Annotated in this window: 53 protein-coding genes and 6 pseudogenes (1 of these 59 running past the window's edge); 33 read left to right on the top strand and 26 right to left on the bottom strand. The window is 67.1% G+C overall.

All coding sequences use genetic code 11. The features are described 5' to 3' along the window. Together A6A27_RS17515 and A6A27_RS45955 are read right to left on the bottom strand one after the other, a co-directional pair. A protein-coding gene (locus tag A6A27_RS17515) for a trypco2 family protein (protein ID WP_198940345.1) crosses the window boundary here: on the bottom strand, positions 1-177 show its 5' portion. The gene continues 141 nt to the left of window position 1, outside the view; 177 of the gene's 318 nt are visible here — the first part of the coding sequence; its start codon is at positions 175-177; its stop codon lies beyond the left edge, outside the window. Between the two features lie 22 nt (positions 178-199). Next, positions 200-583, bottom strand: a pseudogene (locus tag A6A27_RS45955) (hypothetical protein); the annotation flags it as partial. A gap of 18 nt (positions 584-601) precedes the next feature. Between A6A27_RS45955 and A6A27_RS17505 the strand changes: the two are divergent. The 3 genes from A6A27_RS17505 to A6A27_RS47520 all read left to right on the top strand — a co-directional run bounded on the left by A6A27_RS17505 (position 602) and on the right by A6A27_RS47520 (position 3096). Further along, a complete protein-coding gene (locus tag A6A27_RS17505) occupies positions 602-988 on the top strand; it encodes a hypothetical protein (protein ID WP_073835682.1) in 387 nt (128 codons plus the stop codon). Between the two features lie 314 nt (positions 989-1302). Further along, entirely contained in the window at positions 1303-1632 is a 330-nt protein-coding gene (locus A6A27_RS17500; protein WP_073835681.1) for a hypothetical protein, read from the top strand. 279 nt (positions 1633-1911) lie between these two features. Beyond that, on the top strand, positions 1912-3096 hold the full coding sequence (locus A6A27_RS47520) for a helix-turn-helix domain-containing protein (RefSeq protein ID WP_083672658.1): 1185 nt from the start codon (positions 1912-1914) through the stop codon (positions 3094-3096). Between the two features lie 274 nt (positions 3097-3370). On the opposite strand, the gene A6A27_RS17490 is transcribed toward A6A27_RS47520, so the two are convergent. Further along, entirely contained in the window at positions 3371-4093 is a 723-nt protein-coding gene (locus tag A6A27_RS17490) for a hypothetical protein (RefSeq protein WP_073835679.1), read from the bottom strand. Positions 4094-4536: 443 nt separating this feature from the next. Between A6A27_RS17490 and A6A27_RS17485 the strand changes: the two genes are divergently transcribed. From A6A27_RS17485 to A6A27_RS47515, 4 genes are all read left to right on the top strand, one after another. Further along, positions 4537-4776, top strand: coding sequence for a hypothetical protein (locus A6A27_RS17485; protein ID WP_073835678.1), 240 nt, complete (start codon positions 4537-4539; stop codon positions 4774-4776). Between the two features lie 174 nt (positions 4777-4950). Then, a complete protein-coding gene (locus tag A6A27_RS17480; RefSeq protein ID WP_073835677.1) occupies positions 4951-5271 on the top strand; it encodes a hypothetical protein in 321 nt (106 codons plus the stop codon). Between the two features lie 441 nt (positions 5272-5712). Next, positions 5713-7452 carry a hypothetical protein gene (locus tag A6A27_RS17475; protein WP_143194040.1) on the top strand — a complete coding sequence of 580 codons (1740 nt, stop codon included), beginning with the start codon at positions 5713-5715 and terminating at the stop codon, positions 7450-7452. A 61-nt stretch (positions 7453-7513) separates the two neighbouring features. Next, positions 7514-7705, top strand: a complete 192-nt coding sequence (locus A6A27_RS47515; protein WP_073835675.1) for a hypothetical protein — start codon at positions 7514-7516, stop codon at positions 7703-7705. Between the two features lie 218 nt (positions 7706-7923). On the opposite strand, the gene A6A27_RS17465 is transcribed toward A6A27_RS47515, so the two are convergent. From A6A27_RS17465 to A6A27_RS17455, 3 genes are all read right to left on the bottom strand, one after another. Beyond that, positions 7924-8646 carry a hypothetical protein gene (locus A6A27_RS17465; RefSeq protein WP_073835674.1) on the bottom strand — a complete coding sequence of 241 codons (723 nt, stop codon included), beginning with the start codon at positions 8644-8646 and terminating at the stop codon, positions 7924-7926. A gap of 92 nt (positions 8647-8738) precedes the next feature. Then, positions 8739-8993: a hypothetical protein gene (locus A6A27_RS17460; RefSeq protein WP_143194039.1), complete on the bottom strand. Its 255-nt coding sequence runs from the start codon at positions 8991-8993 to the stop codon at positions 8739-8741. Positions 8994-9067: 74 nt separating this feature from the next. Next, positions 9068-10009 carry a GDSL-type esterase/lipase family protein gene (locus tag A6A27_RS17455; protein WP_073835672.1) on the bottom strand — a complete coding sequence of 314 codons (942 nt, stop codon included), beginning with the start codon at positions 10007-10009 and terminating at the stop codon, positions 9068-9070. Positions 10010-10114: 105 nt separating this feature from the next. On the opposite strand from A6A27_RS17455, the gene A6A27_RS17450 reads away from it, so the two are divergent. Beyond that, a complete protein-coding gene (locus A6A27_RS17450) occupies positions 10115-10858 on the top strand; it encodes an alpha/beta fold hydrolase (protein ID WP_073835671.1) in 744 nt (247 codons plus the stop codon). Here the strand turns inward: A6A27_RS17450 and fxsT are convergent. The 3 genes and pseudogenes from fxsT to A6A27_RS42230 all read right to left on the bottom strand — a co-directional run. After that, a complete protein-coding gene (gene fxsT, locus A6A27_RS17445) occupies positions 10793-13120 on the bottom strand; it encodes an FxSxx-COOH system tetratricopeptide repeat protein (protein ID WP_143194038.1) in 2328 nt (775 codons plus the stop codon). The two genes, A6A27_RS17450 and fxsT, sit on opposite strands and share 66 nt — an antisense overlap. Before the next feature lie 137 nt (positions 13121-13257). Beyond that, positions 13258-13632 carry a hypothetical protein gene (locus tag A6A27_RS17440; protein WP_073835669.1) on the bottom strand — a complete coding sequence of 125 codons (375 nt, stop codon included), beginning with the start codon at positions 13630-13632 and terminating at the stop codon, positions 13258-13260. Positions 13633-13781: 149 nt separating this feature from the next. Next, positions 13782-13928 (bottom strand): annotated as a pseudogene (locus A6A27_RS42230) (kinase); the annotation flags it as partial. A gap of 324 nt (positions 13929-14252) precedes the next feature. Between A6A27_RS42230 and A6A27_RS17425 the strand changes: the two are divergent. Next, complete coding sequence (locus A6A27_RS17425; protein ID WP_241825309.1) at positions 14253-14624, top strand: tyrosine-type recombinase/integrase; 372 nt, start codon at positions 14253-14255, stop codon at positions 14622-14624. A gap of 65 nt (positions 14625-14689) precedes the next feature. Then, complete coding sequence (locus tag A6A27_RS17420) at positions 14690-15418, top strand: restriction endonuclease (protein WP_198940344.1); 729 nt, start codon at positions 14690-14692, stop codon at positions 15416-15418. A gap of 88 nt (positions 15419-15506) precedes the next feature. Here A6A27_RS17420 and A6A27_RS44260 read toward each other — a convergent pair whose 3' ends face one another. Beyond that, positions 15507-15650: a hypothetical protein gene (locus A6A27_RS44260; RefSeq protein WP_158073995.1), complete on the bottom strand. Its 144-nt coding sequence runs from the start codon at positions 15648-15650 to the stop codon at positions 15507-15509. A gap of 138 nt (positions 15651-15788) precedes the next feature. After that, positions 15789-16595: pseudogene (locus tag A6A27_RS17415) on the bottom strand (transposase); the annotation flags it as partial. A 330-nt stretch (positions 16596-16925) separates the two neighbouring features. Between A6A27_RS17415 and A6A27_RS17410 the strand changes: the two are divergent. From A6A27_RS17410 to A6A27_RS17395, 5 genes and pseudogenes are all read left to right on the top strand, one after another. Next, a complete protein-coding gene (locus A6A27_RS17410) occupies positions 16926-17393 on the top strand; it encodes a TIR domain-containing protein (RefSeq protein WP_073835714.1) in 468 nt (155 codons plus the stop codon). A 6-nt stretch (positions 17394-17399) separates the two neighbouring features. Then, positions 17400-18014: a hypothetical protein gene (locus A6A27_RS17405; RefSeq protein ID WP_073835665.1), complete on the top strand. Its 615-nt coding sequence runs from the start codon at positions 17400-17402 to the stop codon at positions 18012-18014. A gap of 115 nt (positions 18015-18129) precedes the next feature. Further along, positions 18130-18669 (top strand): NUDIX hydrolase, encoded by a 540-nt coding sequence (locus tag A6A27_RS47510; protein ID WP_083672657.1) that lies wholly within the window; start codon positions 18130-18132, stop codon positions 18667-18669. Between the two features lie 84 nt (positions 18670-18753). Next, positions 18754-19458: a hypothetical protein gene (locus A6A27_RS43195; RefSeq protein ID WP_143194037.1), complete on the top strand. Its 705-nt coding sequence runs from the start codon at positions 18754-18756 to the stop codon at positions 19456-19458. A gap of 197 nt (positions 19459-19655) precedes the next feature. Next, positions 19656-21022: pseudogene (locus A6A27_RS17395) on the top strand (IS1380 family transposase); the annotation flags it as partial. 251 nt (positions 21023-21273) lie between these two features. Here A6A27_RS17395 and A6A27_RS17390 read toward each other — a convergent pair. Continuing rightward, positions 21274-22749, bottom strand: coding sequence for a nucleoside triphosphate pyrophosphohydrolase family protein (locus A6A27_RS17390; RefSeq protein WP_241825314.1), 1476 nt, complete (start codon positions 22747-22749; stop codon positions 21274-21276). A 124-nt stretch (positions 22750-22873) separates the two neighbouring features. Between A6A27_RS17390 and A6A27_RS17385 the strand changes: the two genes are divergently transcribed. The 4 genes from A6A27_RS17385 to A6A27_RS17370 are packed head-to-tail and all read left to right on the top strand — an operon-like array spanning position 22874 to position 25309. Further along, a complete protein-coding gene (locus A6A27_RS17385) occupies positions 22874-23164 on the top strand; it encodes an acyl carrier protein (RefSeq protein WP_073835662.1) in 291 nt (96 codons plus the stop codon). Then, positions 23161-23586 carry a helix-turn-helix domain-containing protein gene (locus tag A6A27_RS17380; protein ID WP_073835661.1) on the top strand — a complete coding sequence of 142 codons (426 nt, stop codon included), beginning with the start codon at positions 23161-23163 and terminating at the stop codon, positions 23584-23586. Before A6A27_RS17385 ends, A6A27_RS17380 begins: the two co-directional genes overlap by 4 nt. Beyond that, positions 23583-24530: an ImmA/IrrE family metallo-endopeptidase gene (locus A6A27_RS17375; protein WP_073835660.1), complete on the top strand. Its 948-nt coding sequence runs from the start codon at positions 23583-23585 to the stop codon at positions 24528-24530. Before A6A27_RS17380 ends, A6A27_RS17375 begins: the two co-directional genes overlap by 4 nt. A 2-nt stretch (positions 24531-24532) precedes the next feature. Further along, positions 24533-25309, top strand: coding sequence for a hypothetical protein (locus A6A27_RS17370; RefSeq protein ID WP_241825313.1), 777 nt, complete (start codon positions 24533-24535; stop codon positions 25307-25309). 12 nt (positions 25310-25321) lie between these two features. Here A6A27_RS17370 and A6A27_RS17365 read toward each other — a convergent pair whose 3' ends face one another. After that, the gene (locus A6A27_RS17365) at positions 25322-25582 is read right to left on the bottom strand and encodes a hypothetical protein (RefSeq protein ID WP_241825307.1); all 261 of its coding nucleotides are present in this window, start codon (positions 25580-25582) and stop codon (positions 25322-25324) included. A gap of 47 nt (positions 25583-25629) precedes the next feature. Then, positions 25630-26676, bottom strand: coding sequence for a nucleotide kinase domain-containing protein (locus A6A27_RS17360; protein ID WP_158073994.1), 1047 nt, complete (start codon positions 26674-26676; stop codon positions 25630-25632). A 50-nt stretch (positions 26677-26726) separates the two neighbouring features. On the opposite strand from A6A27_RS17360, the gene A6A27_RS17355 reads away from it, so the two are divergent. From A6A27_RS17355 to A6A27_RS17345, 3 genes are all read left to right on the top strand, one after another. Beyond that, positions 26727-27023 carry a hypothetical protein gene (locus A6A27_RS17355; RefSeq protein WP_073835657.1) on the top strand — a complete coding sequence of 99 codons (297 nt, stop codon included), beginning with the start codon at positions 26727-26729 and terminating at the stop codon, positions 27021-27023. A 164-nt stretch (positions 27024-27187) separates the two neighbouring features. Beyond that, complete coding sequence (locus tag A6A27_RS17350; RefSeq protein WP_073835656.1) at positions 27188-28147, top strand: TylF/MycF/NovP-related O-methyltransferase; 960 nt, start codon at positions 27188-27190, stop codon at positions 28145-28147. Between the two features lie 67 nt (positions 28148-28214). After that, positions 28215-29213, top strand: a complete 999-nt coding sequence (locus tag A6A27_RS17345; RefSeq protein WP_198940342.1) for a nucleotide kinase domain-containing protein — start codon at positions 28215-28217, stop codon at positions 29211-29213. Positions 29214-29502: 289 nt separating this feature from the next. Here the strand turns inward: A6A27_RS17345 and A6A27_RS17340 are convergent, their stop codons facing one another. The 10 genes and pseudogenes from A6A27_RS17340 to amcA all read right to left on the bottom strand — a co-directional run bounded on the left by A6A27_RS17340 (position 29503) and on the right by amcA (position 36229). Further along, a complete protein-coding gene (locus A6A27_RS17340; protein WP_338013295.1) occupies positions 29503-30027 on the bottom strand; it encodes a phosphotransferase family protein in 525 nt (174 codons plus the stop codon). 48 nt (positions 30028-30075) lie between these two features. After that, positions 30076-30297 carry a hypothetical protein gene (locus tag A6A27_RS47150; protein ID WP_338013294.1) on the bottom strand — a complete coding sequence of 74 codons (222 nt, stop codon included), beginning with the start codon at positions 30295-30297 and terminating at the stop codon, positions 30076-30078. 15 nt (positions 30298-30312) lie between these two features. Continuing rightward, positions 30313-30678, bottom strand: coding sequence for a hypothetical protein (locus tag A6A27_RS17335; protein ID WP_241825306.1), 366 nt, complete (start codon positions 30676-30678; stop codon positions 30313-30315). A 200-nt stretch (positions 30679-30878) separates the two neighbouring features. Beyond that, entirely contained in the window at positions 30879-31499 is a 621-nt protein-coding gene (locus tag A6A27_RS17330; protein WP_073835655.1) for a hypothetical protein, read from the bottom strand. Next, positions 31496-32152: a GNAT family N-acetyltransferase gene (locus tag A6A27_RS17325; RefSeq protein ID WP_073835654.1), complete on the bottom strand. Its 657-nt coding sequence runs from the start codon at positions 32150-32152 to the stop codon at positions 31496-31498. Before A6A27_RS17325 ends, A6A27_RS17330 begins: the two co-directional genes overlap by 4 nt. A gap of 11 nt (positions 32153-32163) precedes the next feature. Then, positions 32164-33654, bottom strand: coding sequence for an APC family permease (locus A6A27_RS17320; RefSeq protein ID WP_073835653.1), 1491 nt, complete (start codon positions 33652-33654; stop codon positions 32164-32166). Between the two features lie 79 nt (positions 33655-33733). Continuing rightward, positions 33734-34429 carry a GOLPH3/VPS74 family protein gene (locus tag A6A27_RS17315; RefSeq protein WP_083672656.1) on the bottom strand — a complete coding sequence of 232 codons (696 nt, stop codon included), beginning with the start codon at positions 34427-34429 and terminating at the stop codon, positions 33734-33736. 316 nt (positions 34430-34745) lie between these two features. After that, positions 34746-35727 (bottom strand): annotated as a pseudogene (gene amcB / locus A6A27_RS17310) (cyclophane-forming radical SAM peptide maturase AmcB); the annotation flags it as partial. Next, a complete protein-coding gene (locus tag A6A27_RS17305; RefSeq protein WP_073835652.1) occupies positions 35724-36068 on the bottom strand; it encodes a hypothetical protein in 345 nt (114 codons plus the stop codon). The gene A6A27_RS17305 and the pseudogene amcB, both read right to left, overlap by 4 nt. Then, a complete protein-coding gene (amcA, locus tag A6A27_RS47145; RefSeq protein ID WP_338013296.1) occupies positions 36065-36229 on the bottom strand; it encodes a multiple cyclophane-containing RiPP AmcA in 165 nt (54 codons plus the stop codon). The genes A6A27_RS17305 and amcA overlap by 4 nt, the downstream gene beginning before the upstream one ends. A 425-nt stretch (positions 36230-36654) precedes the next feature. Here amcA and A6A27_RS17295 point away from each other — a divergent pair, with 425 nt between their 5' ends. Both A6A27_RS17295 and A6A27_RS17290 read left to right on the top strand, forming a co-directional pair. Continuing rightward, on the top strand, positions 36655-37992 hold the full coding sequence (locus A6A27_RS17295) for a hypothetical protein (protein WP_073835650.1): 1338 nt from the start codon (positions 36655-36657) through the stop codon (positions 37990-37992). Continuing rightward, on the top strand, positions 37989-38564 hold the full coding sequence (locus tag A6A27_RS17290; RefSeq protein WP_073835649.1) for a flavoprotein: 576 nt from the start codon (positions 37989-37991) through the stop codon (positions 38562-38564). The genes A6A27_RS17295 and A6A27_RS17290 overlap by 4 nt, the downstream gene beginning before the upstream one ends. Before the next feature lie 69 nt (positions 38565-38633). On the opposite strand, the gene A6A27_RS44255 is transcribed toward A6A27_RS17290, so the two are convergent. Then, complete coding sequence (locus tag A6A27_RS44255) at positions 38634-38798, bottom strand: hypothetical protein (RefSeq protein ID WP_158073993.1); 165 nt, start codon at positions 38796-38798, stop codon at positions 38634-38636. 296 nt (positions 38799-39094) lie between these two features. Between A6A27_RS44255 and A6A27_RS47505 the strand changes: the two genes are divergently transcribed. The 9 genes from A6A27_RS47505 (at position 39095) to mads8 (ending at position 56367) form a co-directional block, all read left to right on the top strand. Then, on the top strand, positions 39095-39397 hold the full coding sequence (locus A6A27_RS47505; RefSeq protein WP_443189979.1) for a Scr1 family TA system antitoxin-like transcriptional regulator: 303 nt from the start codon (positions 39095-39097) through the stop codon (positions 39395-39397). Beyond that, positions 39354-39548 carry a DUF397 domain-containing protein gene (locus tag A6A27_RS17285; protein WP_443189978.1) on the top strand — a complete coding sequence of 65 codons (195 nt, stop codon included), beginning with the start codon at positions 39354-39356 and terminating at the stop codon, positions 39546-39548. Before A6A27_RS47505 ends, A6A27_RS17285 begins: the two co-directional genes overlap by 44 nt. Positions 39549-39704: 156 nt before the next feature. Next, positions 39705-41798 (top strand): methylation-associated defense system DNA methyltransferase MAD2, encoded by a 2094-nt coding sequence (gene mads2, locus A6A27_RS17280; RefSeq protein ID WP_083672655.1) that lies wholly within the window; start codon positions 39705-39707, stop codon positions 41796-41798. Continuing rightward, positions 41795-43093: a methylation-associated defense system AAA family ATPase MAD3 gene (gene mads3, locus A6A27_RS17275; RefSeq protein ID WP_073835647.1), complete on the top strand. Its 1299-nt coding sequence runs from the start codon at positions 41795-41797 to the stop codon at positions 43091-43093. Before mads2 ends, mads3 begins: the two co-directional genes overlap by 4 nt. A gap of 27 nt (positions 43094-43120) precedes the next feature. After that, a complete protein-coding gene (mads4, locus tag A6A27_RS17270; protein ID WP_073835646.1) occupies positions 43121-43765 on the top strand; it encodes a methylation-associated defense system protein MAD4 in 645 nt (214 codons plus the stop codon). Beyond that, complete coding sequence (mads5, locus tag A6A27_RS17265; protein WP_073835645.1) at positions 43762-45171, top strand: methylation-associated defense system restriction endonuclease subunit S MAD5; 1410 nt, start codon at positions 43762-43764, stop codon at positions 45169-45171. Before mads4 ends, mads5 begins: the two co-directional genes overlap by 4 nt. Positions 45172-45173: 2 nt before the next feature. Further along, positions 45174-49322, top strand: a complete 4149-nt coding sequence (gene mads6, locus A6A27_RS17260) for a methylation-associated defense system protein kinase MAD6 (protein ID WP_073835644.1) — start codon at positions 45174-45176, stop codon at positions 49320-49322. Beyond that, positions 49322-50920 carry a methylation-associated defense system protein MAD7 gene (mads7, locus tag A6A27_RS17255; protein WP_073835643.1) on the top strand — a complete coding sequence of 533 codons (1599 nt, stop codon included), beginning with the start codon at positions 49322-49324 and terminating at the stop codon, positions 50918-50920. The genes mads6 and mads7 overlap by 1 nt, the downstream gene beginning before the upstream one ends. Next, the gene (gene mads8 / locus A6A27_RS17250) at positions 50917-56367 is read left to right on the top strand and encodes a methylation-associated defense system ATP-binding protein MAD8 (protein WP_073835642.1); all 5451 of its coding nucleotides are present in this window, start codon (positions 50917-50919) and stop codon (positions 56365-56367) included. The genes mads7 and mads8 overlap by 4 nt, the downstream gene beginning before the upstream one ends. 100 nt (positions 56368-56467) lie before the next feature. Here the strand turns inward: mads8 and A6A27_RS17245 are convergent. Continuing rightward, positions 56468-56936, bottom strand: a pseudogene (locus tag A6A27_RS17245) (alpha/beta hydrolase family protein); the annotation flags it as partial.

The following is a 56936-nucleotide window of genomic DNA, read 5'->3' as shown; positions in this document are numbered from 1 at the left end:
GATCCCGCCGTCGAGGTCACCGGACCGGGTCAGGGTGGTCTGCAGTTCGAGTTCGAGCGAGGTGACCTCCAGTCGCACCGGCCCGTCCTCCGCCCTGGCCGCCGCCATCGCCCGGGACAGCTCGCTCCTGATCGCACCGAGCGCGGCTGCCAGGCCGATCTCTTCGCCCTGATCCACTAGAACACTCCCCACGGGTGTATCAACTATGGACCATCGATCCTGTCGTATTTTTATTCTCTTGGTCCAGCCCGCGCTGTGGACGGGGAGGGCACCTCAAGCCTGTGTCCGCATGGCCTGATGTCCCCTCAGGACACCCGGATTCGCCTGGCGGCCACTTGGGTTCAGCCGAACTCGCGGACTTCTGCGGCCGGTGGAAGATCAACACGTCTTCGTGTGTGATCAGGTGCAGTGGGGTGCCGGCACTGCGGGCCTTGCGCACGGCTTGAAGTTGGAAGAACGAGGGGCGGGCGACGAGCCGCCCGTCGCGGACGGCGGCGAGGAGTGCGACGCACCGCTCGGTCGGGGTGAGGCCTGCGCGGACGCCGGCAGCGATGACCGCGCTGGGCAGGTCGACGAGCTGACCATTCAAATCCAGGCCTATTTGGACGAGCACCACACCGACCCGCAGACGCAGCCGCCGACCGTGCCCGCGGAATCGCTGCCGCAGCTGCGCAGCCGCGTGTGGCACGCGCTACGCGACGCGGTCAGCTCGCACGACATCGACGTCGACGCCGCCAACCACGTCCTGGACGCCGTAGACCTGCCGCTGCTGTCGCGCCGCTGGCAGGTCCGCCTCACCTTGGCCGTGGTCACCGAGGTGACGGCCACCTGCCGTGAGGACGCCTTCGACACCGCCGAAACCGCCGTCGAGACCGCCCTCACCGGCGCCGAACTTGAGGCCCGTATCGAGTGGGACGGCCGCGAACGCGACAACGCCGACCCCGGAGAGCTCGACGTCACCGCAGCCGTATACCCAGGCCCCGGCTAGTGACGACCACAGCCGACGTCCCTCGCATTGACGTCCGCAGCGCCACGGCGACGCCACCCACCCGCCCCGGCAACGGGCCGGCGGCTGCCGTCAACACAGCCCGCCGACGGCTGCCTCCATGCCGATCCTGGCGCCCGGCCGCCTGTGGCTGGTGGCAGCTGATCCCAGGAGCCGGTCGGCGACTTGATCTAGGCGCAAAGTCGAGCGTCACTCGTCCCGGCCGCCACCCCGGCGTACCCGACAGCGCACATCCCCACAGCGCTGGCAGGGGTGGCGGCCACCCAGGCCGACACCGCCCGCGAAGGGGACTACCGATGAACCAGCCGCACCGCCACCGCATACCCCCCACCGTCACCGACGTGCCGCTGTGGCTGCTCGCCACCGACGTCGCTTCCGCTCACCTCCCCCACGCCCATCGTCCCGACCGCTGCGCGAACCTGCGCTGCGCCGGCCAGCCGTACCCGTGCCCGCCGGCACGCGACGCCCGCCGCGCCTACCAGACGGCGACCCGTCCCCGACCATCCGCACGCGGTCGGACGCACGTCACCACCCCGGCCACTGCCGCGCGGTACGCCGACTGGTTCCAGCCCACACGACCGCTGGCACCCCCACACCGGCTACTGCCCACACCGAGTGCCGCCTGACGGCCCGGCCACCACACGCGGTGACGTCAGGCGGGACACCGGCCCGTCACCGAACCCGCCACACGTCGCTGTGTTTGCGCTTACCCGGCTGTAGGGCCTGTCGATGCCTCAACGCCGCCACCAAGCGCGGCCGCCAGGCGGCTGCAGGGCCGAGCAGGGGAACTGCTGCTCGGCCCGCTATGCCGCACCTGCGACCGCCGCCCGTGAGCCGCACGCACGCTCCGGGTGGCGGGCTCCGCCCTCTGAACCACCGACAAACATCGGAGATTCCACCCCGCCATGAGTATTGAAGCTGTCTCCTGGGCGCTCAGCCACGCCCCCGACGTTCCACCACAGTGCCTCGCCGTGCTCATCGGCCTGGCCAACCACGCCGACGCCGCCGGCCGCGCCGCGTTCCCCTCCCAGGAACGCCTCGCCCACTACGCCCGCAAGACCGTACGATCCGTGCGCCGCGACCTGGACGAGCTGGAACGCCTCGGCCTCATCCGCCGCGGCGACCAACGCCACACGGCGTCCCTGCCCGCGGACCGCCGGCCCGTCGCATGGGACCTCGCGACGCACCGCCGCCGCCCACTACCGGCAAGCCTCGACCCGTCCGCCGAACCGCAACCCGGCCGCCCCACCGACATCCACAACCCTGTGGATAACCGGGAGGACGTCCACGTCCCCCCGGTTATCCACCGGCCGGACGCACACGTCCAAACGGCCGGACGTACACGTCCGAACGACCGGACGCACACGTCCGACGAACCGTCCTTAACCATCCATAACCAAACACGCGCGCGCCCACGAAGCGGCATCGCCTCACCAGCCGACGCCCGGGCTCGGCAGTGTCCCCAGCACCGCGGATCGCCAGCCCACAACTGTGGGCCCTGTCGCGCAGAGCGTCTCGGGCGTGAGGCCAACGACCGCCCGTCCCCTGACCAGCGCGCCACGGTTGACAAGCTGCGGCCGGCCTCTGCTCCGAGCGCCGCACCGCATGACCATCGACGCCCAGCAGCCCCGCCCACCACGGTGGTGGATCGGCCCGCTGCCTCGCCGACCCTGCATCGGAGGCGCCGTGATCATGATGCCGGCGACGGCCTCACCCGCCGTGGTGCGAAGAAGGTCGGCGCACTGCGCCCTGCCGCCGCCCACGCTGCAGATGAGCCCCTGTTCCTGCATGTTGAGGCACTTCATGGTGAGTGTGTCGTCGGAGCGGACCAGCTGCTGCCTGCCCATCCAGGCACAGGTCGTGCGTTGCCGGCCGTCGCAGCAACAGCCGTTCAGGGATCGCCGCTCAATTCGCCAGTGCGCCGAGCGGGGCGACCGCTCCAGCTCATCGCCGACCCACCGACACGGGGTCAGAGACGGCACCCACGGCCGGTGGGCCTGGGCGCCGTTCACCCGTTTCGCTTTCCGCCACGCGCTGTCGGGGATGGCGGTGGCGGCCCGCCAGACCGCGGGTTCGCCGGTCACCCCTGAGTCGTGCGGGTGATCGGGCCGCTCTTGGTCATGCCGCAAGACGGCGCGGATCTGCGAGATCAGCGCACCCGATGGCCGAGGCGCTGGCCATGCGCCTCGCCGAGCGAGGCGACCAAGATTCTCGCGGAGGGCCATTGTTCGATACGGTCGGAACACCGCTCCTGACCTGATCACATGTCGAATGCATTGCCGTGGGACGAGCACACCTAGGACCGCCTGCGGCATGGCATGTCTTATCCCGGTGTTGAGAATTAGCCAGCTGCGGAATACCGGGCTAGCGTTTTGCCGTCTTCGGACGTTTCCTGGTGCTTTCACTCTCCAGGCCGCGCGGGTCGCGGTCGCGGGTTACCGTCACGGCGTCCTGGACGGCGCCCAGCAGCAGCGCGCCCGCGACGCCGACCACGGCGCCGGCTACAAACGTGTCGTACTGGACACGGCGCTCCTGGTCGATGTTGGCGCCATCGGCGGAGTACAGGGCCAGGTAGCCGAGCTTCGGTTCCTCCACGATCGGATAGTTGAACGTCAGGCCGACGTCCGCCTCCGTGTACGGCGAGAGCGCCGAACTCCATTGATAGCCCATTAGCGTCGGGTCGCGGAAGTTCACCCGCGCCATCGCTCCCGCCGCGATCGGCGTATCCTCGGTCACTACCAGCAGCGGGACCGAGCCACGGCAGGCTACTCTGCTGCAGTTCATGCCCGGCAACTCCAGCACGGTGGCCGCGGGATCACGGCCGGCGGCCAGGACGCTGCGGGGGACGTCGACGCCAGCGGTGAACGTAGTCGTTCCGTCGTTGGCGGACTTCCAGGCAGGCTTGAGTTCAAACCGAGTCCGCGCCATCGTGGCGCCCTGGCCGAACTCGTTCGCATGCGTGCAGCCGGGATCGCACTGCACCTCGGCGGCCAGGCCCGGAACGAGGAGGACGTCCGGCAGGACCACGAACACGTCAGCCGTGCCGCCGGGGTCCTTCGAGTCGCTCGTCCCGGTCACGGTGATCACGACGTCGCCGGGCCGGCCGAGCGGCGCCTGAATCGTCAGCCTTGCCGTGCTGACTGCCCGATCGGAGCCGATGGCGGCGACGGCAGGGGACGGGCGCGACGGCGGCGAGGCGGTCGGATACAGCCGCCACGAGACCAGCAGTGCCGCTACGCCACCGACGAGGTAGAGGACTGTGGGCAGGTACCGAAGCCACCCTCGGGCTCGACTACTACGGCCTGATCCCAAGGCGTTGCTCCCTTTCGATGCTCGGTGGGCGCCGCCATCGTAGCTACGGGAGCAAGATGGCGGCGGTGACCGCAGATCATCGACACCTACATGTACCGGATTCTGGACAGCGGCGAAGACCCTGTGGACGTACTCCTGAAGCTGATGGGGGCGCTGATCGAGCCACCGCCTTTGAGCACCTATGGTGCGTCGGCAAGCTGTACGGCAACTTCGGCCTGTTGTTCGACATCGTGGACGCCTACCCCGTCGACTACGGCGCCAACGCCGAGACGATCGCCATTTGCAAGATCCGCGACGCCGCCCGCGACTGGCTTGGCATACCCCGCACCGTCGAGGGCGTGGAGCACTACCTGCAGCAGTGGGATGCGAAGCTTGAAGCCCTACCGGCGATCTACGGAGGCCGGACAGTCCGGGGTAAGCCGGAACACGCGACGGATCTGCCACCCACGAACGCCTGAACCAGCCAGCCCGAACACAGGACGCCCTGGCAGAAACAAGATTGAGTGCGCTCATCTAGCCGCGATCCGAGCGTTACGGATCGTGACCGCTTGCGTCCGGAGGAACGTACGGACATGCCGATGAGCGTGCACTAGGGTGGACACTCGCAGGGCCGATGATCGGAGGGTCACTCCTTGCTGGACGAACTCTTCCGTACCGTGGCCGAGCTCTACGAGGAACACCGGCAGGCTGCCTTTCCGCGCCGGCTGGTAGTCACCGATGTAAATGGTGTCGAGATGGTAAGCCTTGATTCCAACGTCTCGGGTTGTGTCAGCATGTGGCTGAAGAACGGGGGCCGCATCGACGACCGGCGGTGGGGCGTTCTCGCGGATTGCGAACAGAAGCTCAACCGCGCGATTCCAGCCCTGGACGGCTACGAGGCGTCCTACTACCAGCGTCTGCTGGATATGACGGTCCTGACCCTGGAAAATCCCGAGGACACGCAGCCCGAATGACGGCGTCGCACCGGCACGGGCGTGCACGGAGGGTGCCCCGATACCCAGTACCCGGTACCCGGTAACGTCCTCGAGGATTTCACCACCGGTCGTCCGCCGACACGCTGACCCTCCAGCCACCGCCCAGCCGCACGCATCTGGCCGCCGACCTGCGCGCAAGCTTTGAGAAACGTCATGCCGCGTGAGGCGTCCAGCGCCGGCCGGTTCGCGAAACTGCGGAGTTGAGTACGCCGATCCGATCATGGATCACGGGTTGTCCGCCGCCGAGCCTATCCACCGACACAAGCAGGGCATCGGCGCCCTCACCAGCGTCCACAATGGATCAGCTTGGTGACTCGAAATTCTCTGAACAGGTTGCAATCTGTTGCTATAGACTGGCATCCACTACGACCAGAGTTGCTCAATTTGGTCTCCAGGATGCTGCGCCCAAGGAGACAAACCTTGACTGGCCCACCCGATCCCCAAGTCCGAGACTTCGAGCGTCAGTTAGACCAAGCTCTGGCTGCACGACCAGTAATGCAATCGGGCGGGACAGAAGCCCTGCGTCTCGCCGCCAACATCGTTGAGCATGCGAGCGCCGAGCACCCCGAGCTCGGTGCGCACCTCTCGCATGGCCTCCAGATCCTCGCTCCGACGCTGATCGGCAGGTCACCGGGGGCTGAAATCGACATCGCCACGCTGGTGTCCGACCTGGAGTTCGCCAGCCGATACCATCATTTGCGCGACCTGTTCTACTACACTTACAACGCTCCGGGTACCGTGTCGTGGACTTTTGACGCAGGTCGTATCGAGATCCGTTTCGCGGACGCGTCGCTTCCTCGACAGTTCTTCATTTCCTCCAACAGTTGGTTTGTGGAATCGATGGAGGCATTTTCCGACAAGACTCGTGCGGAAAAAACAAAGGAGCTCCTGCGCGGGCAACCCGAGTTCGAGTTAACACCGGAGGTGCTTGAAGCGGCAGAACTCATCGAAGCCGAGGTGCAACAGAAGGTCCGGCTGTACTTCGATCTTATCTCCGACTCGACGGTGACGGTCGGCGAGTACACTTATCGAGATTTTGTCGCGGTGTATAGAGCGCTGCTCGCAAAGGCGCTTTATCATCGCTACCATTCGGACGCGAATGGTGCGCGAGGCGCATTGTCGATGCCGCTAGACATACTCGTGAGCGACCTCGAAGCGTCGGCGCCAAGTGTTCCCGCGGCTACCGCGAGACAAGTAGTGACCGACATTGCATACGGCTCGACGGCGCGCCGAAAGCGCCTCAATCCGGTCTACTTCTCCTTGTATCATCTTCCCGAGACCGACGAAATTCTCATGCTGCCGCACCACTTCGCCGTATGGGAAGGATATATCAGCTTCCTGAGGCTTGTGGCGCTCCGCGATCCGCAAGTGTTCTTGCGAAGTTTTAGTGGCCAGATCGGGGAATCCCTTGTGCGGCGCCTAGGTAACAGCTTCGAGGGCGCCGGCTTCCGGGTACGCACGAATACCCCCCTGGCTACCTACAGTGCAGAGCTCCCAGATATCGACTTGCTGGTCATCTCGGAAGAGCGAACGCTTGGTTATGCAGTTCTTGCTTGTGAGGTGAAAGCCCCGCTACCGCCTAGCTGGGCAAAGGATCAGCTCAGGGTCCTGGAGCCTGACAGTATTGCCAAGTCCTTCGGGCAGGTTGAACGCATAACCGCGTTTCTCGGATCAGATGAAGGCGTCGATTTCCTATGCAACCAACTACCTCGGGCCGGAATACCGGACTTTGACGAGTTTGCCATGCTGATCTGGACTGTCGTGGCTACATCAGACAACGCAGGTGCGTTCTTTGCTGACCGAGGAACAATTATCGACTACCGAACGCTGGAGCGGATTCTGAGGCGATGTGATGGTGACATGCTCTACGTCCTCACCGCGCTCAAAGAATTCCCCAACTGGGCCGACAGCTGCTTCGAACGAGCAATGGATTATGTCCGAGTTGGAGATCTGGACGTCTCGTACGAGGGTATTACCATCAAGCGCCTCATGGAATTTCCGCAGAATGAATTCCGGAGCGTGGACGTGGCGGAAATGATGGTACGCGGCATGCTGGAGGAAGGCCATCGGCCGTTGGACGTCTTCCGCGAGAGGGGCGTGGACTTTGAAGATGGGCGGGAGGCCGTTGCGTTTGGCGAAGACGGTGACGGCACTCGGTAGCTAAGCGACGTCTCGTAACCCCGACGACTGTCTGTTGAGGACGTTCGTCGAGGATGTCGGGGTGCAGGTGATCTGGGCGGTGCGTCAGGAGTGGATCTTTCCGTTCACCGGGCTGACGCCTGCCCAGTTCCGTCGGCTGGTCCGTCTGGTGGCCAAGCGTGGCTCACATTCACGTCACGCACGAATCACTCACAGAGACGGCGAGCCGGCGTTCATCGCGGCCCGCCGGGTCAACGGCGTGGATTCGCCATGACGCGACTCGGTCTTTTGGCATTGCTGTTAGCCGGGTTGATCGGCTACGGCATCGTAGAAAACCCGCCGACCCAACGCCTCGAAAGCGGGCTTGGCCGGTCCACGCCGCTCCGCAACACCCGATCGGCGGCGCGCGGGCCGCCGTGGGCGACGTTGCCGTGCCGTGAGGCTTCCTTTCGGCAAGCCCCACGGCGTTCTCGGCGGTAGGTACCGAAGCTGTTACGGGCAGGCCTGGCGCGGGGCGGTACGGTATGCGCCGCCGAGGAAGCCGATGAAGTTGGTCCGGCTCATGGCCTGTCCCGAGCCCCAGCCCCGGTTGAAGCAGGAGTAGTTCGTCTCGTTGGTCATTTCGACGTGCAGGTGAACCCCGGTCCAGCAGCTGTTCGAGGTGTAGTTCCCGACCGTGCCGACGCGGGTGTCCCACCGGCCGATCCATTGCCCGGCGCCGACGGTCGGGTTGACGTGGGTGTAGGTGACCCAGCCGATGCGGCTACTGCCCTCGTACAGGCCGACGACGACGGCGTTGCCGCCGCGGGCACGCGTCTGCTCGTACGTCTCGCCGCTGCGGGCCGCGCAGGCCAGGACCACGGTCTCGACCTTGGCGCTGATCGTGCGCCAGGTCTCGTTTGGCGCTGCGTACAGCAGCACGTCCTGGCCGGCGCTCACGCCGAGGTCGACGCTCCAGTCCCCGGCGTAGGGCATGCCGTTGCGGAAGGTGTGGTGGACGGTGGGCCAGCTGCATGCGCTGGAGGGGTATATCGCGCCGTTGCAGGCGCTGTCCCACACCGCCCAATTACCGTTGATCGGCGACCCGACCCACACCGAACTACGTGCGGTTGCCGCCGACGCCGGGGTGGCGGCCGAAAAGAGGATCAGGGTGATGGCGGCGATGACGGCGGTGCCGATCGCGCGGAGGGAACGCCACGTGCTTCGAGGGGACATCACTGCTCCTTCTGGGTTGGGCCGTTCGCGACGGCCGGCGGGTGTAACGGGACGACGGCGGTGGTGATGAGTTGCGGGCGCGGGATCGTTCGTCAGCACCGGGCGCCGGGCCATGGCTTGCGGACGGTCGTGGTGCCGGTCCAGGATCTGGTGACGCAGTCGCTGCCGACCGAGGCGTTGTAGGGTCCGTTGACCTGGACCCACGGGCTGCAGCTGAAGTAGCAGCTGCGCTCGAAGCGGTTCAGGACGGTGGCGGCGTTCGCCGGGGCGGTGAGCCCGACGAGGATCGTTGGCGTGACGAGCAGAGCGGAGAGGCCGACTCGTCGGGTTCGGGTGCGTCGTTGCATGGTGCTGTCCTTCACTGGCGTGATTGCGTTCGAGCTGGCAGAGCCCGGGTGCGTCGGGGTTCGGAGACGAGGGGTCAACTGCGGCTCGGGAAGTTGCCCCGCATGTGGTTCCAGAGGGTGCCGGCCATGGTGAGATAGCCGGTACTGCTCGGGTGGAAGGCATCGCTGAGTTGGCCGCCGCTGCCCGAGACGAGGCCGTTCATGCTTTGGATCGCCTCCGGTGTGGTCGAGCAGACACCGGTGGGGTCGTAGGCGATGCGGCGCATGCGGCCGTCAAGGTGTTCCTCGCGTATCGGAGGTCGGACGTCCACGAAGGCGATGTCGCCGGGTCGGCCGTGCACGGCGACCTGCCGGTTCGCCTCTCGGACGGCCCAGTAGGTGGTATCGCCGAGCCGGACCGAGGATTCGTTGGCGCGGCGGGCGACCAGGTGCACGCCGTACCCCTCTTTCGGGCACTGGCGTTCGGTCCAGCCTGCCGGGTCGGCGTAGAACACCGGGTAGGTGAGCACGTAGAGGCGCCCGCTGGCCGGCATTGCAACGCGGACCGCAACGTAGGTGGCGACGAGCTGGCGGTAGAAAGCGTCCCAGTCGACGGTGTCGCTGGACGGGCAGCCACCGAGGGCGAGGCAGTGGGTGAGCCAGGTGGCGAATCCGGCGTCGTTACCGCCGATCGTCATGGTGACCAGGTCCGCGCGAGTGACCGTGGCGATCTGACCGGTGCGAACATCCGCGGTCCGTGCACCGCTACAGGCGGCGTGGACGAACGCCACCCCGTACCCGTGATGTTCCATGATCCGGCGTGCCCGCCCCGCGTACGACTCGTCGGGTTCGCGCAGGCAGGGTGGTTGCCCGGCCGCCATGCCGCCGACGCCGGCTGAGAAGCTGTCGCCGAGGGCGACCCACTGCACCCGCGCACCGTCCTCCGCAGCGAGGCTCGAAGCGAAGGCCGGCGCCGGCATCAGGGCGAGGACGAGGATCGGTAGGAGAGCCCGGATGAGAAGGCGCGTGAATGTCATGGTTCCGGTTCTACGGGCCCCGTCGGTTGTCCGTGCCGGACGGCGGATTACGCGGGTAAGCCGCCGTCACCGGCGGACAACCCGTTGCCGTTCCGATCATGGCGGATGACCCTGATCTGGAAGCCGGCGCGCCAACCGCGGGGCACGGCGGTGCTGCTGCACGGCGCGATGGCCTCGTCGGCGACATGGTGGCGAATCGGCCCGGCCTTGGCCGCCGCCGGTTGGTGGACGACTGCAGTGGACCTGCCTGGGCATGGCGCTGGGCCACGGCTGCGGGCATCGGATGGCGTCGCTGATTTCGTAGCGTTGACGGCTGCCCTGATCCCGCAGCGGGTGGACGTGCTGGTCGGCCACAGTCTCGGTGCCGTCGTCGGGCTCATGCTCGCGGATCGGGCCGAGGCCCTGGTGCTGGAGGACCCGCCGGACGGCGCCGGTACCGACCCGGCACGACGCCGGACTGACCTGCGACGGGATGTGGGAATGGTGCGGGGCGATCGCAACGCCGCGGCCCGTCGCATTCGCCTACAGCATCCCGACTGGTCCCACCACGACGTCGCCCACACCGTCGACGGGTACCTCGCTGCGGATGTTGACGGGCTGAGCGCGCTTCTCGGGCCGGGGCTGCGCTGGGACCTGCCCGCGCTGGTCGCCGCCGCCGCAGTACCCGTGCTGGTGCTCACCCCGCCGGTGGGCGGTGCGCTCCGCGAAGGGCGCACGACGGTGCGGGCTCTTGTCGGTGTCGAGCGGTTCATCGAGCTGGACGGTGGGCACTGCCTGCACCGGTCACGGCCCGCGCAGTGGCTCGGGGCGGTGTCCGGGTTCCTGAACGTGGTCGTTCCCGATTGCTGAAGTGGGATCGCCAGCGGCCGCGCCGCGAGCCTGTGCCAGGGCTGCTTCGGACCTGCGGGTGTCCGGGTGGGCGGGGCCCAGCAACCGACGACGGCTTCGCAGCGTCGCCTGGTACATGGTGTCGGCATCCGCGGTGCGGCCGATCTTCTCGTAGGCGCCGGCCAGCAGGTGCTGGGTGTGCAGTGTGTCAGGATGTTCCGAGCCGAGGATGCTTCTCCTGCTCGCCAGCGTCGCCTCGTAGCAGGTGACAGCGTCCTCGCTGCGGCCGACAGCCAGGTATCCGCCAGCAAGGTTGTGCTGGGACTGCAGCGTGTCGGGATGGGTGGGGCCTAGCACCAGGAGACGGCTGCCCAGCGTCGACTCGTACAGCGCCAGCGCATCGTCGTGCTTGCCGAGGGCTCGGTAACACCCTGCGAGGTTGTTGCGGGACTGCAGCGTCTCCGGGTGGTCTGCGCCGAGGACCCGTTCGCGGGCGGCGAGTGTCGAAGCGGTGAGCGTGAGGGCTTCCTCGTACCGGCCGGTTTCGCGGTATCCGAGCGCCACATAACTGGCGTTGGCGAGGGTGTCTGGATGGTCCGGGCCGAGCAGGCGGCGGCGGGCGTGCCAGGTGGACTCCCCCAACTGCATCGCCTCGGCATACCTTCCCGCGGACCACAGTCCGCCGGCGAGCCGGTACATGGCAGTGACCGTGTCGGGACGCTCCGGGCCGAGGATTCGGTTCAGAGCGTCCGCGGCCTGTCGCAGCAGCGCGAGCGCGGAGGAGTACCTGCCCTGTCCCCGCTGATACAGGGCGCACAGGCCGAACAGCTCGGCGGCACGCACGACGAGATCGTCCGGCAGGCTCGGCAGCATGCGCAGCAGGCCGGCAAGCGCTTCGATGTGCGGGACCAGTCGGCCCCACCGCGGCCACGATTTGACCGAGCTTTCCGGATCTCCCGTGGGGAGGGCGGCCAGCAGAAGGTCGACGGCGGCTGCGCGGTGTCCACTTCCGGTGTGGTGCGCTCGGATCACGGTCTGCACGAGGCGGTGCACGCTGACCTCCGGCCCCGAGCGGGCGATGAGGCTGTACGAGGCAGCCACGGCGAGCGCATCGTCGACCGCGACGGCATCCCCGCCCGCCCGGCTGAGGACCTCGACGGGCACCGCTTCCGGCGCGAAATACGCCATCACATCCAGCAATGCGACGGAGAGCGGGTCGTCAGCCCGCATCGCCTCGATCGTCACCAGCCACGTACGGGCGACCGGGGCGTCTGCCGGGTGAGCCAACGCGCGTACCCCGAGCACCGCGGTCGGCTGCTCGGCGAGCCGCCGCTGGTACTCCGCCGCCGTGACGTGGCCGCGCTCCACTAGATAGGCCCCGGCGTGCGTGAGCGCCAGCGGCAGATCTGCCAGGTCGGCCGCCAGCTGCTCGATCTCGGCCCGTTCGCCGTGGCGCGTCGACCGCTCGAGGATCACGTTGACGCTGTCTTCCCGCCGCAGCACGTCGAGCCGCAGGGGCGCCAGCGCCAGCGCGTCCCAGTCCAACTCGCGACGGCTCGTCACGATGACCCGACCGCGGACGGCGGCGGCGAGCGTGGCCGCCACCGTGCCCGGCTCGGTCACGTTGTCCAGGACGAGAAGCCAGTCGTCGTGGGACGCGAACCAGCGCAGAGCCCACGCCGCAGCGTCAGCGGCGCTTCCCGAGGCCGGCCAGTCCGGCTGGACGGTGCGGGCGAACTCGGCGAGTCCCTTGGTCAGGTTTTCCTCGGTGTCGGCGGTCACCCACCACAGCGGCGCGTATCGGGAGCGGTTCCTCTCCACGTACTGAAGGGCCAGTTCGGTCTTGCCGACACCACCCAACCCGTACACCGCGGCACCCACTCGCTGACCACTGGGCTCAAGAAGCCGGTGCAGGGCGTCCAGGGCCCTGCTTCGGCCGAGAAACACGCCGGCTGGTCGCCGCGGCAGATTCGACAAGCGGGCGAGTTCGCTGGACCGTGGCGGCGCCGTCGTCCCGTCCCGAAGGTCCCGGTTCCGCTCCCACTCCAACCGATACGCGTTGGGGTCCTGCCGGCAGGACGACACGTAGGCAACCACCGTCTCCCACGTCGGCAGGTGATCACCGCCGGCTGCCTCGGACAACGCGGTGCTCGACCGGCCCGTCTGGCGGGCCATGGCGTCGTACTTGGGGTTGCCGGCCTCGCGCCGGGCATCTCGTAGCCGTTGTGCGAACGCGTGCAGTGGGTCCAGATCCGGGTAGAGGGGCCGTTCCGGGCGAGGCATGACCGCTCCCTGCTGTACGTATGGCACCACCAGGGCCAAGACCAGCAACCCTTGTCGTAACTGTGCAATCACGACCGGTGACACCAGCGTACCGCCGGTGGTCCAGCCAACGCTGAACCACCGTGCAGCACCGCAGGTCACACACGGATCGCGATACAGGCAATCTGCCGGGGCCACCCGTCGAAGTCGTCGAACGCCCCACAGACGTAGTTGCCGGTCCCCACCCAGCGATTGATCGTCCAGTACCCGGTCTCACAGCGCTCGGCCTGGGCGTAGAAGCCCTGGGTCCAGGCTTCGAACTTGCCGCATCCGTAGGACATCTTGGCGGCGGTTCCAGTCTGGATGTAAATCGAACTGACCCACTGGGTGCCGTTGCTGGTGTTCTTAGCACCGGTTTGGACGTTGATTATCACGGACCCGCCCATGGCCCAGACGCTGTCCGCGTGTGCCGGCTGCTGAAAGGCGACGATCACGGCGGCGGCCATCACCGTGGCGGTCAACGCTGCGCCCACTCGACGGGCGCCTCGCCGAACCCCTCGAACGATGGAATCCATCTGCGCTCCTCCTCAATCTGCGTCGACTGCCGGCGAGTCGGATCTACGCCGGCCTGCCATCCGTTGTAGACGGCCCGCGGATTGTCCAGCCGTTCCGGCGGTCTACTGCCGCCGGTCTCGTCGATGACGAGTTCGCCGGGCCAGCCGAGGATGTCGTGCGCGCTGTACCAACTGGTCATGTTCTCGGCAGTGAACTCGCTGACCTCAGGGCGGGTGGCGTGCCGGCGCAGGGTCTCCGGCAGGGACACCACCAGTGGCTTGCAGTATCCACCTCAGCACTGACAGTTATTGACATGGATGCGGCGGGCGGCGCCTGACGAGCGACAGACGTCGCTCCCCTGGCCGAGCTGGCACAACGAGGACACGTGGTGCCCCGCGCTGTCGCTGTGGGTGCTACAACACGCGCCGGCCGCACTGCGGGAGACCGACGCGTCGGCCGAGTTGCACGACCACGTGCGGCTACTTGCCCAGCCCAACGCCGATCGGTGGGACCGTTAGGCCAGGCTCGAACTGCGTACGCAACCACCCGCAGACTGGCAGACGCCGACGGTCTGCGGGAGATCGATGGGCTAACCGCTGTGCGGGGCGGTGATTCCGGCGAGCGTCAGCTCGAACTGCTCGTGCAAGTACCGGGCCCGGGTACCCAGTGGCGGCTCGCCGTCGGCGACTCATGGCCACACACCGGGTTGTTCTTCGTCCGTCCTGACGGTCACGGCTGGCATCCCAACGCGGTCACCCAACGGTTCCGCCGCCTGGTACGCCAAGGCGGGCTGCCCCCGATCCGCCTGCACGACCTGCCCCACAGCGCGGCCACGATCGCCCTCAGTGCCGGAGTCGACGTCAAAGTCGTCTCCGAACAACTCGGCCACTCCACCACCACCCTGACCCGCGACACCTACCAAAGCGTCATTATGGATACACCTACCTCAGCGGGTAGCGGCTCTCGATGAATACCACTGGCGGGCCGGCTGACCTCGACGTGTGGCACAACCTGCTTCCTGCCATACTGCCGGCCGTGAACAGCACGGGCAGCGGGCCGCAACGCCCGGCCCCCCGGCAGATCCAGACGTGGCAGGATGCCGAGCACAACGCCGCCGCCTGGATGCGGTACTGGGGCTACCGAGATGCACAGGCGAAACCGGGAGGCGCCGATGGCGGGATCGACGTCCATGCCTCGGACGCACTCGCTCAGGTCAAGTACCAGGCGATCGCTGTCGGCCGGCCCGCGCTGCAGCTGCTGTTCGGTGCCCGTGGCCATGCCATCCATAAGCAGCTGATCTTCTTCACCGGCAGCAACTACACCTCAACTGCTGTCACGTACGCCGACGAACACGACATCGCTCTGTTCGTCTACTCACTCGACGGCTCCATGGCCGCTGTGAACCCCAGCGCCTGGCGCCTCAGCACCCAATACCCTCGACCTTCCGAAGAACCAATAGCCGAAGCCAAGGCCTCAACCGATCCGCCTCCATCCGCGCGCCTGTTCACGCCAGCCACCACGGCTGCGCCCGATGCGTGGGGGTCGCAACCCGCGCTGAAGCCTTCAGGCCCTGTCAGCTTGGCGATCCTCCTGACACCCTTGCTGATGTGCCTTGTCGGTGCCACGACGATCGGGTTCTTCTCCCAGAACCCAGACCTCGCGCCTCCATGGCTCAGGCAGGTGTGGGCTACCTGGATGACGGTGGCATGCCTGGGCTCTTTGCCGGCCCTCTTGGTCGCTCGCGTTCTTTCCCGACGGCAGTGACAACTTGACGACTTACCAGCGCTCCCATCCTGACCGAACGGCTAGGAAGGCGGCCACGTCGCCTCCTGGGGCTAAGTGCTGCTCGGCGTTAATTCGTCGGGGGTTGGGTCCAGGCGGTGGGGTCGTTGAGGTAGAGGCCGCAGGCGCAGTCGAGGGCTTCCTCGGCGGTGCCGGCGGTGTGGCCGCTGGGCAGGAACGAGTCTTCGTATCCGTCTTTGCTTGCGTGGCCCACCGCGACCATGGTGCACACCCCGCTGCACGCCAGCTGGCTGAACCAAGTGGAGATCTACTTCTCCATCGTGCAGCGCAAGGTCGTCACCGAACTGCTGCGACAGCCCGACGTAGGGTCCTTGCACCCCTCTCGGAAACACAGCGCCTCACGGCGCACTTGCACGATGTGGAAGTGGTCGACGACCAGCACCGCGTGCGGTAACACCTGCCGGATCGCGGACTTGAACACGGTGCACATGTCGATCGCCACCGCCTTCACCTGCTCACGCGAGGCCTGAGGGCGGGCGGTCAGCCAGCCGGTCACCGCCGCTGTGCTACGACCTTCGACCTGCGCCAGCAGGCCCTGACCACCGGACAGATCGCAGAAGCCGACGTGCCACCGGTCCGCGGTCGTGGTCCACGAACCGGCCTGCTCATCCCAGATCCAGTGCGGCTTACCGCGACGCACCTCGTCGATGCCCAGCACCGCGACCGGCTCCGGCTCGGCCGGCAACACCGCGCTCACGTGGGCGGTGAACGCGGCAGCGACGACCGGCCAGGAGATGCCGTGGTCCCTGGCGGCCTGCACGATCGTGCGACCCCGCGTCGGCGACCGCCCCCCCCCCCCCCCCCCGGCCGCCTGCCGCAGCCGGGTGGTCAGCCGGGCACGGGCCGGGACCTGCGCGACCTGCTCGGTGAACGACTTACGCGGACAGCCTGGCGTCGGGCAGTACCAGCGACGTTTGCGCCAGCGCAGCCGTACCGTCCGGCCTCCGACTGGCAGGTCCCGTGGCCGGGTTGTGGTCCATTGCTTCACCTTCAGCGCCCGCTGCCCGCATTGCGGGCAGCATCGTGCCTGCTCACAGCCGGTGGACAGGTCCACCACCGGGACGCCGGTGACGTCCACCTCGAGCCGCCCAGCGACCAGGCCGTCCAGGCCCAGCAGCCGAGTCGTATCGTTGACCATGCTCGCAGCTCTTCACTTTGACCATCCGAACTAGACACTCGGATGATCAGTGACGGGCTGCGAGCCCTTCACGCTCGGGTCGACTCACCCGCGAACCCCGCTCAAGTTCGAAGAGCCGAAATGACGCCGTCCGAAGTGGTCCGAGCAACTCACGCCCGTCCAGGCTCTCGTAGAGTATGAATCCGCCCAGGACACCTAGCCACGGGGAATCGCCCGGCGCCACTCCTCTCCGGTACGTCAAGCCGACCAGGTGTCGGCGCAGCCTTCAATCTAGAGGCGAGGAAGTGTCGCACCCATCCGCTACCCTCTTCTAGCCAGGAGAGGATGCACATGTCGAACCAGCACAACGTATTCATCAGCCACCGCCACGAGGACGACGCCCTAGTGGCGGGGCTCAAGGATCTACTCAAGCGGCAGGGCGCCAACGTCCGCGACTCGTCAGTGACGTCGGAAACGCCCAACAGGGCAAAGGACCCCGACTACATCAAGAGCCTTCTCGCGGAGCGCATTCAGTGGGCGGGCAAGATAGTAGTAATTGTCTCACCTGATACGAAGAAGCACCACTGGGTCGACTGGGAGATCGAGTACGCAAATCGGCACCCCGATAAACGCATCATCGGCGTATGGGCGCCAAACGCCCACGGGTGTGACTTGCCTGAGCCGCTCGAGCGCCACGCTGACGCTGTAGTCGCTTGGAGAGCCGATGCCATCATCCGAGCATTAAACGGCGAGAACAATTGGCAGGCACCCAACGGAAGCGATGCGTCGGCGCGCACAATCAGCCGGATTGGCTGCTGAGTTGGCGTGAGGCTCTATAGCTACGTTGTGCGATACGACATCGGCTTCGCACCCAACCCCTTCTACGGATGGTGCACCCTTGCGACGTGTAAACAAGACATCCGCGCCCGAGCTGGCATCGGGGACTGGATCGTTGGCACTGGCTCGCGAGAGAACGGCCTAGGTAACCGATTGGTCTATGCCATGCGGGTCGAGGAGATCTTCGCCTTCGACGACTACTGGAATGACAGCCGCTTCGCCCGTAAGCGCCCCAGCTTCCGCGGCAGCCTAAAGATGGCTTACGGCGACAACATCTACCATCGTGACTCGAATGGCATTTGGCAGCAAGCAGACTCGCGGCACAGCTTTGCCGATGGAACACCCAACCCAGGTCACATTGAGCGGGACACAAAAGCTGACCGTGTACTTGCATCCCGCGACTTCGTTTACTATGGCGGCAGCGGCCCCATCATTCCACAGCGCTTCCGGATTGATTACGGGATCGATCTAATCCATGGCGCCCCGTCGTACAGAGTCAACTTCCCGAACATAATGCGCGATGATGTCATCAACTGGATCCGGGACGACCTTGGTATGGGCCTCCAAGCAGATCCATACGCGTGGGACCACCTCCGCAGATGATTGCCGCTGGCATCCACCCGACCCCACTTCACCGTACACCTGAGAGCGTGGCCTAGCCACAGATTCCCGGCGCTCGAGCATTCACAGCTTGCCCGACATCGTCTAACCTCTCTACATGCCACACAGGGGCCCCTGGGACAAGCTCGCGAGCGAGCGCACCCTCCACACACCACACTTCGACGTATACCGCGACCAAGTTAGGCGTCCCGACGGCAGCATTGGTCATTATGACTGGGTCGCCGCTCCAGATCAGGTGCGAGTGGTTGCCCTTGCAGGCGACTCGATCCTCCTAATCGACCAATACCACTATTTGGCTGGGCAGGCGCTTCAACTTCCTGGTGGAAGCCTTGAACGCGGCGAAGAAAGCCTGGTTGCAGCCAGGCGCGAACTCCAGCAAGAAACCGGTTTTAGCGATGGCACTTGGACCAACCATGGGTCCGTACGCCCACTACCCGGCTTGACCACGGCGCAGGTCCACCTATGGTCAGTTCGCAATATCACGGAGGGACCAGCCTCGCCCGAGTCGGCAGAACGAGATCTTCGCGTCGTACGGCTTACCGTCCAATCAGCTGAGCAGGCGGCGCTAGACGGCAAAGTCGAGTGCGCCGCGAGCGCAGCATTAATCTTGCGAGTAACGGCCGGAATAAAAGGCTGAACATCTTCGGCAGTCAACCTCGGGCATCGTATTAGCGGGTTTTAAAGAGGGGGCATACCCCTCCGACCTCGTGGGGGTCTCGTAATGACCTGGCGCGACCTGCTCCACATCCAGATCAAAGGGTGGGGCATCGATGTACACGTTGGAGGCGGCCTAATCGGCGCCCTCATTGGCCTCGCCATCGGGGCGGAACTGCTCCGTAAAGGCACCCGTCCATGGAAGCTCACCAAGGCCAACTTCACATTTGCCGGTCTGGGACAGATCGAGATCTGCCCCGACAACGAGGTCGCTAAGATTGCACACAATGCATGGGTAGAGCTTTGCTCCCGGAAGGCGGCAATCCCCTTCGACCCCGAGCATGACGTCATCGTCGAGGTCTACAACTCTTGGTACGAACTATTTCGCGCGTTACGCGACCTTGCAAAAGCGATCCCGCCAGAATCTGTTCGGGCCAGTGGCGACGCACCTGTCCTAGCCGAGGTACTGATGAAGGCACTGAACGACGGACTTCGCCCTCACCTCACCAAGTGGCAGGCCCGCTTTCGGCGCTGGTATGACACCAGCCTAACGGAACCGCGCTTTGCCTCGATGACCCCGCAGGAGACTCAGCGGCAGTTTCCGGATTACGAGGAACTTTTGGCTGACCTGCATAAGGTCAACTCCGGCATAATCCAGTTCACTGAGGAGTTGCGACGGATTGCGCATGATCGGCAACGCCAGCGAATACGGCTTCCCTTCAGGAAATCTAAGGGCCACATCAAGAGAGTATCTTTGCAAGACCCAGCATGAGGCCTTCATCGCTTGGGCTCGTCAAAGCTGCCATGCGCCGCTATTGCACATGCAGACAGGCCCTAACCTGGGTGATTCATGGTTATCGCCGGGATGTGCTGTTCGTCGGCGTGTAGATGAGCGGAAGTGCCTGCCCTGCAAGGGAAACTTGTCATTGCGACATCTACAGGTTTCTCTCTGGGGGAGGCACTTCCGAGGTGCAGCTTACGGCGTGGTCGAGGGATCTGCGGGTCACCGCGGGTGGTCGGGTGTGGTGTCGCACGTTGGTGCGGCGTTGCTGCGGTTGCTGGCTGGTCGGTCCGGGTTGACCGGGCGTTGTCGGTGGGGCTGGCCCGGGCCTGCTGGTGGCCGGTGCATGGTCGGGGTCGGGTGCTGGTCGACCTGGCGGTGATGATCGCTGACGGCGGGGAAGCGATCGCGGACATCGACGTGCTGCGCCACCAGCGGGAGGTGTTCGGGCCGGTGGCCTCGGACACCACGGTGTGGCGGGCCCTGGACGAGATCGGCGTGGTGCAGCTGCGGCGCATCCGGGCCAGGGCGAAGGTACGCGCCCGGATGTGGCAGCTGTTCGGTGGTCCACCGGCGGCGCGGGCGGCGGGCCGGGACATCGGCACCGGTGTGGTGGTCCTGGACGTGGACTCCACGATCGTGGTCGCGCACACCGACAAGGAAGGGCGCTGCGGCCACCTACAAGCACAGCTTCGGGTTCCATCCGATCCTGGTGACCTGCGACAACACTGGGGAGTTGCTGGCCATCACGTTGCGACCGGGCAACGCCGGGGCCAACACCGCCGCCGATCACCTCAACGTGCTCGCCCAAGCCATCGCGCAGGTCCCCGCGAAACACCGGCGGCACCTGCTCATCCGCGGTGACGCCGCCGCGGCCACCTACGCCGTGCTCGACTGGCTGACCGAGCAGGACAACAAGCGCGGCCGGCGGGTGGAGTACTCCCTCGGTTGGTCGATCGGCGAGACCGAACGCGCCGCCATCACCGGCCTACCCGCCCAGGCGTGGTCAACGACGATCGATGCCGACGGCGGTGTGCGTGACGGCGCCGCCGTCGCCGAACTGACCGGCCTGCTGCCCCTGCCCGGCTGGCCGGCCGGGATGCGGGTCATCGTCCGGCGGGAACGCCCCCACCCCGGCGCCCAACTGACACTGTTCGAGCACCAGGAGGGCTGGCGCTACACCGCGTTCGTCACCAACACCCCGACAGGAGCCTTGCAGTGGTTGGAGGCCCGTCACCGGGCCCACGCCCGGGTCGAGGACCGGATCCGCTGCGCCAAGGACACCGGCCTTCGCCTGCTGCCCTCCCGCGAGTTCGCCATCAACGCCGCCTGGTGCACCGCCGCAGCGATCGCCATCGACCTGATCGCCTGGTTGCAGCTCATCGGCCCCAACGGCGACCTGGCCAAAGGCGAACCGTAACGGCTGCGCTACCGGATCCTGCACACCGCCGCCCGCCTCGTGCACGGCCAACACCGCCGCTGGCCCCGCATCCCCGCCACCTGGCCCTGGGCCGAACAGATCACCGCCGCGTTCAACCGGATCACGGCCATCCCCGCCCACGGCTCACCAGCACAGCCGCTGCCCCAACAACCCGGAGGACTCAGGAGACCACGCCCGCCGCCGCGACGGACGGCCACCACCATGCCCCGAGCCAGGCCACATCGACAAACAGCGATCAGACCTGCCGGCCCGAAGGAGCCGGCATCAGTCGTGAATCATCGAAGCTAACAGGCTTCCGTGTCAATCCTGTCAGGTTGGGCGTGCCATAAGTGATAGTTCTTCGTCACGGTCGCATGCCTTGTCTACTACAGATCTTTCTGCCAGGTCTGCAAGAATTTGCGGTAGAGTCCAGGATGATCTGCTCGGAGGGCGGATACGCATCGGATGGCTTGGTCCGCAAGCCTTGCCGTCAAGCGGGAACGGGTGGACGGTACGGCAGGTCCGTCAGCAGCGGTAAAGCAATCCTCCAGCTCGGCAAAGGTGCCGTCCAGGGCAGCCACAAGATCTTCGATTGCCTCGTCCACTCCAGTGTCGAGAACGGCGAGGTCGGCGATTGCAAGGAGGCGTTCGACTCCTTCGGGTCCATCGCTCCATCCAATCCCGTCGTCCCGTGCAGGAAGAACCTCGGCGAGAATGACCGGATCCTTATCGGCTAGGAATGTCAGGTACTTGAGTGCATAGACGTAGAGATCGACAGCAGTATCGAGGGCATTCTCGTCCGCCGTCGACTCTAGGGTGACCGCGACAATCTTGAGCCGGTCGACCTTCCGTGCGATGTTCGCCATGATCGAGATCAGCTCGCCACGGCGCTTCCAGGAGTTGCCGTAGGAGGCGTCCTTACGCCGGTGGAGGCCGGCTACCACGGCCTTGAACGTCTCTGCGGCGGAGGTTTCTTCGGCGGCGCCGGCGGGTGGGTCGGGTTCGACGACTGTAAGGGTCTGCCTGTCGAGGTCGAGGTGAACGGTGCCGCCGCAAACGCGGCGCAGCTTCCTCCAGGCCGCGAACCCGGTGAGGATCGCTTTCTCCCAGTCTGCCGTTCGATGCGCACCGACTTCGAGGTGGGCCACCATGCCCTGGATCGTATCGAGGACATCGTTGTCGACATGATTTTTGCCCTCAAGGTAGCGGTGGCGGCTGGCGTAGGAAAACACGAGGGCGGAGATGCCCTCCTCGATAGCGATCGCCCGGCCGCCGTCCTCTGCCTCGTCGGTCTGTGGGTTGCTGCGGCGCTTGCGTTTCAGCAGTGACCTCATGACCGGTGACCAGCCGAGTACCGCGGCGTAGGAGAGGTGGAAGATGTCGTGGAAGCAGTACCCGTCAGCAATGTGCGAGGCGTTGGTGATCGGGTCTCCCACTTGCACACCGTTACAGGTGAGCACCGACATCTCGCGATCTTCGGGTCCCCGGGTCAGGGTGAAGACGAAGTCGGCACGCCGTGGAAGCTGCTCGCCGGATTCGAGATCGTTGTCGAAGGGGATCGCTTCGGCGGGTGTACGGCGCCAGCGGTCGGCGATCTTTCCGAGGTTGGCGGTGGCCACGTCGTCGAGGTCGAGCTCGAGGTGGTGTGCGACAGTCGACAGGTACCAGAGGACGTCTCCGAGTTCCTCCCGCATGCGGGCGCGGAACTCCGGATCCGACGGACCGTCGCGCAGCTGCTTCTTGTAGGCGGTCAGGACTGCTCCGGCTTCGCCGGCGAGGCCGAGCAGGGCGACCGAGAGATCGTCGCCGCCCGCCTGGAGCGGCTGGATCGTCTTTGCCGCAGAGCGCTGGTACGCCCTCATCTCCACCTAGTACTCCATCCTGTCGATGACCGCTTTCACCACACCCTGATTGACTATCCCACATGGATTGTCGTAGAGTCCAGCAGCACGACGAATTTCCCGACAACAGAGTCGAGGCGAGTTCATGCAGCGCGTGGCCAGTCCCACGGTGGCCGAGATCGTCGACGTGGTCGTCCGCCTCCTCGCCGACGAGTGTGGCATGTCCGAGGCGGATGTACGCGATGAGCTGGAGGAGGGCGGCTGGGAGCTGCCGATTGACTCCTTGCGTATCGTCGAGATTTTGACCAGGGTCGAGCAGGACTTCGACGTTGAGGTTCCGGCTGATGTGGACTCAGCTCGTTCGATGCGCTCGGTTCGAGCCTTCGCGGAAGTTGTTCGAGCCGCCTGCACCACCAGCGACAGGAGCCCATCATGACGACGACACCAGAAGCCGCGTCCGCTCGCGCCAGCGAGTCATCCCTTCTTTGCGAGCGGCTGAGGCAGGTCCGCGAGTACCTCAACTTTTCTCAGCAGTGGGTATCTGAGCGGACGGGCATTCCGCGGTCCGCGATCAGCGAGATCGAGCGGGGCGCCCGGAGGGTCGACAGTCTGGAGCTCAAGAAGCTGGCCCGGCTGTACCGGTATCCGGTCAGTTACTTCCTGGATGAGGACCTCGGCGCCATCCCCGCCGAGCACGCCATGGCTGGACTGCCTCGCCGACTGACCAACCTGAAGCCAGAGGACCTCAACCAGGTGATGAAGTTCGCCCAGTTCCTGGAGTTGGCCTACCAGGCGGACACCGAGGCCGACGGAGAGGATGACCATTCGGCACCGGACCGCCGAGGAGCGTCATCGTGAACTGGCTGACGGCCCACCGAGTCGCAGGCATCGCCGCAGCCAATCTGCGCCGCCGCCTCGATCTGCCCGATGACCGCTACGTTGACGTGTTCGCGGCTCTACGGCGCTGTGGCCTCATGGTCGCAGGACAGGAAATGCCGAATCTGTTCGGCATGTACTTTCCGGCAGGGCCGAACCGACACGGTGGCATCTTCCTGAACAGCACCATGGGTGAGGCAACGATTCGGCACACCGCTGCACACGAGCTCGGTCACGCGGAGCTGGGGCATGGACGGTGCCTGGCCGAGTGCCTCGATCCGCTCAGCGGGACAGCACCGCAGCAGTGGCCGGACGAGGAGAAGCAGGCGGAGGCGTTCGCGGCTTGGTTCCTGATGCCAATCCGGGCGGTCAAAGCAACCTTGATCCGGCTAGGGTTGGATGTTCCACGCGAGGCGATGGATGTCTACCAGCTGTCGCTGCACCTGGCGACGTCGTATCGCGGGACGTTGCGGCACGTCCAGCATCTCAGGATGGTGACCCCGGATGCCGCGAGGGGCTGGGCCGCAGTTCAGCCTGCGCGACTGCGCGCCCTCCTCAGCTGCCAAGACGGCCAGCCCCCCGCCCGTGTCTGGGACCTGACTGGTCTGACCGAAGGTAGTTATCTGCCGGTGGAGCAGGGCGACCGCCTCATCGTGCGCGCTCCCTGGCTGGGCGACGACCCTGAGTTCACCGGCCCCGACGGGGTGACCATGCTCGCCGATCCACACGCCGTCGCCCCCGGCGAGGGCGTCGAATTCGACGTCACCGGATACATCGACAGCGAGTCGATGCTGACCGTCACGTCGCGAGATCGGAAGGAGACCTGGTCTGTCACTCTCATGCCCACGCCCGACGACCACCGCGGGCTCATTGCCAGCGCGCGGGCTCAGATCCTTATTGGGCCGATGAGCGGAGCGCGACGGTGAGCATGATTAGCCTAGAGGCGTCCAACGTGTCCACGGCGTGGCTGGCGGCCGCAGCCAGCCTCGACCACGAGCCGAAACGGAAGGCGGTCCACACCGTGGTCCGGATCGCCGACCCGGTGGCCGAGACGCCTGCAGTACGGGCGGCCATGGACAAACTGCTAGCAGCCCAAGATCTTCAAAGCGTGGACACGGTCGCCAACACAATTTTTCCCGTCGCGATCGCCGAGTCGAGCCGCGACCACGCGGAACTCGTGGCCCGGTACGTGCGGATGTACCCATTTCTGCGAAAGCGTTACTCCCAGAACAGCCGCGGCACCTACTTCGGTCGATTGGTCCAATACCCGACCGGTAAGGAGCCGTTCGACCAAATCGGCGCCGTCATCACGCGGGTCGGCATCGAACGAGATGGCGGCAATCCCAAGCATGCGCGCTACGAGGCCACTCTGGCTCTTCCCGACGACATGACCACGAACGTGCCGGTCTACGTCCCGGGCCGCGACAACAACGCGATGGCTTTCCCGTGCTTGAGCCACTGTTCGTTTCAGCTGGACGCGGAAGGCCACGTACACCTGCTGGCGACGTATCGCAGTCAGTACATGGTCCAGCGCGGCTACGGCAACTATCTGGGGCTCGGTCGGCTACTTGCCCACGTCGCAGGACAGACCGACCTGCAGGTCGGCCACCTGACCGTGGTAGCGGGACTCGCGCATCTGGAGCCCCCGATCATGCCGGTGCGCAGCTTGCTGGCTCGCTTCGCCAACAATGCGCTGGAGCTCTGACGGCAAGTGTGGTTACCGCATGTGACTGGCGCGAGCAGCGGCGAGGGCGCTGGTGACGGCGGGGTCGTCCAACACGGCGAGGCACTCATCCGCATAGGCCGAGAACCCGGTCAGCGTGCTGGCCAACCGCAGGTCGGCGCTGACGTCGATGTGGCTGCTCTCGACGTGCAGGTCGCGGTGGATACGGGCTCCGAGCCGGTCCAGCGCGGCGGCCAGGACGGTTACGGCGTCGGCGTACGCCACGTCGGCGCCGACCTGCAGGTCTGGGGACATCATGCTCTCCTCGCGTGGGCGGGTCCTGTGTGCGGGTGAAGGTGTGATCATGCCGTGAGCGGGGCGGCCGCAGTCGCCATGTGCTCGTTGATTCCCCACTTTGGCGGGAACCAGGCGGTCAGTGGTTCGGTGTCCTGGCGGTAGTTCTGCTTGATGTTGGTCCGGCCGCTGATGCCGGCGATGCCCGGGTGTGCGATGCGGGCGTACTTGTCGACCTCGCAGAAGAGGTTTTGGCAGTCGATTAACTGGAGGCGCCGGCCACCCAAGGTCGAGAAAGACAGTCCCAGCCGCGCGAAGTGCTGTTCCTGCGTGTCGGCGACGTAGCGAATGATGTCGGCTTCGATGCCGTCAGCGGCCACACCGAAACACTTGCGGATACCGTCGCGGGCACCTGGCCCGGGAACCACGAACTCCATCTCTTCGAAGTCAAGTGCAGTCCCGTAGTTGAGGTCGATCGCGAACTGGTAGGCCAGAAAGTTCCCGAACGCGGGGAATGACCGCAAGATCTCGAACACTTCGCCCAGGCTCCGGGCATCCGCGATCCGAGCCGGCGCCGATGCTGCCATCATCACCTCAATCAGGCGGAGGTGGTTGCGGTGCTTACGCGCCTCGCCAAGATGCGGCGGCGGGATCACGTACGCGGCGGAGTAGAGCCGCTCTCCGGCCGTGAGAGCCTCACTCAACGCGCGCTCTAGGACCTCGAACCGGTACCCGCGCCAGGTGGGTATGCCTACTGTCCTATGCAGCCGCCGCCAAGTTGACGAGCGATTGAACAGCTTGAACAACACGGTCCGGAAGAAGACCTCGTCCCAGGCCTGGTCGCCGCTATATATGACGTCGCGAATCAGGTGTTGGCTGACCCGGTCCGCGGCGCGGTAGCAGTTGGTGAATCGGTACTGGGCAAGGATCGGGTCGTTCGTCCAGGGGTGAGGCACCTCGTGCAGACGGTCGAGGTAGATCCGTTGCCGGGCCTCCGCAAACCGCCAGTAGGTGTCGAAGACCGGAGTTGGCGCCAGGCGTCGGCCCGCAACCGTGATTGCCTCACGGCAGGCCGTTGAGCTGCGCACCGCATGATCGAGTACAGCCCCTGACATGTCCCTACTATATAGTAGCTACGTAACTAATGATAGAGGGCGGGTGGCGCGTGGGTCTGCTAAAGGATTCGCAACGCCGCACGACCTCGATCCAATGGCCGGCCGAGGTCGACGCCCATCTCGACATCCTGGTCCGGCTGGCTGCGGATGAGGGGATTCCGATCAGCCGCGCGCAGATGTTGTCGGCGCTCGTTGCGAACGCGAGCCTGAGTGGCCCCACGGTGGCAAAAATCGCTCGTCGGTACCTCGGCCAACTCAAGGTTGGAGATCTGACCCGGGCGGCGCCGGACTCCGATGAGCTACCGGCGGTACGCCACCGCGGCAGGCAGCGGGCCCAGCCGAGCTAGGCAAGACCGGCTTCGGTCGGCCCGGCCTACGCCTGTCCTCGGCGACCTTTGGCACCGGCTCCGCGGATTGCCCGCCGACACAAGCCGCCGGGCCGTGTGGGCGACTGGGCGTCATAGTGGGCGCTTACAGCCTTCCACTCATGCACTTGGTCAAAGGAGCCGCCATGCAGGACAACGATTTTGTCAAGCTCGCAGAGGATCTCGAAGCCGAGATGCTCGGCGGCGCCACCAAGGTCGCGATCCTCGGCGCGACCCCCACCGCACTGCGACTCACCGCGCGACTCGCCGGCATCGGGCTCGACGCCTGCCTCCGCGGCATCTACACCGACCAACCCGCAGCCCTGCCGCTGCGGGTCCCGGTCCGGTCGCTGCAGCAATTGCGCCGCGATCCCGTCGAAGTGGTTGCTGTCGCCGACGACGAAAACAAGGAGCACCTGCTCAGCGCCGCTCTCCCGTATCTGAACGGCACTCCGAAGGTCATCGTCGCTGGCTACGGTCACCTTGCCTACCGCGACTCGGGCTACCGTCAGGAACTCGCCGGGCTGCTCGTGCCGTCACTCGCCAATGGCTACCCGAACACCCTGCCCCACCTGCACCAATGTCTCACCAACGCCGCCCGCATCGGCCTGTGCGGTGTGGTCGCCGAGTTCGGCATGTTCAAAGGCGGCACCACCATGTTCCTGTCCCGCATCATCGAGCGCCTCGGCGTCGATTGGCCGGTCATCGGCTTCGACACCTTCGACGGCTTCCCAGCGCGACGCAGCCCACTGGACATGTACGACCACCCCGACTGCGTCTTCACGGACCTAACCGCCGTGCGCCGGTACCTAGCCGACCGCGCCGTCGAGATCGTTCCCGGCGACATCGTGACCACCGCCCGCCGGCTGGCCGACGAAGACCTGGTCTGCACCTTCATTGACACCGACAACTACACCCCGGCGCGGGCCGCGATCGAAGTCGTCCAAGAACGCACCCTGATCGGCGGTGCGATCGTGTTCGATCACTTCACCGGCGTCGACCGGTTCCGCTACACCCTCGGTGAGCGCATCGCGGCGCTACCCCTGCTGGACGACCCCCGCTACTTCCATCTGCATAACACTGGAGTGTTCTACCGGCAGCGGTAACCAGGGGGCTTGTCAACACCGTTAAGTTGACGTGATGACCCGGCGACCACCCACGCCCCGAGAAGGCGTGTACGAGCTGTACTGGTACATGGCCAGCCAACGCCAGGCCATGTTCGAACGACGCGTCGCCGGAGACGCTCCGCCGTGGACGGACGATCCGATCCTAGCCGCCTACAAATTCTGCAACGTCTACCGCGCGGCCGACCGCGTCAGCCAATACATGATCCGCGACGTGTGCTACCACGACGAGGATTGCACCCCGCAAGATCGTGTCTTCCAGATCGTTGCGTTCCGCACCTTCAGCAAGATCGATACGTGGCGGTCCGTCCGCGACCACCTAGGCCGGTACCCCACTCTCGAGGACCTCGCCGACGGCGGTTTCACCACAGCACTCGACCGCGCCGTCGTCGTCAACGGCGGCCTCTATACCGGCGCATTCATCCTCTGCGCCACCGACGCCTACGGCCAAGGCCGCAAACACCTCAATCACGTCGAACTGTGGCGGCACATGTTCCTCGCCGACGACCTCGCCGATCGTATCCTCGACGCCACCAGCCTGCGCCAAGTCTACGACCTGCTTCACGGCTACCCGCTCATGGGCGACTTCATGTCGTACCAGACCGCCATCGACCTGAACTACTCAGCGTTGCTGAACTTCAGCGAGAACGAGTTCACCCAGGCCGGCCCGGGCGCGCTGCGTGGGATCCGGAAGTGCTTCGCGGACCTCGGTGACTACTCTCCAGCCGACGTGATCCTGTGGATGCTCGAGCACCAGGTCGAAGAAATGGACCGGCTTGGGTTACCGTTCCGCGGCTTGTACGGCCGACCGTTACACGCGGTCGACTGCCAGGGCCTGTTCTGCGAAACCGACAAGTACTGCCGCGAAGCAGTTCCGGAGCTAGCAAGCGCGCGAAGCAGGATCAAGGCCCGGTTCACTCCGACCCCGACACCCATTGGTCTGTTCTTCCCCCCGAAATGGGGCATCAACAAGGCGCTGCCCGCTGCACCGGTCTATTCGTCTGCGAACTCGTTACCACAAACATATGTACAGGCGGCAATATTCTAGTCACTGAGCACGTCATCGGCCGCCTCGCGAGGCCATGACCTGGCGAGGGTTGCACCACGAGGTGCCTTTGATGGCCGATATCCCGTGACGCCTCAAACTGATGATTTGGCCCGGCATGATCAGAGGCGCCTCAGCCGCCTACGCCGTCCGTGTATCAATAATTGTCATTCTGCGACCTGCCGGGCCCAGGTGCCGCCGCAACACCGGCTCGGCGCTCGCACACGACGAGCCCCGGTCACCTCTGCGTAGGCGGCCGGGGCCTGGTCGTGTGTAGAACGGGTCAGGGTGGTTACTCAAGGTCTCGGACGGTCGCCGCCGTTCGGTGGGCCGCCCACTCGCCGGCCCAGGCCGCGAGGTCGTGCACCCATCCCTCGGTGCTCTGCCGGGACTTGGCAGACCACTTCGAGGCGTTCCTCGATGCGAAATCGTCCAAGACCTCGCGGTCGGTCGCAGTCCACGTGGAGAACTGCGCCAGCCAGTCCTCCGCCTGTTCGGGAGTGTGCCCGCTGCCGATCAGCCATTGGACGAGCAGTGCCAGTTCGACCCACGGGGCCGCCTTGGTCGCCCATGCCCAGTCGACGATCCGCAGGCCGCCTGGGGTCATGATCAAGTTAGCTGGGTTGAGGTCGGAGTGGACCAGCATCCCGCCGTCCATCGCCGGATGCGCGAAGCCGAGCCGGGCCGCCGGGGTGAACCTCGGCTCGCCTAGGGCGGGGGTCTCCTGGAGTCCCTTCAGTGCCACTGCGAGCAGGTCGAGATCCGGGCTGCCGGGCGACAGGTCGGGGTGGGGACCGTCGAGATGTTCGCTCCCCACCACCAACCAGCCGTCGCGCTCGAAGTGCCACAGGACTGCGGGCGGGTACTAGCCGACGGCCTGGGTGGCCGCCAGCTCGTAGCGCAGTGACTGGAAGGTCAACCGAGCAGAGGCCGCCTTGATGAAGACCTTTCCGCCTGCCGCGGTGAGGGTCGATGCGATCTCCGCATGGTGGCCGCTCGGAGCCGAGACTACGTCGAAGGCGCCGCCGACCCGTTCGGCGATCCCCGCTGTGACGGTGTCCGGCAGAGCGGTCCAGTCGCTGCGCATCGGTGCTCCGATCGGCTAGGCAACACCGGGCTGAGGCGGGTTCGGGGGACGGCAGGACTTACCCTCACCGTTCCAGAATCCCATGTCGACCAGGTAGCCGGTGCGGTGCAACGCCGCCAGCGTGTAGTTGATGGCGGTGCCGTCCTGCCTGGCCTCGGTAAGGTTCGGGCGGTGGTGCACGTAGTGGCCCGCGATCTCCATGCAGGCGGCCGTGTAGGGCTTGGTGATCTGGAGGGCGGCGTGCCAGACGGCATCGACCGGACGGGTCGGGACGACCCGGTAGGACTCGCAGGTCGGCAGCAGCAGCCCGAAGTCGGGGATGTCCTGCGTCCTGCGCGTCGGCGTGCGCCTTGAGGAAGACGAGGAACTGCTCGACTGCACGCTCGGCGTAGGTCTGGGTGACCTCCTGCTTTGGCGGCGAAGTAGCGGGTGATCTTGTCGAACGTCTCGGCGGAGACGAGGGTTCGGGAATCTGCGGCGGCCGTGGCCGGCCTGTCTGCGGTGATGGTCAAGACCCCTCCTTCAAGGGGGTGAGTTCGGAGAGTCGCTCTCCGTGCCGTGGTGCACCTGGCCGGGTCACGTCATCGGGTGGCGTGGCCTGGTCGGGGGCTTGTGCGGCCCGCACGGCTGAGCGGCCACAGCCTTGGCCCGCTTGGCAGATGCAGCGGCAGGTCCGCCCGGTAGCCGTGCGCGCTCAGCAGGTCCCGGGCGCCCTCGGTGGTGGTGACGGCGTAGGTGGGAAGGCCGGTGCCGTCGACGAGATCGTGGTGACGGTCAAGCAGGTCGCCGGCGGTGCGCCATCCGTAGTTGGGATGCACGGCTAGCCAGGACAGCCAGTGGTGCGGCGCGGCGGACCTGTAGCTATGGACTGCGGCGTTCAGTTCGGCGAATCGGGAAGCGGTCCGCCCAGCGAACGTTGTGAGGTGGTGGTCCCCGAGCATCCAGTGATCGGTGTTTGGGGCGTGGGTGCGCCACACCGCGACTGCCGACCAGTCCAGCGCCACCTCGACGCGGCCGGTCTCGACTGCGTGGTCGACGTCGACCGCGAGCAGCGGGTGCAGGACCCGCAGCCGTTCTTGCGGGTCCGGTACCAGCCACTCGGCGACCGGGTCATGCTCCATTGCAGTAACCAGCAGCGCGGTGACAGCGGCGACGTCGGAGGGTCTCGCCCGCCGCGAGGGGGCGGCCAGGGTGTTGTTCACCGGGACCGCCGGTGCGGCAGCATGACCGTACGCACCTGCTCACCGACGCCTCCGTCGGTATGCGGGCGCCACATCGGCCAGAGCGGCGGTGCCTCGAACGACGCCTGCATTGGCTCGCCGGCCTGGTAGCCGTGCCGCAGGTACAGGTCCCGGTTGCGGGTGTTGGACGCCTCCAGGTACGCCGGCCGGGCCTCCTCGTCGATGGCCTTGTGCGCGTGGTGGAGCAGCATCGACCCGACCCCACGGCCCTGCCATGCGGGGTCGACGGCGAGGTACGCCAGATAGTCGTGCGGCATGGGCGGGTGGTTCGCCGCGAACACCGCGTCGAGCAGGTGGAACTTCGACGCGTACTTTCCGCACGCCAGATCCAGCTGCTGCCGGTGTGCCGGGTCGGCCGGGGCGGGCTCTGCATCACGCCGGTACCAGATGGCTACCGCGGACAGGTTGGTGGTGGTGTCGACCCAGCCGTGCCGTAGCCCGAGGTCCAGCATCAGACGGAAGTAGCGGTAGTAGACGACGCGGCGTTCGGTGCGGTTCGGGATCAGCCAGTCGGCGACGGGCCCGTCAAGGAACGCGTCGACCAGCATGGGCAACAGCGGGCGGGCGTCGGGCGCGGCGGCCCGACGGACTCCGAGCCCGGTACGAACGGTCATGATGGTGCTCCTCATGCGGGCTGGTGGACAGGATCAGAGACGTGCTGCGCGGCTGTCGCGGCGTCCGCGCCGAGACCGATCACCTGGTACACGTCGGGGCGAGACGAGCGCAGGACGAGCGCCCACACCAGCCCGATCAGCGCGGCGACCCCATAGGCGGCGGGAAACAGCCACCTCAGCTGCGACGCCGGTTCGACGCCGAGGAGGGTGTCGAACTGGCTGATCGTGACGGTGAGGATCGTGCCGAGCGCGGCGGTCGCCAGGATCGGCGCGAGGATCGTCCGCCACGGCCCGTCCGTGTTCTGGGCGCGGGCGAAGAACGCGACCACTGCGGCGGAGGTGACCGTCATCAGGATCAAGACGCCCAACCCACCGGTGACGGTGACCCAGAAGAACAGGTGCACGATCGGGTCCGCGTCCACGAACGCGTACGCGAAGATGACGGCCAGGGCCAGGGTGCTCTGCGTGATGGATCCCCACTTCGGGGCTCCCGTACGCCGGCTGGTCCGGCCGAGCACGGCCGGGAGCACCCGTTCCCTGCCGAGGGCGAACAGGTACCGGGCCACGGTGTGGTGGAAGCTGAGCAGAGCGGCGAAGAGGCTGGTGATGAACAGGATCCGGCCGGCCGTGATGATCGACTGCGCGAGGTGCGGGGACACCAGGTTGAAGATCAGGTCGGTGCCGTCCGTGCTGGCCGCGTCCACGATCTTGTCAGGGCCGGTGGCCACGGACATTGCCCATGCCGATCCGCCGTAGAGCAGGCCGGTAATGGCCACCGCGACGTACGTCGCCCTGGGCACGGTCCGCTTCGGGTCCTTCGTCTCCTCGGCGAATACGGTTGTGCCCTCGAACCCCACAAAGCCCGTGATGGCCGTGACGAGGGCGGCACCGATGCCGGCGGCCAGGATGTGGGAGGGGGCGAGGGTGTCGAACGTGACGGTCCCGCCGGCCGGATGGCTGACCATGACCACGTCGTAGACAAGCGCAATGACGACCTCCGCGACGAGCATGCCCGCGAGGACCACGCCGTTGAGGTCGATCCGCAGCACCCCTAGCACAGAAACCACCGCCCACCCGGCGAGAGCGCATAGCCACCAGGTGGTGTGCCAGCCACGGCCGTCGAGGTAGGCGGCCAGGACTGCGCCGAATCCGCCGTAGAGGCCGATCTGCATGGCGTTGTAGCCGACGACGGCGATCAGGGCCGTGGCCACGCCAGCGGGCTTGCCGAGGCCCCGGGTGACGTAGGTGTAGAACGCCCCCGCGTTGACGATTCGCCTGCTCATGGCGACATAGCCGACGGAGAACAACGCGAGGACCGCAGCGACCACGAGGTACGACACCGGGATGCCAACCACACCGGTGACGGCGTACCCGGTCGTCGCGCCGCCGGCTACCACCGTGAGCGGGGCGGCGGCGGCGATCACGAAGAACACGACAGCGAACGTGCCGAGTCGGCCACGTGCCAGCACAGCCGATACGGCGTCAGGAGGAGATGAGGACATGGGGGAAGTTCTCCCAGGAGGTGGAGGTGGAAAGGGTGAAGCGTCCGCACCGAGGGGTGCGGGTGACACAGGCCGCACCTCAGGTGCGGTGGCTCATGACGGCGTTCCCGATCGCGGCGTTGAGGGCAGCCAGCAGGTCCCGCATCGGCGGTGGAGCCTCTGCCAACAGTTGTCTCAGGTACGCGGTCGAGGCATGGGACGTGCCCTGGAGGATCCACTGATCAAGCCGGACCTCCCGGGCGATCCCAGCAAGTGCGAGGTCGAACGTGTCCAACGGTTCGAGGTCGCGCAGCGACCCCACCAGCCGTGCCCACGACCACGCGGCCACGTTCATGTCCGTCGGCTCGTACACCGTGACGGTCTTGAACATCCGCCGGTAGGGCACCGGCCGGACCATCCCGGCCTGCAACAGCCGTTTCGCCACCAGGTCGTAGGAGGTCGCGGCGAGGTAGGCCAGCCAGGTGCGAGTGGCGGTGTGCTGCGGCGAGGCAATCAACTGGGCCAACACCTGGTGTTGCAGCCAGTCGTCCGGCGCACGACGGTCCAGGATGGTCAGATCCCCCCGCTCGAAGTGGATCCAGCGGGCGGAGCCCAGCTCGGCGAGCAACGCGGCGGCCAGCCCGAAGGTGATCGAGCTGTGGGGCAGCCGCGGCCTCCCGCTTTGATCGTCGTGGGCGAGCATGAAGAACTCGTCGGCGAGCAGCTCCGGCTTGTGCGGGCCGCTCCTGACTCTCACGTGGGCCAGGTCGAGCATCGGTTCCGGGAGCACGTGCATGGTCGGGCGGTCGTCTGCGCCAGAGGGCGTAATCACCACGGCTGGCCTCTCTCGGGTTACGTCGTCTGGTCAGATGGGGAGTCGGTGCGGAGACGGTGGAGCCCGGGATGTCGGTCGAGCTCCAGCAGCGCCCACCACTCCCAACCGCAGGGGCCTTCGGATGGGCAGTTGAGACAGCGGCCGTGCTCGTGCGTCTCGTTGTCACAGAACCCCTCGGGTGGGCAGTCGGGACAGCGGCGCCGCTCGTGCACGTTGACGGTCAACAGCGCGACCGCCAGCCGGTCGCCGGACCGGATCGGTTCGTTCAGACGGCTCGGTCCGCACAGTCGTTGAGCGCCGTCACGAACTCGGTGACGTATCGCAATTCGCTGGCACGGGGCCAACATGTCGCCGATCGGCTCGCGAAGGACGTTGCCGGCGATGAAGTCGGCGTACTGGGGGCTTTTGATGCCGAGCAGTTCCGGTGACAGCAAGACCACCTGGCCGTTGTGGGCGACTGCGGGGATCGGTTCGTGCGCGCCGCGGTCGGTGAGGCCGGCGCGGGTGACGCCGAGGTAGTCGGCGAAGCGACTTAGGTCGCGGATCCGGAGCGGACTGCCGGCAAGCCGGTGCCGGAGAAGTCGGCTCCAGAACCGGTACACGGCTTCCTCCGGCACCGGCGTGCGGGCGGCGCCTTCCTGCTCCTCGATGTTGAAGCCCACCGACTCGCAGCCCGGCAAGGCGGTGAAGAACTCGGCGAGGTCGTTGCGTGATCGATGATTTCGGGTGTGACGACGCAGATCACTGAGTACGGCAAGGCGGGCCTCGGCCAGTACTCGCGTGCCGCGGATCGTTCGGGCCGTCGTCGCGTTTCCGGCCCGGTCGAGCCGGTTTCGGTTGAGCGAGCCGGGCCCGTCGATGCTGACGCCGATCTCGAAGTCGTAGGCGGCGAACAGATCGCACCACTGCTCGTGGATGAGCGTCGCGTTGGTCTGGCTCTCGTGACGCACCCGCCCAGCCCGCCGTGGAGCCTCGAAGGGGGCGAGCAATTCACGGAAGATGTCGATCGCTGTGGCGCTGGGCTCACCGCCGTGCCACACCACGCTCACCGGATGAACGCTGCCCTGCTGCTCGATCGACCGGGCGCAGGCGGTCGTAACGCAGACGGACATGAGCTGGCGCGCGCGCCGATCAGGCAGGTAGCAGTAGCTGCAATCCAGGTTGCAGAAGCTGGTGGGCTGCAGAACCAGAGTGTGGAAGGTCCCGGCGATGACGGGCCGTCCTGTGGCAGCGATGATGCCGATGTCCCGGACGCTCATGTCTCCTCCGGTGTCTGCGGGTGTGAGGTGGAGGACGGGTGGCAGCCACGGTTGCGGGTCGGCCAGCCGAGAAAACGGTCGAACAAATCCCTGACGTCGCCGCCGGTGCTCGGGTTGAGGCGGTACAGATCGTCGATCGCTTCGTGTAGAAGGCCAGCCAGGTAGACGAGCAGGTTGAGCCGGCTGCCCTGGTAGCTGCCGAGGAGATCGAGCTTGGCCCGTCCGCACGGCCAAGGCTGACCGCACGCCCGGCACAGCCAGAGCGGACGCAGTGGCAAGTGCCCTGAAGAAGCGGCCACGGACCCGTCGGCACCAGCGGCAGCCACGCCGTCGCCGTTCATCGACGGTCGCTCTCCCGCGCCTGCCGCTCGAGCACGATCCGCCAGACGTGCGTCAGCAGTGGCGGATCGGTCGAGCCCGGCCGCGCCGACGCCGGAAACGCCGCTGCTCGGTCTGTCGTCAGCTCGCCGGTCGCGGCATACCGCGACACATACACCGTCATGGTCGGCCCCAGGCCGGCGCTGGCCTCCGTGTGCGGTGGGCTTGCCGGCATCCCGGCAAGCCCACCGCCATCGGCCAGCGGCTGGGAGCAGACCGCCGGCCACCCGCCCACGCAGCCCTGCTGGCGGTACGCGAACGGGGAGTCACCCGTGCGACCGACGGAGTGCCCGGCGCGAGCACTTGCCGGTGCGTCGGGTCGCACTCCGACCTGTCGCCCATCGGCACGTCCATCTGGATCTCCCTGGCGTGAGGTTGCCGCTGGCCCACCGGCGCTCCGCTGGGGATCGGCGCGTCGGCACATCCAGGCTGGCTTGGGCGGTGCACGGACGGAATGTCTCGCCGGTGCACCCGCGGTGCACCTGCCGTCACCCCATGTGCGGCTACCATCACCTCCACCGGTGACTGTCCGTTCCGGAAGGACGTGCGATGGCTACGGTGACAACCTGGACCGGCCAGGACGCGAACGCGCTCCGGAATGCGTTGCGGATGAGCGTGACCGCCTTCGCCGAGCACCTCGGCGCGGCGCGGCGGACCGTGGCCAAGTGGAGCAGCCAGGGCGACAGGGTGCTCCCCCGCGCGGACATGCAGGCCGCGCTGGACACCGTGCTGGCTCGAGCCACGCCTGACGTACGGGAACGCTTCGAGGCGCTGCGGACGGCTGGCACCAGCGGTACAAAGGCGGGTGCCACGCGGCCGGATGCCGGCGCGCATGCGGATACTGGCGATGACGGAGACGGCGACTCGGGCTCGGATGGTGACGTGAGACGCAGAGACCTCCTACGCGGAGCGGCGATCGGCGTAGCCGCCGCACCCAACGTCGCTCCGCTGCTCGACGCGCTCTTCTCGCCACCGAACTTGGACGGTGCGGCTCTCTACTTTCCGCAGTTCACTCGAGCCGTCGCTGCCGCCAAGGTCGACTATCAGGCCTGCCGGTACGAGCGCGTACTCGACCGGCTCGTGACGCTGCTGCCGTCCCTCGAACCGGTGAAGTCCGGCGCAGATGGCGAGCGGCGGCAACGGGTCGAGGTTCTGGCCGCCGACCTGTACCACGTCGTCGGCAGCGTCCTGCTGAAGGTGGGCGATCGCGGGACGGCCCTGGTAGCGGCCGAGCGGAGCACCCGCGCCGCTGCGGCGAGTCAGGACCCGGTGGCGATCGCCGCGAGCGCCCGGATCATGACCCACGCGCTCATGGGCAACGGCCACGACGCCCAGGCGGTGACCCTCGCCGGGAACGCGGCCGACTCCCTCGACCGGGACACTCGCCTCGCATCAACCGATGCGGTGGCCGTCTACGGCGCCCTCGTCCTCCGAGGGGCCATCGCCGCCGCCCGCCGAGACGACCGGGACACCGCACACGCGATGCTCGAAGAGGCAACCCGCGCTGCAACCCGCCTAGGCTACGACGGCAACGACCGGTGGACCGGCTTCGGCGCCACCAACGTCCTGCTGCACCGGGTCAACATCGCACTGACCCTCGGCGATGCCGGCACAGCCATCGCGATCGCCCGCACGGTGCCGCTGGAGAAAGTGACGCTGGCTGAGCGCAAGGCGTCCCTGTTCGTTGACGTGGCACGCGCCTACACCCAGTGGGGCCGTTACGAGCACGGCCTCAGCGCGCTGCGCACCGCGTACGAGGTGGCACCCGAGGAGATCCGCTGCCGGCCCGCGGTCCAGCGCATCGCCAGCGACCTCGCTATGCTCGCCACCGGCCCTGTCCGCGCGGTCGCTGTCGGTTTCGCCCAAAATGCCGGGATCCGGTTGTGACCGGGGGTCACCTCCGGATCGTCGTCTGCGGCGCCGGTCCGGCCCTCGACGTAACCCAACTCGTCAAGGCCGCACAGGAGCGATCCTGGACAGCGGCGGTCACGGCGACGCCGAGCGCGATGGACTTCATCGAACCGCAGCCGCTCGAGATCCTCACCGGTCAACCGGTCCGGTCGACGTACCAGTCGTCGCCCGGCACCCGCCGGTCGCTTCCCCCCACCGATGCCCTGGTCATCGCCCCCGCGACCTACAACTCGATCAACAAGATCGCCCTCGGCCTCGCCGACAACTACGCCATGACCTCCGTCGCCGAGCTGATCGGCAGGCAGGTGCCGACCGTCATCGTCCCGTTCGTCAACGCCGCCCTCGCCGCGCGGGCGCCGTTCCGGCACGCCGTGGCCAGCCTCCGCGGCGAAGGGGTACGTGTCCTGCTCGGCCCTGACGACCAATGGGAACCGCACCCGCCCGGCAGCGGCGATGAGCGGCAGAAAGCCTTCCCCTGGACAGTGGCTTTCGAGACAGCGGCCCACCTTGCCTACGAATCTCGAACGGCCGCTTCCGGCCACGCCTGACCGCAACGAGGCATCCACCGTGTCGCGCCCTGCCCCTGACGACGATATGCCCACGACCCTCAGATGACGTCAAGGGTGGCGGATGCCGATGAGCGCCAACTCAGTGATCTTGGTTGCCATCGGGAAGCCCTCGTACAGAGGGCTGCGACCGTCGATCTCCATGAGCCGAGACAGCTCCGCAACCAGCTCGGCTTGAAGGGCAGCGGGGGTGGCCTCCCAGGTGCGCTTGAGCACCCGCCGAGCACCGAGTCGTCGCCGGAACACGAGAAAGGCCCCGGCCCATGGATGAAACCCCAGGCCAGGGCCTGGCTGCTGGTGCGCCGCCAGGGACTCGAACCCCGAACCCGCGGATTAAGAGCCACGTCAATGTCATGTTCATCGGTCCCATGCGGCACCGACGGTCCTACACGCGCGCACTGATCCGGTTTCTGCAGCCGCCGGGTGCCACCTGACGCCTACCTGTCCACGGCGGGCGAGCACCCGACGAGCACCCGCCTGCCGGACCACTCAAGCGATGGGTGTAGGCGTCCTTGTGCGTCGATCGTTTCCGTCATACGGTAGCGGAGTCGGGAAGCCCGTTCACGGCAGGCGTGCACGCGGGGCTCACGGGCGCTTTTGCAATCGCCACTCTTCTGGACGGATCGCCGGTGGTATACCTCGACACCCTGGTTGAGGGTGAGATCGGCACCAGGATGAAGGACGTGCACTACGCGGCAACTGTCTGGGAAGCCATCTGCGCGCGAGCGCTACCCTGTGATCTGTCCCGTGACTTGATCCTTAGGGTGATCCATGAGCATGAGCGACGCACCAAACTGGCACAAGAGCACCCGTAGCGGCAGCAATGTCGGCGACTGCCTCGAGGCCGCCGACAACCTGCCGGGCCGGGTGCTGGTCCGCGACATCAAGGACCGCACCGGCGGTACCCTCACCTTCGGCCCGACCGCCTGGTCGGCCCTCGTTACCCAGGTCAGCACCCACTGCTGACCACCTCTTGCGCTGGCCACCTCCTGCTCTGAACACCAGCGCACCCTCGGATCTGCCCTCGCCACCCCGGGCAGGTCGGGGGTGTCGCGCGGGAGTGTCGGTCACACAGGCGACAATGATCGAGACTTGATCGGCTCAGAGGGGTTGGCACAGCGGATGGTTGACGACAGGGGCCACGACGTTGCGTCGGGCGACGAATCCAGCACGGCAGCGGTCGCCGGAGCTGGGCCGGAGTCCCTGGCAACAGACGAGACCATCGACTTCATCACCAACAAGCCGGTCCGGCTGCGCGGCAACGAAGAGGTCCGCCAGCGCATCGCCCGAGCCCTGGCCGTGGAGTACGGCATCTCGGTCGACGACATGGCGCGCGACTTCCCGATCCCGGTCGACATCGAGGGGCGACGCCGGCGCATCCGTAAGGCCGATATCGCGGTCTTCACCCCTGGCGCGCCGCAGACCCTGGAGAACCTGCAACGGGTGGTGATCTGCAAACCGGAGCCGAAGGTCAGCCGGGCCGTCACCAAGATCAGGACACATGAGCAGGCCAGGCAGGATCTGGAGGAGCTTGAGGATCTGCTCGGCACGCCGGCCACCCCCAACGCGCAGTACGGCCTGTGGACCAACGGCCTGGACTTCTTCTTCCTGCAGCGGGAAAACACCCGATTCGGTGTCAAATTCCCGGCGCGGGCCGACTGGCCGATCGACGCCGCCAGCTTCGGCGCCGCGAGCGGCTCCGCAGCCCGGCTCCGCCGAGGCGAGGCAGCCATGCTCAAGACCGCCTTCCGGCGCTGCCACAACTACGTGCACGGCAACGAAGGGTTGCCCAAGGACGCCGCGTTCTGGCAGTTCCTCTACCTGATCTTCGCCAAGGTGCACGACGAGCGGATCAGCCGCCGACAGCACCGCGCTCCCCGGTTCTACGCCCTGCCGGCCGAACCCTTCACCAACGAAGGCCGCGCCGACATCGCCGGGCGCATTCATGAGCTCTTCGAGGAGGTGAAGAAGAACTACCCGCTGTTCACCGACCGCGACCAGATCAGCCTTTCGCCGCGTGCGCTCGCCTTCATCGTCGGCGAGCTCGCCTCCTACGACCTGGCCGGCACCGACATCGACGTCAAGGGCATGGCGTATCAGGAGTTGGTCGGCATCAACCTGCGCGGCGACCGGGGGCAGTACTTCACCCCGAAGGGCGCGGTGGAGTTGATGGTGCGGATGCTCGACCCCAAGGAGCACGAAACCATCCTCGACCCGGCCTGTGGCACCGGTGGTTTCCTCCGGGAGCCCTTGCGCTACCTGCTCGACCAGTGGCGTGCAGCGGCGGGCACCAGGGGTCTGCCCGACACCGAGGCACAGTTGATCGAGCACCAGGAGCGGCTGGCCCAGTACTCGCGGACGCATCTGTTCGGGGCCGACTTCGACCCGTTCCTGGTGCGTGCCTCGCAGATGAGCGTCATGCTCTCCACCGGCGAAGAGGGCAACGTCTTCCACTTGGACTCCCTCGCCTTCCCCGGCGGCCACCTGACCGAACGGCACGCCGCAGCCGAGAAGATCCCGCTGGGCAGCATCGACGTCCTGATGACCAACCCCCCGTTCGGCTCGGACATCAAGATCGAAGACGCGGACATCCTCGACGCGTACCGCGACGGGGTGGCCCAGTCCTGGGCCCGCAACCGGCAGACCGGCCAGGTCGAGGCCGGGCCGGGCCGAGTGTCGGCGATGTCGCCGGAGCAGTTGTTCATCCAACGGGCGGTCGAATGGGTCCGGCCCGGCGGGCGGATCGGCATCGTGCTGCCCAATGGCATCCTGTCCAACCCCGGCCCGGTGGACGAAGGGATCCGCCGCTGGGTGCTGGACAACTGCTGGATCCTGGCCAGCGTCGAGCTGCCGGTGGAGACCTTCATCGTCGACGCCCACGTCAACATCCTCACCTCGGTGCTGCTGCTCAAAAAGAAGACCGACCGGGAGAAGCTGGCAGCCGAGCTGGGCGAGCAGCCCGACTATCCGGTCTTCATGGCGGTGGCGGAGAAGGTCGGGGTGGACCGGCGCGGCAACAAGATCTACAAGTGCCGGCCGGACGGCGTGCCGATCCTGCAGGACACTGTGGAGCGGATCCCGGTCTATCGCAACGGCGGCACCAGCTATCGAGACGTCACCCGCAAGAAGGAGGTCGTCGACAACGACCTGCCGGAGATCGTCCAAGCCTACCGGCGATTTCGCGCGGAGCACCCCGAGCCAGGGGAGCGCACATGATCACCCGGATCGAGGCCTACCACTACCGCTGCTTCGCACAGCTCAGCATCGACCTGGGCGAGTTCCACGTGCTCGCCGGCGCCAACGGTGCCGGCAAGAGCACCCTGCTGGACATCCCGGTGCTACTCGGTGACCTGCTCGCCCAGCAGCGGGTGGCCGACGCCTTCCTCCGCCCACCGGAGTGGCGCGGCGTGCCCCGGGCGCGCACCCTCACCGAGCTGGTGCACCAGGGGCGCGGCGACAGCGTGGCCTTCACCATCGAGGCCGCGTTGCCCGCCGACATCGTCAACACCATGGCCGGCCGCAGCACCGCGGCGATGATGCACCGGATCCCGGATCATCTGCGGTACGAGCTGCGGCTACGGATCTTCAACGACGAGTTGCAGGTCGACGAGGAATACCTCTACCTCTTCTCCGCCGTCGACCGGCGGCGCCCGGCGGCGGGCATCGCGATGCAGGGAGCCAACCTGCCCAAGCGCGGCCGGTCCGCCCGCCAAGCCGCCCAGCCGGTCATCCAACGCGGGCCGGGCGAGCCGACCGCGTTCACCGCCGAGACGACCACCCGAGGCCCGAAGGTGCCGGACTTCCGAGTGCCGGCCAGTCAGGTCGCGCTCGCCGCGGTGCCGGCGGACCCGGAGCTGTTCCCGGCGGCGCTCTGGTTCGCCAACCTGCTGCGTGAAGGTGCCGTCTTCTTCGATCCGGACTGGGCCCAGCTGCGCCAGGCCGCCGCGCCCGGTGACCCGCTGCGGGTGCTGCCCTCCGGGCGCAACCTGCCCTGGCTGGTGCTGCACCTGCAACAGGAAGATCCACAAGGGTTCGCCTACTGGATCGATCATCTGCAGACGGCGCTGCCGCAGATCACCGGGGTCACGGCGATCGAGCGTGCCGATGACCACTACGCCTACCTGTCGGTGGAGTACGTCGGCGGCTACCGGGTCACCTCGTCCGGGCTGTCCGAGGGGACCCTGCGGATTCTGTCGCTGTCGCTGCTGCCCTACCTGCCCAGCTCCGCGCGGCCCCGCCTGCTGGTTACCGAGGAGCCGGAGAACGGCATCCACCCACGGGCCATCGAGACCGTGGTGCAGTCACTGGCCGCCCTCACCGACGACCAGGTGTGGATCTCCACCCAGTCGCCGATCGTGCTGGCCAACACCGACCTCGCCAACATCGTGCTCGCCCGGCTCGACGGCGACGGCGCGGTCGAGGTCATCCCCGGCACCGCGCATCCTCGGATGCAGGACTGGCACGGCAGCGTCGACATCGGCACCCTCTTCGCCTCAGGAGTGCTCTCGTGACCCTCCCACCCCCGGATGCCCCCACCCATGCGTGACGTGATCTTCCTGGTCGCCGACGGCTCGATGCAGCAGCTGCTGCACGGGTTCCTCGGGCGACCCGAGTTCCACCGAAGCGTGGGCTGCCAGCGGTTCGCCTTCGACCCGCGCGACGATGTGGTCGTCTCCCCCACCAAGGATCCCGGGGTCTACCGGCAGGGGCCGGAGCTGCTGCGCAGATTCCGGCGCAGCCACGACCGTGCGGTGATCATGCTGGACAACGACTGGCAGGGCACCCCCGGGCCGGAAAAGATCTACAACGATCTCAACCAACGGATGCGCGACACCTGGGCCGAGTTCGCGGTGATCGTGATCGAGCCCGAGCTGGAGGCGTGGGTCTGGCAGGACAACCCTCGAGTCGCCCAGGCACTCAACTGCCCAGCCAACTTCCGGCAGATCCTGGCCGACAGCGGCCACTGGCCGCGCGACCGGGCCAAACCGGCGCGACCGAAGGAAGCCCTCGAACATCTGCGCGATCGCTACCGCGACCTGCGCCGCGACGGGCACAAGGTGGACCGCTCACCGGCGCTGTTCAAGCGACTGGCGGCCGGGATCTCCGTCAGGGGCTGCGTCGATCCGGCGTTCCTGAAACTGCGCGACACTCTACGCGACTGGTTCCCCGAGGAGGAGCTGTGAAGCTGGCCAGCCCAGACAATTCCGTCCAGGCGAGCTGGCTGGCCGAGCAGGGGTTCCGCCTCGACCCGGGGCCGTACGTCTCCGATGCCTACGCCGCCCGCAAATACCTGCACCGGATGCCGCACAGCGAGCCGCTGCACGCCGTCACAGCGCGCGTCTTCCACGCCGGCCGGTTCCGCCGTGAGTGGACCACCGACCCGGCGCACGGGGTGCCGTTTCTCGGCAGCGCCGACATCTTCGAGGCCGACCTGTCCAACCAACGGATGATCACCAAGAGGTCGTTCGCGAAGATCCCGAACCTCCCGCTGGAGCCGGGCTGGACCCTGGTCACCTGCTCCGGGATGACCGCCGGCCGGGTCACCTACGCCCGGCTCAGCATGGCCGGTGCCGCGTGCAGCCAAGATGTCATGCGGGTGGTGCCGGACCTCACCCGGATCCCGGCCGGCTACCTCTACACCTTCCTGGCCAGCCAATTCGGCATTCCGGTGATCAAGGGCGGCATCTACGGCACCAGCGTCAAGCACATCGAGCCGAGCCACATCGCCGACCTGCCGGTGCCCCGCTTCGGTGGCGGCGTCGAGCAGCGGATCGACGCCCTGATCACCGAGGCGATGCAGCTGCGGCAGCACTACGAAGACGGGGTACGGGAGGCGACCCGCGATCTCTTCGTCAGCGCCGGCATCCCCGAGTTGCTCGACCTGCGCTGGCACGACCGGGAGCGTGACCTCGGATTCTCCATCGAGCGGCCCACCGCTCTGTCCCTGCGGGCCCTCAACTACTCCCCCCGCGCCCGCCGCCTACATGACCTAATCTCCCAGGTCCCGCATCGCACCCTCGGCGACATCTGCGCTGGTGGGCTTCTAGCTCGCGGAGGCCGGTTCAAGAGAGTTGACAGCGACAAAAATCACGGGATAAAGCTGATCAACCAGAGACAGGGATTCTGGGTCCGACCAGAAGGAAGATGGATTTCGCTTTCCGAGAAGGATCTCAACGAGACAACGGTGAACGACGAGACCAGCCTTGTCGCCGCGACGGGCACCCTCGGCGAGACGGAGGCGTTCTGCAGAGCAATCTTTGTTACTGCAGGCTGGAGAAAGAATGCGTATTCCGACCATTTCCTGCGCATCAAGTCGGGGGATGCCTCGTTCCCCGACCCCTACCTTTTTGCCTACCTCCGGTCTGAACCAGTGTTTCGCCTACTGCGTTCCATGGGCGCAGGAGGGAAGCAACAAGACATTCATCCCATACTACGCGCCGCTCTGCCCGTACCGGCGTGCACGGCGGCGGACCGGGAGCGGATCGCTGGGGTTGTGCGGCAGGCGTATCGTGACCGCGACGATGCGGACCGCAAGGAGGACGAGGCGTTTGCTCTACTCGACAAGGCGGTGCGAGAGGCGGCTCGCTGATCGTGGCTGAGATCGTTGGTGGGTCCACCCCGGCCAACGACGGGGAACGCCGGGTCATCGCGCACCTGCGGGACAACGCTCCCGGCGACTGGTTCGTGCTGCACAACATCGAAATCCCGGTGCGCGGCTCCGCATACGAAGTGGATCTCGTGGTGGTGACCACCCGCGCGGTGCACCTGATCGACGTGAAGGGCACCGCCGGGCGGATCGACGTCGCAGGCGTCCGGTGGTATCCGCAGGGTCGAGACTCGTTCGCCTCGCCGGTGCGCAAACTCCGGGGGCACGCCAGGGCCCTCAAGGGCATGTTGGAGCGGGCCCGACCCGAGCTGTCCCAGGTCTACGTGGGCCACCTGGTGGTCCTGGTCGGTCGCGACGCCCGGCTGGTCGACCCGAGCGACCGCCCCGACGCCGACGCCATCGACGTCGTCGACCTACCCGGCCTGATCCCGGCCCTCGACGACCCGTCCCGGATCCGGGCCGGCATGATCCGCGACATCCGATCCGATCAGGCGACCGTCCTCAACGCCCTGGGTAACGGGGTCCGGCGCCGAACCGGGCCGCGACACTTCGGCAACTGGCAGGTTTGCGAGCGGCTCGGCGGCGACGAAGAGGTCACCGAATATCGGGCCCGCAACGCCACCTTCGCCGCGTCGGAAACCGTGCTGCTGCGGGTCTACCGGGCCGACCCGTTCCTGCCCGCCGATCAGCGGGCGGCGCAGCGCCACGCGATCGGCAACGCGTACGAGGTTCTGACGAAGATGCCGCCGAGCCCGCACATCGTGGGCCGGCGCGACTTCTTCCCCGCCGACGACGAAGGACAGTTCGTCCTTGTCCTCGACGACGTCAACGGCCAGCCACTGACCGTACACCTGACCGACCCACGGCAGGCGCTCAGCGCCGACGTGCGGCTGCGGGTCGTCGCGGACATGTTGCGTGGGCTCGCCCACGCGCACACCCACCGGGTGCTGCACCGGGCGTTGACCCCGGCGTCGGTGCTGGTCACCCGGGAAAACCGGGGCGTGCTCACCGGGTTCGACTACGCTCGGCCGCAGGGGCCACGGGACCACTCGGTGATCGACCGGTTGGCCGACGTACTCGACCCGGCCTACGTTGCCCCCGAATGCCAGCGGCGGGCCCAGGCGATGAGCCCGGCGTCCGACGTGTACGCCGCCGGAGTGATCGCGTACCGGTTACTCACCGGCGAGCTGCCGTTCGCCACCACCGATGACCAGACCCGCCGGGGCAGTGTGCTGCCGCCGCAGGTGATGACCGCTGCCGGGCTCAGCCCAGCGCTGGCCGAGCTGCTGCGCCGGATGTGCGCGTTGGCGCCATCGGCGCGGCCGACCGCCACCGAGGCCCTGCGGGACCTGGCGTGGCTGATCCGACCGGGCAACACCAGGCGGGCCGAGGCGACCTCCGCGCCGACGCCGCCGCAGCCCGACTTCCGGGACCTGCCGCCGGGCTATCAGCTGACTCACAAGTTCACCATCCGCCGCCGGCTCGGCAAGCCGGGCTCCTACGGCACCGCCTACCAGGCGTACGACCGCCTTGCCGGCCTCGACCGGGCGGTGAAGATCGTGCACCGTGACCGGGATTCGGTGGTCGAGCGGCTGCGGGTCGAGTATCAACTGCTGTTGCGGCTACCGGCGCATCCCAGCGTGGTCAAGGTGGAGAGCGCCGACTTCCTCGACGGCGGCGACATCCCGTACCTGGTCTTCGAATACGTCGACGGTCAGCAGGTCGCCGACCTGGTCAGTCAGCGGGCGCTGGGGCCTGCGGACACCGTGCGGCTCGGCGTCGATGTCGCCGATGGGCTTGTCTACCTGCACGAAAACGGCATCTACCACTGCGACATCAAGCCCGCGAACCTGCTGCGGACCGACAACGGCTGCAAGATCATCGACTTCAACGTGGCGGTCTCCGACGACTCCAGTCTGTCGCGCACCGGTGGCACCGCCCGCTACGCCCCGCCGGACTTCGCCACCGGCGGGCCGGTCACCCGAGCCGACCTCATCGACCGGGACGTCTACGCGCTCGGGCTGACCCTCTACGAGGTGCTGACCGGCCAGTGGCCTTTCTCGGATCGCGCCGCCACCATGGGTCGACGGCCCGACGACCCGCGCCAGGTGTCTGGGCTCGGCAACCTCTCCGAGCGGCTTGTCCACACCCTGTCGACCGCCATCGCCCCGCTGCGCAGCGAGCGGTACACCAGCGCCCAGCAGCTACGCGACGCGTTGCGCGACCTCGGCGACCAGGTGTTCGAGCCGGTGCGATCGGAGCCCGCCGACCCGTTGCTCCCGCCGCCCACGCCGTCGTCGGCCGACAGCAACCCGTTCGTCGGGCACCTGCAAACGCTCTACAGCCAGAGCGTCCGGAGCAACGCCGGCACCCGCGCCGGCGGCAACCCGGCGTTCGACCTGTACGTGACCACGGCGCTGGACGACAGGCTCACCTCCGACGTGTTGGCCGGCACCTACCGGCTGGTGGTCATCACCGGCAACGCTGGCGACGGCAAGACCGCGTTCCTGGAACGGCTGTTGACGGTCGCCACCAAGGACGGGCCGCGCACACCCGTGCGGCGCAGCAACGGAGCGGACTTCGAGACCCCGACCGGCCTGGTCCTGCGGACCAACCATGACGGCAGCCAGGACGAGTCGGACAAGCACAACGACGATGTCCTGCTGGACTTCTTCGCGCCGTTCGCCGGTGCCGACCTGGCCGGGGTCGCCGGAGAGACCCGGCTGATCGCGATCAACGAAGGTCGGTTGGTCGACTTCCTCGACACCCACCGGTCGGAGTTCCCGGCCCTGGCCGACCAGGTGCTGGCCGGTCTGCACGACCGGTCGGGCGCGCCGGCCGCCGTCACTGGTCCGGGTGCTGCTGATCCGGGTGCCGCTGGTCCCGGCGGCAGTGGGTCCGGCGTCGTGGTCATCAACCTCAACCGCCGCAGCCTGCTGGACGACTCCGACGAGCTCAATGGTGCGGTCTTCGACCGGATGCTGGGCCGGATGACCCACCCCCGACGGTGGGAGGGCTGCGACGGGTGCGTGCTCGTCGACAAGTGCTACGCCCGGCACAACGCCCGTACCTTCGCGCACCCGGCTATCGGGCCGAAGATCACCGCACGGCTGCGGATGCTCTACCGCCTGACCGAGCTGCGGGGCATCGCGCACATCACCGTCCGCGACGTGCAGTCGGCGCTGGCCTTCATGCTCACCTCCGGTCGCGACTGCGCGGACATCCACGAGCTGTACGCCAGCGACCAGCTCACCGAAGTGCTCGACGGCTTCTACTTCAACAGCTGGGCCGGGCCGGCCGGCGGTGCCGACCGGCTACTGAACCTGCTGACCCAGGTGGATGTCGCTGCGGTCGCCGACCCGGGCCTGGACCGCCGGCTCGACTACGTCGGACCGGACGCCGGCCGTGCCCTGATGACGGTCGACCGGCGCGGCGAATACGACCTGCAGATGCTGCAACGCCTGGTAGACGAGCTGCCACGCGGCACGGCGCTGAGCTCGGCCACCGGCCAGGCGCACCGCCGCTACCTCGCCGCCGCTCGTCGCCGGTTCTACTTCGAGTGCGTCGACGACGAACGGTCGCGACGGATGCTGCCGTACCGCTCGGCATCGGACTTCCTGAACCTGCTGGCCCGCCCGGACGAGCTGCCGTCGCGGCTGCCGGAGCTCATCGGCGCACTGAACCGCGGCGAAGGACTCGGCGACGCGGCCCGGATCGCCGACGCGTTGGCGTTGCAGGTCCGAGCGGTGCCCGACGGCAGGATCCGCAGCTACCGGCTGTTCCCCGCCGGGCAGCTGTCGTTGCGTGCGGACGGTGCGCCGCAGTCGCCCTACCTGGAGGGTGGTGCCCAGGAGCTGGTGCTGGGCTACCGGGGCGCAGCCGACCAGTACGCCGCACTGCGGATCCGGCTCGACCTGTTCGAGCTGCTCACCCGGCTGCGGGACGGCTACCTGCCCGGCATCGCCGAACGCCAAGGGCTGCATCTCGGCCTGACCATCTTCAAGCACGAGCTGTCCGCCGCCCCGTACCAGGAACTGCTCCTCACCGTAACCGGGCGGGAGCTGTGGCGGGTGCTGCGGGAGCCAGCTGGGCAGGTCCGGATGGAGCCGGTGGCCCCGCGGGAGGAGTCGTAGTGGGGTTACACAAGGACGACAAGGAGTTCCGCCACCCGGCGGTCAGCTACCTCGACTACAAACAGCTCGACATGGACCGGGTGCTCACCGCCCTGCTGCCCCGGCTGCGGTGGAAGGGCTCGCCGAGCGTCATAGTCGGCTCGGGGGCGGATCTGAGCGTCGACGCCTTCGTCGAACAGATCGCGGAGTCTCCTGACTGGTTCGTTGGCTTCGACCCGGACGTCACCGCCCGCTGGCTGGAAACCCACTTACTCGACCTGGTCAACCGGGGCAAACCCGGCCAGGCCGTCGCCGGGCTGCGGCCACTGCATGGCTTCACCTACCGCTTCCGGGTGGGGCGCCGATCCCGGCCCTACGGTGCCGACGAACAGCTTTACTGGATGCTCCACCACGGCTCCAAGTCTCGTGAAACCGTACTGAGACTGCTGAAAAACTTCTTCTTCGCCGGCGTCGACCACCGCGTCGGTGGCGTCGGCGACGCCACCGAGATCGACGTCGAGACCCAGACCCTGATCAACCTCTGCGAGGCCGCCAAGAGGGCCGTCACCGACCGGGAGGATCGGAGCCGGGTTCGCAAGATCTACCCACCGCTGGACACCGCCGCCGCCGAGCTCCTCACCCAGGACGTCACCCGCCTGCTCTATCACCGAGGGGTCGTCCCCCGGTCGGTGCTGGTCGACCACCTGAAGATCCTGTTCGCCTTCCACCTGGCGCGGTACCACTTCCGGATCATGAAGACGCTGCCGATCTGGACAGCCGGCGACCGCGTCGGATTCGGTGGCGGATTCTTCCTCGACGTCGCGGGCGTGCCCGGCACACCCGCCGCCCGGCTGGCCGAAACGAGCGCCCAGGTCTGGTACGACCGAATCCCGGCGTTCGTGCAGGCGACCTTCACCGTGAAGAAGCTCGACGACTTCGGCTGGCACCTGGTGAAGATCGGCAAGCTTCGCAAGCCGGCTGGTGACATGTTCCTCGTCGAGCAGCTGTTGTCGTTGCTGGGCCCGGCGCACAAGGCCGACCGGGGCCGGTTCGCCGAAGCCCGGCTGGCCCGGGTCGTGGAGGCGGCATCCGGCGAGGGCAACGGCCTCGACCCGCAGATCGCCGACCTGCTGCAGCTGAAGCTCGACCCGTTCGCCACCTACATCGAGATCATCACCGCGTACCGAATCAAGTTCCACCGTGGCTACCTGACCGACTGCCTCGACAGCCTGCTGCTCAAACACCGTCCTGGCGCGATGCTCACCCAGCCGCGTCGCGGACAGCGCCGCTTCGTGCTCGATAGCCGACTACTCGAAGTGCTCCTCCAGTTGGCCCTGCTGCGCCCCGACGGCGCCGGGGCGCTGCGGACCGCCGCGATCCGAGTCGACGAATTCCTCGCGGTGCTACGCGACCGGTATGGGCTCTACATCGACGAGCTTCCGCCAGGGGACGGCTTTGGCCAGCCCAGCATCACCGACCACCGGGCGCTTCGGGAGAACCGGGCCGCGTTCGTCGCCCGGTTGCGGGAGATCGGTTTCTACACCGACCTCTCCGATGCCTACCTCACCCAGACCATCACCCCGCGTTATCGCCTCGGGCCCGACGGAGCGCCACGATGAGCACCGGACTGCGCGAAGTCACCGACACCGACCTCGACGAAGCCCTCGAACGGGTCCTGGTGCCCCGGTTCGCCGCGCTGCTCGCCGCCCGCGCACCGGGGCACTGTGTCCGGGTGACCGACCTCGGCGCGCCGCTGGCCGCCCAGCTGTGCCGCCGGCTACGCGCCGCGACCGGCGCCGCCGCCCAGATCCACGTCCTCGGACAACCGCCTCAGGTGTCCGACGATGTGGCGATCAGCGGCACCAAGCTCGTCGAGCTGCGCAACCCCGACGCCGACGGCCGCCAGCGCCCACCGCTGCTCGTGTTCATCCCACCCGGCACGCACGCCAGCGCCGAAGACTCCTTCGGGGTCGCCACCTTCGAGCAAAGTGAACCCGGTGACGTCTACCAGGAACTCGTCACCCGACTACAAGCCGCCCTGCCCGACGAGCTGCGCACAGCGATCGGCGAATTGTTCGGCGTGCTCGACGACCAGGCAGCCGAGCCGTACGGGGTCGTCGCCGGCTCGCTGCAGCGGGCCCGGTTCCTGCTCACCGTCGAACACAACGATCGGGACCCGCAGGCCGCTGGCGGCGCGCTGTTCGAGCTCGGGCTCATCCCCGACTTCGAGCTGTTCGCCGACCCCGCCCAGGTGCGCACCCGGGCCACCCGCAACGCCCGGACCATCCAGGCGCTCAACCGTGCCGACCGGTCGGTCCGGCAACGCGTCGTGGACCTGCGGCTCACCGATGCCGCGTTCCGCACCAAGGTGGCCGAGTTTCTGACCGACGCCGGCCGGGACACCTCCCTGGACTGGACCCGCCGGATTGTCGTCGACCGCGCCAACTGGGGGCTGTCGTTTCACCGCTGGCCGCTGCCGGAGGACCGGATCGCATCGGCCGTACGCATCACCATCGACGAGCTGCCCCTGCCGCGCGCCGGCGGGCGACCTGAGCACCGCGACCACCCGGTCCTGGGCAGCATCACCGGCCAGGCTTACCTGCCAGGCGGCACATCCGGCCACAACCAGCTGCCGGTGGTCTTCGGGGTGACCCCGGACGCCCGACAGGTCCGTGGCCTGACCAGTTTCTCCGTCCAACTGATGTCCGAGGAGTCCGGCCCGACTGGAATACACACCACCGTCAAGGTCGGCACCAACCGACGGCAGACGTACAAGGCGATGCTGAAGCGGCTGCGCCCCGCCCGGCTCGACCACGGCTGGCACTACATCCGGGTCACGCCGATGGACAGCGCGGGCGTGCCGCTGCCGGTCGAGACGTCCCAGCACGCGAGCCGCCGCGACCAGCCGGAATCCGAGCTTCCGGCCAGCCACCCTGACAACGAGAGTCACCGGTTCTACGTGGTCGCGGAGAACGACCTCGACGAGCCGCCCAGCCAACCCAACAACCGCCGGACCGCCGGAGTGACCCAGGAGCTGCTCCGGCTGGCGTTCGAGGCGTCGGCGGACGGGCGGGACTGGCAGGAGGTCAGCTGCCAGCAGACGTCATGGAAGGATCCGGCCCGCACCATCGTCGAGGCCGATTTCGGCGGGCATGGCATCGCGCAGGTGCCGCTCGCTCCGATCCTCGCCGAGTTGGAACGGCAGATCCTGGCCGAGCCCACCCGGCTCGCCGGCCGTCAGTTGAGCACAGCGGCCGGGCAATCGCCCCGCCTTGTCGAGGTCGAGCATCAGCACCCACCGTTGGCTGCCTCGGAACGGCTCGACACGTTCCTCGCCACCCGGGCCGCCGTCCTGACCGCGATCAGTGGCGACGATGGCATGGTCGTCGCCGGCCGTGATCTGAGCCGGATCGACACCGCCGTACTCGCCTACGCGGAGGCATACACCGAGCTGCTCAACGGATCGCTGCACAGCACCGGGCGGATCGCTGACACCGAGCTGACGCGGCAACTGACGACGTTGTTGCAGATCGACACCGTCGTGGTGGAGCACCAGGACATCCGGGGCAACCTGCACCAGCTCACCCTGGTCGCCCCCACCCACCCACTGCGTCTGCTGTGGATGGTCACCTGGGCCCGGCTTGGGCGACACTGGCTCGCGGAAGCCTCGTCCGTCGCCCCGCTCGTTCACGCGGTAGCGGCGGGTGACAAGGACCGGGTACGGGCGGCGGCCGAGCGGTTGTTCGCCCTGGCACCGACCGGTTTCCCGCTGACCGCCGTCGGCACCGACCGCCGGCTCAGCGCCGCTGCCGTCGATTTCGCCACCCACTGGGGGGTCTACCTACCGGCGGAAACGGGCGACCCGCAGACCCTGTTGGCCGACGTGGCATCGGCGCTCGGCGTGCCGGACAGTCCGAGCGCGGCCCTGCCGGTCACCGCCGGACAACTCGCTGACCGGATCGAGCGCTACGTCCGGATGCACCCCTACGTCGCCACCCTGGTCCTGTGCGTGGTCAACCCGGGGCGCGCGGAGCAGCTGGCGGACACCCTCATCGAGCTGGAACGCCGCAAGAACCTTCGGCATCTCTCGTACGACCTGCGACTGTTCGCGGCAGACCCGCAGCAGACCGGCACCGGTGTGGCGCTCGCTCAACTGCTCAGCGGCGAGTGGAGCACCACCGCCGAGGCGGAGACGTTCTGCACACCGACAAGCGCCGGGTTGGCGCCCAAACTCGCCGTCGCGGTGCTGCCGCTCGACGACTTCCGCTCGGCGACAAGCCGGCACACGGCACACCTCACGCTGCTTTTCGATGCCTTCAGCGGCGAAGATCTCGGTGTCGGTCCGGCCCGCCCCGACTCGACAGCACCGGTGCACGGGCTGGTCCAGGAGTTGACCGTCGACTACGTCGACACCACCGACGGTATCGTGGCCTGGCACAAGCAGCCCCGGCACGGCCCTGGCCGGGACATTCCAGGGTCCGAGGAATACTCCGACGCGCTCACCGCACTTCCCCAGGCGATCTCGGTCGCCACAGCGACGGTGGCCACCGGCGAAGCAGGAACCGGGCTGGTGCCACGGATAACGCTGAACCTTACCGCCGCCGACGCCAGCCTGCTACATCAGGCACACCGCTGCAGCGACTGGGTCATCACCGTGGACCGCACCTTGGGCGTCGAGTACTTCGACAGCCCAGGAAGTTCCCGCCGCCCCGACTACATCATCGACTTCGCCAGCACCCGACCAGACAGCCTCGGCCACCAACTGGTGGTCAGCTCCAGGTCTGTCGACGAGCTGCGCTCCTTGCTGCGTCCAATGCTGGATCAGCACGGATTCCAGGTCGACCGCAGACACGCTGGGACCTTCTTCGACCAGCTTCGGCTACTGTCCGGCAGGCTGGCCTTCAAGATCGCGTCCACCGCACCGAACCAGCGGACCGAAGTCCTGGGCTTGGCGCTCGCCCGGCTCTACCTGGAGCACCAGGCAGTCCTGGGCGACCAGATCCTCGTCCCCCTCGACTCCCACCTGGAGCTATACCGCGACGCTCGCCGCAGAGCCGACGAGGTCGCCGAAAGCGTCGGACTTCGACGCACCGACCTTGCCCTCTTCAGTCTCGACGCGCAGCGACGCGCCATCACCTGCCGGCTCGTCGAAGTGAAGTGTCACAGCACGCTGACCAGCATCGCGGACCTGCAGAAGGTCCGAAACGAGATCACCGAGCAGCTCAGCCGCAGCAGAGACGTGCTCGCCGAGGGCTTCGGCCCCGCGTACTACCAGCCCGATCGTCCTGACCGGGCGAGCCGCAACGCGGAGCTCGCCGCGTTGTTGCGCTTCTATCTCGGCCGGGCGGTCCGCCACGGCATCATCGATGGTGCCAGTGAGATCGCGGAAGAAGCTCACTGGATGTTGGATCACCTCGACTGGGGATATCAGCTGAGCTTCACCCAGACCGGACTCATCTTCGACCTGCGGGGCAGCGGAACTGACCAAGACGACGAGGGCGAGGTCGAGTTTCACCGCGTCGGCCGCGACGTCATCAGCGAACTACTCGGCGGCATCGCCACCGATCCGGTCCTGGCGGCGGCTTCGCCGACCGACACCCACTCCGAGGGGACCTTCGGAACACGTCAGTCCACCGTCGCACGTCTGCCACAGGCCGCGTTCCGGGCACCTGCCCGCGACCATGTCGTGCCGCAGGGTCGGCCACCGAGCGACCGCGACCCCGAGACCCCAAACGACCGAGACGATGCGATCACCGATGCAACGCCAATTGGGCCGGAGCCGGTGGAATCCACCGGACCAGCGGAACTACTGGAGTCGACAGACCGGTTAGAACAGCCGGTGCCCGACCCACCGGCTCCATCGGTTCAGCCTGACATCTACATCGGCGCAGCCGGTCCGTCCCCCCAGTACGGCATCATCGGCGAGTACGGCGGGCGGCATATAGCTCTCGACCTGAACGAGACCCACACCATCAGCCTGTTCGGCGTGCAGGGCGCTGGGAAGAGCTACACGCTGGGCACCATCGTCGAAGCTGCTTCCCTCGCCACGCCACCGGTCAACCGGCTGCCGCAGCCGCTGGCCACCATCATCTTCCACTACAGTCCGATCCTGAGCTACGTACCTGAGTTCACCAGCCTGGTCGCCCCCAACTCCGACGCGACGCAGGTCCAAGGTCTGCGGGACCGCTACGGCGTAGCGTCGGCCGGGCTCGACGATGTGCTGATGCTGGTCCCCGAAGACCAACTGGAGCAACGCCGGAACGAATATCCCGGCATCGAGCTGCGGGCACTCAAATTCAGCTCGACGGAGCTACGGGCCGCACACTGGCGTTTTCTGATGGGAGCTGTCGGCAACCAGTCCACCTACATCCGCCAACTCGGCCGGATCATGAAGGCGCACCGCAACAACCTGTCCATCGACGCTCTGCGCGCTGGGGTCGACCAATCGTCGTTGTCGGATCCCATCAAACAGCTGGCCCACCAGCGTCTGGACCTCGCCGCCGACTACATCGACGACACGGCCCGCATCCAGGACCTGGTCCGCCCCGGTCGGGTAATCATTGTGGATCTTCGAGACGAACTGATTGAGAAGGACGAGGCTCTCGGCCTGTTCGTCGTACTCATGGAGCTGTTCTCGGAAGCCACCAGCGCCGGGCGTCGGTTCAACAAACTCGTCGTCTTCGACGAGGCACACAAGTTCATCGACGGCCCGGATCTCGCCGCCGGGCTGATCGAGAGCGTGCGAGAGATGCGACACAAGGGGATGAGCATCCTGGTGGCGAGCCAGGAACCAGCATCAGTGCCGATAGCCCTCATCGAGCTCTCCAACCAACTCATCTTGCACCGGTTCACCTCTCCAGCCTGGTTAAAGCATCTGCAGAAGGCCAACGCTGCTCTCGCCGATCTAACGCCGGCCAAGATGGCAGCGCTGGGACGAGGAGAGGCCTACATCTGGTCAGGCAAGGCGACCGACCCAGCCTTCAGCCGCAGCGCCGTCAAGGCACACATCCGGCCGCGGATCACCGAACACGGCGGCAGCACCAAGACCGCAGTCGCCGCCGACTGACCCGGAGAATCTCGCCATAACTCGGCAGATCCGTTTACTGCCGGGACGCCAGCCTTCGTCGGCACCGTGAACGCCTCATCGGTTGTGATCTTCAGTGTCGCGCAACAAGGAGGTCCGGGGTGGTCATCTCCGCGAAGCTCGGGCTCATGAACGAGAAGCGCCCGGCGGCGAACGGCGTCAGGTCCGCCCCGCCGGTGACCGGCACGACGAGCAGCACTCCGGCGGCGATCCGGGGGTCGGACAGGTCCTCACCTGGGGATCCGTCGGCGTTGCGGACCCGCGCGCCGAGCAGCATGCTTGCCGACTGGGCGCCCCAGGAGTGTCCGGCGGCGGCGATGCGGCTGCGGTCGAGGCGCCCGGCGAGTCCGGGCAGGGCGGTCTCGAACGAGGTCGAGCTGGTCGAGGACCCGGGTCAGGTCCTCGACCCGGACGCGCCAGATCCGCGGGTAGCGGGGATCGTCGGGCGTGACGTCGAGGGTCCGCGAGTCGAGATGGGTGGGCTGGACGACCAGAACCCGTGGGCGACCCAGAAGTCGACTAGTAGTGCTTTGTTATGTTGTGTTGTTGTA

Source organism: Micromonospora sp. CB01531 (assembly GCF_001905095.1).
In the GTDB taxonomy this organism is placed as follows: domain Bacteria; phylum Actinomycetota; class Actinomycetes; order Mycobacteriales; family Micromonosporaceae; genus Micromonospora.
Note: the sequence above shows the minus strand (reverse complement) of the source record. Positions and strands in the feature narration are given on the sequence as shown.

Excerpts from the sequence above, each read along its gene's own strand:
- A6A27_RS17500 (WP_073835681.1), top strand. The coding sequence starts at position 1,303 with ATGAACCAGCCGCACCGCCACCGCATACCCCCCACCGTCACCGACGTG.
- A6A27_RS47520 (WP_083672658.1), top strand. The coding sequence starts at position 1,912 with ATGAGTATTGAAGCTGTCTCCTGGGCGCTCAGCCACGCCCCCGACGTT.
- A6A27_RS17465 (WP_073835674.1), bottom strand. The coding sequence starts at position 8,646 with ATGTCCCCTCGAAGCACGTGGCGTTCCCTCCGCGCGATCGGCACCGCC.
- A6A27_RS17460 (WP_143194039.1), bottom strand. The coding sequence starts at position 8,993 with ATGCAACGACGCACCCGAACCCGACGAGTCGGCCTCTCCGCTCTGCTC.
- A6A27_RS17455 (WP_073835672.1), bottom strand. The coding sequence starts at position 10,009 with ATGACATTCACGCGCCTTCTCATCCGGGCTCTCCTACCGATCCTCGTC.
- A6A27_RS17450 (WP_073835671.1), top strand. The coding sequence starts at position 10,115 with ATGACCCTGATCTGGAAGCCGGCGCGCCAACCGCGGGGCACGGCGGTG.
- fxsT (WP_143194038.1), bottom strand. The coding sequence starts at position 13,120 with ATGCCTCGCCCGGAACGGCCCCTCTACCCGGATCTGGACCCACTGCAC.
- A6A27_RS17410 (WP_073835714.1), top strand. The coding sequence starts at position 16,926 with ATGTCGAACCAGCACAACGTATTCATCAGCCACCGCCACGAGGACGAC.
- A6A27_RS47510 (WP_083672657.1), top strand. The coding sequence starts at position 18,130 with ATGCCACACAGGGGCCCCTGGGACAAGCTCGCGAGCGAGCGCACCCTC.
- A6A27_RS43195 (WP_143194037.1), top strand. The coding sequence starts at position 18,754 with ATGACCTGGCGCGACCTGCTCCACATCCAGATCAAAGGGTGGGGCATC.
- A6A27_RS17390 (WP_241825314.1), bottom strand. The coding sequence starts at position 22,749 with ATGAGGGCGTACCAGCGCTCTGCGGCAAAGACGATCCAGCCGCTCCAG.
- A6A27_RS17385 (WP_073835662.1), top strand. The coding sequence starts at position 22,874 with ATGCAGCGCGTGGCCAGTCCCACGGTGGCCGAGATCGTCGACGTGGTC.
- A6A27_RS17380 (WP_073835661.1), top strand. The coding sequence starts at position 23,161 with ATGACGACGACACCAGAAGCCGCGTCCGCTCGCGCCAGCGAGTCATCC.
- A6A27_RS17370 (WP_241825313.1), top strand. The coding sequence starts at position 24,533 with ATGATTAGCCTAGAGGCGTCCAACGTGTCCACGGCGTGGCTGGCGGCC.
- A6A27_RS17365 (WP_241825307.1), bottom strand. The coding sequence starts at position 25,582 with ATGTCCCCAGACCTGCAGGTCGGCGCCGACGTGGCGTACGCCGACGCC.
- A6A27_RS17360 (WP_158073994.1), bottom strand. The coding sequence starts at position 26,676 with ATGTCAGGGGCTGTACTCGATCATGCGGTGCGCAGCTCAACGGCCTGC.
- A6A27_RS17350 (WP_073835656.1), top strand. The coding sequence starts at position 27,188 with ATGCAGGACAACGATTTTGTCAAGCTCGCAGAGGATCTCGAAGCCGAG.
- A6A27_RS47150 (WP_338013294.1), bottom strand. The coding sequence starts at position 30,297 with ATGCGCAGCGACTGGACCGCTCTGCCGGACACCGTCACAGCGGGGATC.
- A6A27_RS17325 (WP_073835654.1), bottom strand. The coding sequence starts at position 32,152 with ATGACCGTTCGTACCGGGCTCGGAGTCCGTCGGGCCGCCGCGCCCGAC.
- A6A27_RS17320 (WP_073835653.1), bottom strand. The coding sequence starts at position 33,654 with ATGTCCTCATCTCCTCCTGACGCCGTATCGGCTGTGCTGGCACGTGGC.
- A6A27_RS17315 (WP_083672656.1), bottom strand. The coding sequence starts at position 34,429 with ATGCACGTGCTCCCGGAACCGATGCTCGACCTGGCCCACGTGAGAGTC.
- A6A27_RS17305 (WP_073835652.1), bottom strand. The coding sequence starts at position 36,068 with ATGAACGGCGACGGCGTGGCTGCCGCTGGTGCCGACGGGTCCGTGGCC.
- amcA (WP_338013296.1), bottom strand. The coding sequence starts at position 36,229 with ATGACGGTGTATGTGTCGCGGTATGCCGCGACCGGCGAGCTGACGACA.
- A6A27_RS17295 (WP_073835650.1), top strand. The coding sequence starts at position 36,655 with ATGGCTACGGTGACAACCTGGACCGGCCAGGACGCGAACGCGCTCCGG.
- A6A27_RS17285 (WP_443189978.1), top strand. The coding sequence starts at position 39,354 with ATGAGCATGAGCGACGCACCAAACTGGCACAAGAGCACCCGTAGCGGC.
- mads2 (WP_083672655.1), top strand. The coding sequence starts at position 39,705 with ATGGTTGACGACAGGGGCCACGACGTTGCGTCGGGCGACGAATCCAGC.
- mads3 (WP_073835647.1), top strand. The coding sequence starts at position 41,795 with ATGATCACCCGGATCGAGGCCTACCACTACCGCTGCTTCGCACAGCTC.
- mads4 (WP_073835646.1), top strand. The coding sequence starts at position 43,121 with ATGCGTGACGTGATCTTCCTGGTCGCCGACGGCTCGATGCAGCAGCTG.
- mads8 (WP_073835642.1), top strand. The coding sequence starts at position 50,917 with ATGAGCACCGGACTGCGCGAAGTCACCGACACCGACCTCGACGAAGCC.